The 44,905-nt window shown below is 61.2% G+C and carries 38 protein-coding genes, 1 pseudogene and 2 riboswitches; of the genes and pseudogenes, 23 read left to right on the forward strand and 16 right to left on the reverse strand.

The window, feature by feature from the left end:
* The first annotated feature begins 137 nt into the window (after nt 1–137).
* A complete protein-coding gene (locus tag CIK74_RS16595; protein WP_096257443.1) occupies nt 138–707 on the forward strand; it encodes a plasmid pRiA4b ORF-3 family protein in 570 nt (189 codons plus the stop codon).
* Between the two features lie 107 nt (nt 708–814).
* Here the strand turns inward: CIK74_RS16595 and CIK74_RS16600 are convergent, their stop codons facing one another.
* The 3 genes from CIK74_RS16600 to CIK74_RS16610 form a co-directional block, all read right to left on the reverse strand.
* Nucleotides 815–1,888 carry a Fic family protein gene (locus CIK74_RS16600; RefSeq protein WP_096257445.1) on the reverse strand — a complete coding sequence of 358 codons (1,074 nt, stop codon included), beginning with the start codon at nt 1,886–1,888 and terminating at the stop codon, nt 815–817.
* 471 nt (nt 1,889–2,359) lie between these two features.
* Nucleotides 2,360–2,530 (reverse strand): hypothetical protein, encoded by a 171-nt coding sequence (locus CIK74_RS18835; RefSeq protein WP_170947924.1) that lies wholly within the window; start codon nt 2,528–2,530, stop codon nt 2,360–2,362.
* A gap of 237 nt (nt 2,531–2,767) precedes the next feature.
* Nucleotides 2,768–3,247, reverse strand: a complete 480-nt coding sequence (locus CIK74_RS16610) for a DUF2975 domain-containing protein (protein ID WP_096257449.1) — start codon at nt 3,245–3,247, stop codon at nt 2,768–2,770.
* A gap of 198 nt (nt 3,248–3,445) precedes the next feature.
* On the opposite strand from CIK74_RS16610, the gene CIK74_RS16615 reads away from it, so the two are divergent.
* A complete protein-coding gene (locus tag CIK74_RS16615; protein WP_096257451.1) occupies nt 3,446–5,131 on the forward strand; it encodes a formate--tetrahydrofolate ligase in 1,686 nt (561 codons plus the stop codon).
* A 94-nt stretch (nt 5,132–5,225) separates the two neighbouring features.
* Nucleotides 5,226–6,977 (forward strand): plasmid pRiA4b ORF-3 family protein, encoded by a 1,752-nt coding sequence (locus CIK74_RS16620; protein WP_096257453.1) that lies wholly within the window; start codon nt 5,226–5,228, stop codon nt 6,975–6,977.
* An 11-nt stretch (nt 6,978–6,988) separates the two neighbouring features.
* Here the strand turns inward: CIK74_RS16620 and CIK74_RS16625 are convergent, their stop codons facing one another.
* The 3 genes from CIK74_RS16625 to CIK74_RS16635 form a co-directional block, all read right to left on the reverse strand.
* A complete protein-coding gene (locus CIK74_RS16625; RefSeq protein WP_096257454.1) occupies nt 6,989–8,368 on the reverse strand; it encodes an LCP family protein in 1,380 nt (459 codons plus the stop codon).
* Nucleotides 8,369–8,533: 165 nt separating this feature from the next.
* Nucleotides 8,534–9,427 carry a LysR family transcriptional regulator gene (locus CIK74_RS16630; RefSeq protein ID WP_096257456.1) on the reverse strand — a complete coding sequence of 298 codons (894 nt, stop codon included), beginning with the start codon at nt 9,425–9,427 and terminating at the stop codon, nt 8,534–8,536.
* 102 nt (nt 9,428–9,529) lie between these two features.
* Nucleotides 9,530–10,636 (reverse strand): LacI family DNA-binding transcriptional regulator, encoded by a 1,107-nt coding sequence (locus CIK74_RS16635; RefSeq protein ID WP_343251934.1) that lies wholly within the window; start codon nt 10,634–10,636, stop codon nt 9,530–9,532.
* Nucleotides 10,637–10,805: 169 nt separating this feature from the next.
* Here CIK74_RS16635 and CIK74_RS16640 point away from each other — a divergent pair, with 169 nt between their 5' ends.
* From CIK74_RS16640 to CIK74_RS16660, 5 genes are read left to right on the forward strand one after another with little or no spacing between them, the layout of a single operon-like run.
* The gene (locus CIK74_RS16640; RefSeq protein ID WP_096257458.1) at nt 10,806–11,141 is read left to right on the forward strand and encodes an L-rhamnose mutarotase; all 336 of its coding nucleotides are present in this window, start codon (nt 10,806–10,808) and stop codon (nt 11,139–11,141) included.
* 47 nt (nt 11,142–11,188) lie between these two features.
* A complete protein-coding gene (gene rhaI, locus CIK74_RS16645) occupies nt 11,189–12,361 on the forward strand; it encodes an L-rhamnose isomerase (RefSeq protein WP_096257460.1) in 1,173 nt (390 codons plus the stop codon).
* Nucleotides 12,361–13,656 (forward strand): MFS transporter, encoded by a 1,296-nt coding sequence (locus CIK74_RS16650; RefSeq protein WP_205738301.1) that lies wholly within the window; start codon nt 12,361–12,363, stop codon nt 13,654–13,656. The genes rhaI and CIK74_RS16650 overlap by 1 nt, the downstream gene beginning before the upstream one ends.
* Nucleotides 13,657–13,696: 40 nt before the next feature.
* Nucleotides 13,697–15,733: a bifunctional aldolase/short-chain dehydrogenase gene (locus CIK74_RS16655; protein ID WP_096257509.1), complete on the forward strand. Its 2,037-nt coding sequence runs from the start codon at nt 13,697–13,699 to the stop codon at nt 15,731–15,733.
* Nucleotides 15,734–15,741: 8 nt separating this feature from the next.
* Nucleotides 15,742–17,214 (forward strand): rhamnulokinase family protein, encoded by a 1,473-nt coding sequence (locus tag CIK74_RS16660; RefSeq protein WP_240520575.1) that lies wholly within the window; start codon nt 15,742–15,744, stop codon nt 17,212–17,214.
* 181 nt (nt 17,215–17,395) lie between these two features.
* Here CIK74_RS16660 and CIK74_RS16665 read toward each other — a convergent pair whose 3' ends face one another.
* Entirely contained in the window at nt 17,396–18,046 is a 651-nt protein-coding gene (locus CIK74_RS16665; RefSeq protein WP_096257463.1) for a class I SAM-dependent methyltransferase, read from the reverse strand.
* Between the two features lie 239 nt (nt 18,047–18,285).
* Between CIK74_RS16665 and CIK74_RS16670 the strand changes: the two genes are divergently transcribed.
* Nucleotides 18,286–19,395, forward strand: coding sequence for a hypothetical protein (locus CIK74_RS16670; protein WP_096257465.1), 1,110 nt, complete (start codon nt 18,286–18,288; stop codon nt 19,393–19,395).
* Nucleotides 19,396–19,560: 165 nt separating this feature from the next.
* Here the strand turns inward: CIK74_RS16670 and CIK74_RS16680 are convergent, their stop codons facing one another.
* Nucleotides 19,561–20,856, reverse strand: a complete 1,296-nt coding sequence (locus CIK74_RS16680) for an MFS transporter (RefSeq protein ID WP_240520577.1) — start codon at nt 20,854–20,856, stop codon at nt 19,561–19,563.
* Nucleotides 20,857–21,128: 272 nt separating this feature from the next.
* Here CIK74_RS16680 and CIK74_RS16685 point away from each other — a divergent pair, with 272 nt between their 5' ends.
* Complete coding sequence (locus CIK74_RS16685) at nt 21,129–21,593, forward strand: GNAT family N-acetyltransferase (protein ID WP_240520576.1); 465 nt, start codon at nt 21,129–21,131, stop codon at nt 21,591–21,593.
* 17 nt (nt 21,594–21,610) lie between these two features.
* On the opposite strand, the gene CIK74_RS16690 is transcribed toward CIK74_RS16685, so the two are convergent.
* The 3 genes from CIK74_RS16690 to CIK74_RS16700 form a co-directional block, all read right to left on the reverse strand.
* Nucleotides 21,611–23,116, reverse strand: coding sequence for a SulP family inorganic anion transporter (locus CIK74_RS16690; protein WP_096257473.1), 1,506 nt, complete (start codon nt 23,114–23,116; stop codon nt 21,611–21,613).
* Nucleotides 23,117–24,148: 1,032 nt separating this feature from the next.
* Nucleotides 24,149–25,891 carry a phosphomethylpyrimidine synthase ThiC gene (gene thiC / locus CIK74_RS16695; protein ID WP_096257475.1) on the reverse strand — a complete coding sequence of 581 codons (1,743 nt, stop codon included), beginning with the start codon at nt 25,889–25,891 and terminating at the stop codon, nt 24,149–24,151.
* Nucleotides 25,889–25,996, reverse strand: a riboswitch (TPP riboswitch). (Overlaps the previous gene by 3 nt.)
* 194 nt (nt 25,997–26,190) lie before the next feature.
* Nucleotides 26,191–27,639: an MFS transporter gene (locus CIK74_RS16700; RefSeq protein ID WP_096257476.1), complete on the reverse strand. Its 1,449-nt coding sequence runs from the start codon at nt 27,637–27,639 to the stop codon at nt 26,191–26,193.
* A 93-nt stretch (nt 27,640–27,732) separates the two neighbouring features.
* Here CIK74_RS16700 and CIK74_RS16705 point away from each other — a divergent pair, with 93 nt between their 5' ends.
* From CIK74_RS16705 to CIK74_RS19160, 4 genes are all read left to right on the forward strand, one after another.
* Nucleotides 27,733–28,173, forward strand: a complete 441-nt coding sequence (locus CIK74_RS16705) for a MarR family winged helix-turn-helix transcriptional regulator (protein ID WP_096257478.1) — start codon at nt 27,733–27,735, stop codon at nt 28,171–28,173.
* A gap of 109 nt (nt 28,174–28,282) precedes the next feature.
* Nucleotides 28,283–29,452, forward strand: a complete 1,170-nt coding sequence (locus CIK74_RS16710; protein WP_096257480.1) for a glycerate kinase — start codon at nt 28,283–28,285, stop codon at nt 29,450–29,452.
* 706 nt (nt 29,453–30,158) lie between these two features.
* Entirely contained in the window at nt 30,159–31,250 is a 1,092-nt protein-coding gene (locus CIK74_RS16715) for an SDR family oxidoreductase (RefSeq protein ID WP_096257482.1), read from the forward strand.
* A gap of 305 nt (nt 31,251–31,555) precedes the next feature.
* Entirely contained in the window at nt 31,556–31,681 is a 126-nt protein-coding gene (locus CIK74_RS19160; protein WP_255248283.1) for a hypothetical protein, read from the forward strand.
* Between the two features lie 495 nt (nt 31,682–32,176).
* On the opposite strand, the gene CIK74_RS18590 is transcribed toward CIK74_RS19160, so the two are convergent.
* Complete coding sequence (locus tag CIK74_RS18590) at nt 32,177–32,461, reverse strand: hypothetical protein (protein ID WP_141392982.1); 285 nt, start codon at nt 32,459–32,461, stop codon at nt 32,177–32,179.
* 259 nt (nt 32,462–32,720) lie between these two features.
* Between CIK74_RS18590 and CIK74_RS16720 the strand changes: the two genes are divergently transcribed.
* On the forward strand, nt 32,721–33,257 hold the full coding sequence (locus CIK74_RS16720) for a hypothetical protein (protein ID WP_096257484.1): 537 nt from the start codon (nt 32,721–32,723) through the stop codon (nt 33,255–33,257).
* A gap of 7 nt (nt 33,258–33,264) precedes the next feature.
* On the opposite strand, the gene map is transcribed toward CIK74_RS16720, so the two are convergent.
* Nucleotides 33,265–34,041: a type I methionyl aminopeptidase gene (gene map / locus CIK74_RS16725; protein ID WP_096257486.1), complete on the reverse strand. Its 777-nt coding sequence runs from the start codon at nt 34,039–34,041 to the stop codon at nt 33,265–33,267.
* A 64-nt stretch (nt 34,042–34,105) separates the two neighbouring features.
* Between map and CIK74_RS16730 the strand changes: the two genes are divergently transcribed.
* Nucleotides 34,106–34,408: a helix-turn-helix transcriptional regulator gene (locus tag CIK74_RS16730; RefSeq protein WP_096257488.1), complete on the forward strand. Its 303-nt coding sequence runs from the start codon at nt 34,106–34,108 to the stop codon at nt 34,406–34,408.
* A 190-nt stretch (nt 34,409–34,598) separates the two neighbouring features.
* Here CIK74_RS16730 and CIK74_RS18840 read toward each other — a convergent pair whose 3' ends face one another.
* Nucleotides 34,599–34,745, reverse strand: coding sequence for a hypothetical protein (locus tag CIK74_RS18840; RefSeq protein WP_170947925.1), 147 nt, complete (start codon nt 34,743–34,745; stop codon nt 34,599–34,601).
* 172 nt (nt 34,746–34,917) lie between these two features.
* Here CIK74_RS18840 and CIK74_RS16735 point away from each other — a divergent pair.
* The 7 genes and pseudogenes from CIK74_RS16735 to CIK74_RS16765 form a co-directional block, all read left to right on the forward strand.
* Nucleotides 34,918–35,220, forward strand: a pseudogene (locus CIK74_RS16735) (aldehyde dehydrogenase family protein); the annotation flags it as partial.
* A complete protein-coding gene (locus CIK74_RS16740; protein WP_096257491.1) occupies nt 35,217–36,278 on the forward strand; it encodes a sugar diacid recognition domain-containing protein in 1,062 nt (353 codons plus the stop codon). The pseudogene CIK74_RS16735 and the gene CIK74_RS16740, both read left to right, overlap by 4 nt.
* A 262-nt stretch (nt 36,279–36,540) precedes the next feature.
* Nucleotides 36,541–37,902 carry a GntP family permease gene (locus CIK74_RS16745; protein ID WP_096257493.1) on the forward strand — a complete coding sequence of 454 codons (1,362 nt, stop codon included), beginning with the start codon at nt 36,541–36,543 and terminating at the stop codon, nt 37,900–37,902.
* A 479-nt stretch (nt 37,903–38,381) separates the two neighbouring features.
* Nucleotides 38,382–38,472: riboswitch (SAM riboswitch) on the forward strand.
* 54 nt (nt 38,473–38,526) lie between these two features.
* On the forward strand, nt 38,527–39,753 hold the full coding sequence (locus CIK74_RS16750; protein ID WP_096257495.1) for an acyl-CoA dehydrogenase family protein: 1,227 nt from the start codon (nt 38,527–38,529) through the stop codon (nt 39,751–39,753).
* 33 nt (nt 39,754–39,786) lie between these two features.
* Nucleotides 39,787–41,016: an acyl-CoA dehydrogenase family protein gene (locus CIK74_RS16755; RefSeq protein WP_096257496.1), complete on the forward strand. Its 1,230-nt coding sequence runs from the start codon at nt 39,787–39,789 to the stop codon at nt 41,014–41,016.
* 32 nt (nt 41,017–41,048) lie between these two features.
* A complete protein-coding gene (locus tag CIK74_RS16760) occupies nt 41,049–41,288 on the forward strand; it encodes a hypothetical protein (RefSeq protein WP_141392983.1) in 240 nt (79 codons plus the stop codon).
* A gap of 218 nt (nt 41,289–41,506) precedes the next feature.
* The gene (locus tag CIK74_RS16765; protein WP_096257500.1) at nt 41,507–42,424 is read left to right on the forward strand and encodes a LysR substrate-binding domain-containing protein; all 918 of its coding nucleotides are present in this window, start codon (nt 41,507–41,509) and stop codon (nt 42,422–42,424) included.
* 42 nt (nt 42,425–42,466) lie between these two features.
* Here CIK74_RS16765 and CIK74_RS16770 read toward each other — a convergent pair whose 3' ends face one another.
* Both CIK74_RS16770 and CIK74_RS16775 read right to left on the reverse strand, forming a co-directional pair.
* Entirely contained in the window at nt 42,467–43,816 is a 1,350-nt protein-coding gene (locus CIK74_RS16770) for an MFS transporter (RefSeq protein WP_096257502.1), read from the reverse strand.
* The gene (locus CIK74_RS16775) at nt 43,813–44,859 is read right to left on the reverse strand and encodes an MBL fold metallo-hydrolase (protein ID WP_096257504.1); all 1,047 of its coding nucleotides are present in this window, start codon (nt 44,857–44,859) and stop codon (nt 43,813–43,815) included. Before CIK74_RS16775 ends, CIK74_RS16770 begins: the two co-directional genes overlap by 4 nt.
* Nucleotides 44,860–44,905: the final 46 nt, after the last annotated feature.

A 44,905-nucleotide genomic window follows, 5' to 3' on the forward strand; every position in this document is an offset into this window, starting at 1 on the left:
CTCTCAATTCTGAAGAGCCGGAAAACCGATCTATATCGAACGAGTATCGCCGCACCCGTCAGAAGTTTCAGTGCATGGAGCTTATCGCTGCAGCTGGAGTTGAGTATAAGAAGTCGAAGTTTCAGGAGTAGGGGCTGATGAGTTCACACGCTTCGGTATTGCAATTGAAGTTCTGGATCAGGCGAACCTGTCCGCCGATCTGGCGCCGGGTTTTGGTTCCAGGTTCGATGCGGCTGGACCAATTGCATCAGGTGATTCAGTACAGCTTCGGTTGGTACGACGCGCATCCGCACCAATTTGAGCTCAACGGTGTTAATGGGGTGAGCTACGGGGCCGCCGATGCAGAGGTCAAATCCGATGTTGATGAGCGCACGGTATGCCTCGACGAACTTTTAAGTCACGGGCGGGGAAGGCTCGACTACGTCTATGACTTCGGTGATTACTGGGAAGTCCGTATCGAACTAGAAGGACTGCCACCGGTCGACGCTGCTCTGTTGCCGCGGTGTATTGGCGGACGCAGGATGGCTCCGCGGGAGGACTCGGGAGGTCCGTTGGGGTGGGCCATGGTGATCGAAGCGCTGAAGGACCCGGAGCATCCGGATCGGGCGGAATACCGAGAATGGCTCTTCTTGCGCGACGGTGAGCAGTTCGACGCTTCGCTTTTCGACAAGCAGCGCGTCAACGAAATGTTTGAGTATGCCCGCTAGCTGCTGACCGGACACATTGAGTCCCTCAGGTAAACGTGTAAAAAATTGGGCGCATTTTTCACACGTTTACCCGACATGTAAAAAACCTTTACATGTCTTCTTGGGTTCTAGCCTGCCAGTAGCTCGATGAAGCGGTGATTGATAAATAGCCACTCACGGCCTATTTTGATCTGCGTTAGTCGCCGATTGGAGCTGAATTCATTCAGCCATTTTGTCGCAGTCGGGCGCGAGATTCCACAGCGGCTGACTACGTCATTGATTCGGCAATAAGGCTTTTCGAATAAAAGATCAAGCAGTTCCGCGTTCGGTCCTGCTGAGGATTCAGTTCGCAGCTCGTCGCGCATGACTAGTTGCAACTCTTGGATGCTGTCAATTAGCTGCAGAGTCTCGTCGGCTGTCACTTGAATACCCTTAAGCATGTATAGCAGCCAGCCCTCCCAGTCATTGTCCTTGGTGACGGCTAGGAGCCTAGTGTAGTACTCCTCTTTGTGGCGAATGATGTATCGCGATAAGTAGAGAACTGGCTCCCTTAGCAGCTCGACTTCAACGAGTAGGAGGATGTTCAAAATACGCCCGGTGCGGCCGTTTCCATCTGAGAAGGGATGGATCGCTTCGAATTGATAATGAGCGGCGCTCATAATGACCAATGGATCAATGTCTGGGTTTTCGTGAATGAAGCGTTCCCACTCGGCCAATTTTTCTTTGATCCGATCCGGGCCTTCGGGTGGTGTGTACCGGGCTTTGCCAGTCACAGGATTTCCAATGTAGGTGCCCGGAAGAGCGCGAACGTCCATGTCGCGGCCCTTGATATTTGTGCAAACTTCAAGCGCGGTCCGTGTTGTCAACGGACGGCTTTCGATGCTTTGGAGTCCTGTGAAGAGTGCCTCGCGGTAACGCAGAGTTTCTTTGGTATCGGAGGATGCATGAACTTCTGAATCCGCTGCTAAACGAAATAGGTCGTCGGTAGTCGTTACGATATTTTCAATCTCGGAACTCGCTTGTGCTTCGAGCAACGGCAGTGAGCTTATGAGCACCCCGGGATTAGGTATACGAAGGACGGCTTGATTCATGGCGGCCAGTGAAGCCCGGGCCTTAGTTGTCGCTTTGAGTACCGGCCGGGTTTCAAGCTCACTTGCGGGAGGAGCTGCTAGATCGTTGAACGGTAGTTCTGCTTTCCACATAGGGACAGTCTATCTAAGCCATCAGGAAACGTGTAAAAAAATGTACGTATTTTTTACACGTTTATCTGATATGCAAAAAACCTTTACACGTCTTCTCGGCAATTTTCCCGCTGTAGGCCGAATGCCTGGTTTGTCTTGAGGCATGGGCCTTGGGCACACGGCTCCGAGGAGACGTAATGGCTGAGCGACAAATTTGAGGTGCCGGATCCAATCGCCGCTGCGGCATCGGTCAGACGCTAGATGCGGGCGAACTCGAGCAGATGGCGCTGGCCGGGGTGATCGGGCTTCCTCGCGCGCCCAACGCGAAGTTTTGAGTGCTTGTTACGATGCAGTTGAGCCTGGGTTCCGTGGCGCCGGGGCGATCAAGGAATCGGTCGAGATTGGGTTCTAGGGCCAAGATCGACCGGTAAAAGTAAGACTCCCCAGCAATGGCTTGGCCACTGCTGGGGAGCAAATGCGCTTGTAGGTAGGTTATCGCTGGGTTTCTTCGGGACTGACTTCTGTTGCCGGACCATCGGGGGTCGCCCCGCCTTCGTCGGTCCAGTCATGTCCCGCTTCGTCGGAAAGCGCAGGATCCGAAATGTGATCCTCCAGCGTCTTATCCGAAATATCGGTGGAATTCGTTGGGACGTTTTCGTTCATATCTTCTCCCTTTACTCGAACTTCCGCCACCAGCCACTTGCCTGCCAATAATGGCCAAGGACTAAGGGCTGAGCGATCCTTACTCGGCCAATGTAGCACCAGAATCGCCGGTACGCGAGCGTTTTGGAGCAAGCTCCCAGCTAACTAATCCAGTGCGCTCGGATGGGGTTGAGAAACGAACGGGAGGGCCCGCGAATATTTATGGTTCCGCCGTTCGCCTTTCAGCGATGATGGGTACTAAACGAGCTCTGCCGCCCCGCCTTCAAGGTTGGTCGCCCGGCGCAGGAGTCCCTTCATAACCAGCATCAGGAGGGCGAACGCGCTTCCGCAGGTCGTGAGGGCAGCAATCGCCAGTGCAACACCAGGTCCGCCCACGCCAATAATTCCTAATAGGTGAACACCAAGAGATAGGGCCAGAAATGTGGCCACGGCGATTGACGCAATGATGGCGTTGACCCAGCCGAAGGCCCGCTGGGTGAAGATGGTCCGACGTTCCACCATGCTCAGCAACTTCCAGGTAGCAGCCAATGAGACCTGCAGGCAGGCAATTGCGACTATGACAACTACCGTATAGGGGGTGGCTAGGAATGCGACCTCGGGAAAGAGCGTCGCATTCTGCGCCGCAAGGGTCGGCACGACCCACGCTTGCCACAGTAGTCCGCCGAGAAAAATCAGCGTAAGGCATACTCGAAGCAGGACCATTAGCAATTTGTTCATAGAGTGATTATCAACAAAAACCTATCGAATATCAATAGGTTGTGTGGTTGAGGCGCTCCCGCGGCGAATGCGGGTTCGGCCAAGCCGTGCCAGCGCCCGCTATTGCCGCAGTGGTAGCTTGAAAGGAATCAAGGAATACCAAAAACCTCGGTCTTCCTCATCTCCCGGAATACGGGACGCCAGATTAGGGGGCATGCGATGACAGCAACGCCAGAAACCGACATGAGCAATCTTGGGATTGCCTCGCGGGCGGCGCTCAGGCCAATTTCCGAGATCGCCGAGTCGGCGGGGATCCCTGAAGCCGCAGTTGAGTCCTATGGCAGGTACAAGGCCAAGGTCGACCCGTCGCTTTTGACTGCTCGCGGCGTCCGCCCCGGAAAGATCGTTCTGGTCAGCGGAATTTCCCCGACGCCCGCAGGGGAGGGGAAATCCACCATGGTGGTGGGTTTGGGCGATGCGCTGGCGGCCACCGGGGCCAAAACCATGATCGCCTTGCGCGAACCGTCCATGGGCCCGAACTTCGGCATGAAGGGCGGGGCCACCGGTGGCGGATACTCGCAGGTGCTCCCCATGGATGAGATCAATATGCATTTCACCGGGGATTTCCACGCCATCACCAGCGCCAACAACCTGTTGATGGCGCTGCTCGACAATCACCTGCACCAGGGCAATGCCTTGGGCATCGATCCGCGGCGCATCACATTCAAGCGCGTTCTGGACATGAACGACCGCGCACTGCGCCACGTGGTCATCGGCCTTGGCGGACCAGCCGAGGGAGTCCCGCGGGAAACCGGTTTTGAGATCACCGTCGCCTCCGAGGTCATGGCGGTCTTCTGCCTGGCCACCGGGCTAGAGGACCTGCGCGCCCGGCTTGGCCGCATGACCATCGGATACACCTACGGCAAGGCGCCGGTCACCGTTGATGACCTGGGCGCCGCGGGAGCCATGGCGATGCTGCTCAAGGACGCGATCAAGCCCAACCTGGTCCAGTCCATGGGCGGCACACCCGCCTTCATCCACGGCGGGCCGTTCGCCAACATTGCGCACGGCTGCAACTCGGCCATCGCCACCAACACCGCACGCGCGCTGGCGGACGTCGTGGTGACCGAGGCAGGCTTCGGTACCGATCTCGGTGCCGAGAAGTTCATGGACATCAAGGCCCGCTATGCCGGATGCGACCCCGACACGGTGGTTATCGTCGCCACCATTCGCGCGCTGAAAATGCATGGGGGAGTACCCAAGGGAGAGTTGGGCAAGGAGGATGTCGCGGCCGTACGCAATGGTTTATCGAACCTCGCCCGGCATGCCTCGAACATCAGGAAGTTCGGCATCCAGCCGGTGATCGGGATCAACCGGTTCACCGCGGATACCGAGGCCGAACTGGCGGTGGTCACCGGCTGGGCCGAAGCGCAGGGCGTTGAATGCGCGATTGCCGACGTCTGGAGCCAAGGCGGCCAGGGGGCCGGCGACCTGGCCGCCGCGGTCTTGCGGGCCATCGAAGCGCCAAACAATTTTGCTCCGCTGTACGAACTGGAGCTGCCCATCGAGGAAAAGATCCTGACCGTGGTGCGCGAGATCTACGGGGGAGAGGGCGTCGAATACTCCGCCGGCGCGCGGCGGATGCTCGAGCAGATCCACGCCAACGGCTGGGACGACCTGCCGGTGTGCATGGCCAAGACCCAATATTCTTTCTCCGATGACCCCAAGCTCCTAGGCGCTCCGGAGGGATTCACCTTGCAGGTCCACGACCTGATCCCCAAGACGGGCGCGGGCTTCATCGTGGCCATCACCGGGACGATCATGACCATGCCGGGCCTTCCCAAGGTTCCGTCCGCCATGCAGATGGACGTCGATGGCAACGGGAACGCCGTGGGGCTGTCGTAGGACAGCTAGCCGAAGAATGCCCTATTTCCGAGCCGGAAGGGCCTATCCCACGTAGCCTTGAAACAAAGATATTCAAGCGTGTGAGGGAGACCCGGTGGCCAAGAAGAAGAAAAAGCAAGTAAAGCAGGGACACCCCGGACGCGTTCAGGCTCCGGTGGTGTCCATAGGTCGAGTGAAGGTCGACCGCGGGCTGGATGCGCTGTCGCCTGAATTCGTGCGCTGGTACGGCCAGCGGCGGCAGGATTCGGAAACCGCGTTGCTCGCCTTGGCGGCCGTGCGCGAAACGTTGGGGATGTACGCCGAAGTCGTAGGACTTGAATCCGTCACCGAGTTCAACGCACCCAAGCTGTTCGGGGTGTTGAACTCCATGATCGAATTCGAGGAAGCCGAAGAGCCGGAAGATCTCTCCGGGGAACTGCGCATGGTGCTCTACATGGCCTGGGCAGACTACCTTGATTTTATCGAGGATACCGGCCGCTGGACCCAAGACCCCGCCGAGCTGAGTTGGTTGCGCGGCAATCTGGAGACCGCGGATCCGTTTAGCGCAGAAGCTCTTTCCTCGCCCGGGAATCCTGGTGCGTTGGAGGAGCAGGCGCTCGCCGAACTGCGCCAGCTTCCCATCGTGGAATTGGGGCATGGCCTGGCCCGCTGGTGCATCGGGAAGGGCGCCGCCGAATGGGGCGCCGGCCCGGGAGAACAATATCTGGCTTCCGCTGCCAAGACCTTGGAGAGCGAACTTCCCAAGGGGCTGGACGAGGCGCAAACCGAGCTGGTGGTTTCCCAGGCCATCGCTTCGCTCGCGATGGCCGGCATCATCACCCTCGAAGCGCACGCGTCGCCGACAGCCGGACCCGCCGCCGAGGAATTCCACAAGTCCGAGGGACAGCAGGCGTTCTCCGCGAACTATGCCTTCCTGCAGGCATTCCTCGATCTCTTCCTCGAAGCGCCCGAGGACGCCGATGAAGAAACCCTGGAAGCCTGGGGGCTGTCCAACCTCTGGCTGCTTGAAGCCATCGAAGGATCCGCGCATCTGGTGGCCGCGCCGCGAGATGAGCAATGGTCGCCGGCGGCCTGGGCACAGGCCCACCAGCGGCTGGGCGAATTGCGGATCCTCGGCTTGGTCGAGGAAGGCGAGCGCTACACCCTCCCGCGCCTCGTCGCGGCGACCCTCACCGACCTGGACGATGATGAGCTCGATGAGGAAGATCTGCAAGACGATGAGCTGGACGCGCTCTTCGGCTTCGATTCGGAAGAGCCCAAGCGGGAAAAGCGTGCCGAACCCTATGCGGGCAAGGTGCTGCAGCTGAAGCTGGGCCTGAAAGAGGCCAAGCCGCCGATCTGGCGCCGGGTGCTGGTGCCCTTGGATCTGCACCTGGGCGACCTGCACGACATCATCCAGGCAAGCTTCGACTGGTACGACGGGCATCTGCACGAGTTCCGCTCGGGCGGATATGGCGGGACCAGCTACGGGCCCGATATCGAGCATATGGAGTATGACGAAGACGAGTCAGGTGTCCTGATTTCCGAACTGCTCAAAGCCGAAAAGGACCGGCTGGACTACGCCTATGATTTCGGTGATGGCTGGGAGATCCGCATCGAGGTGGAAAAGGTGCTCGATTCCGAGGCCGGGGCGCTGCCGCGCTGCACCGGAGGCCGCCGCATGGCACCGCTCGAAGACAGCGGCGGCACCTGGGGCTGGTCGGAAAAAGTCGCCGCCATCGGCGACCCCGCCCATCCAGAGCACGGGGAAGTCATGGAATGGCTCGGAGATATGGGCCTCGATGAGATCGATCCGGCCGCCTTCAGCATGCAGCAGATCAACGAAGCACTAGACCAGGAGTTCTAGCCAAAGGTCGCTCAGCCGCACAAGCTTTGGCTAGCCTTGCGGTTGGTCGTTTTGACCGGAGCCTTTTCGGCGCCCTCGATCTCAAGATAGTCCTGGCCGAGGAGCAGCTGGACGCCTTCTATTGGCGCCTTGACGGGACGAAGATCCAGGTCAAGTTCCTTGGCCAAGGCCTTGGCCGTCTGCCGCGCTTCCTGGGTGTCGGCGGCCAGCAGCCGCGTTGCCGCCTGGGGAGCTTCGGCGGTATCAATTTCGGAGACTGAGAAGCCCTGCGCGGTTGCTTTGGCGGCGAACTGCGATGCCAGCTGATTCACTCGCGCGCCGTTGGTGATTTGCACGGCAGTCTCGCGCGAGCTGGCCGCTGGTGCCGCTTCAGCTTTCGAGCTCTCTTCATCGCCTAGATTTACCGGGGTGTCTGCGCTCAACCGCTCGAAGATCGTGGACGCCTCGGGGGCGGGGACAACACGGTTGCGGTTCTGCGGGGCCGGCTGCCAAGGCATGGTCATAAAGGTGATTTCCCCGGTGGGCACCGCTTGGATTCGGGTGGCCAGCGAGGCAAGCTGAGCCAGGGAGCTGAGTCCCGGATCAACGGTCATCGATGAGGTGACCGCATCCAGGAAGGAATAAAGCCGGTCCGGCCGGGTGAGCGTTTCACGGCTCGTGGCCCGTTGGACGACGGCCGACATCACCATCTGCTGATGGCCCAGGCGGGCGATATCGCTGCCGTCCCCGACGGCATGCCGGGTGCGGGCCAAGGCCAGTGCGTCTTCTCCCTTGACTATTTGATTGCCCGCCGGGAGATCCAGGTTCGCCTTGGGGTCCTGCATCTGATCGGCCAGGCACACGTCGATGCCGTCGAGCGCGTCAACGATGGAAATGAAGCCCTCGAAATTGACTTCGATGAAGTGGTCGAGATCCACGCCGGTCAGGGATTCAACGGCGGCTACCGAGCAGGCGGGACCGTAGTTCAGTGCCGAATTGATCATCCCGTGGCCGCCTGCGTAATGCCCGTGGCCGGTATCCGCGCAGGCGGGAATCTCGAGCAATGTATCGCGCGGGATCTGCACCGCGTCGATGCGCTCATTGCCGGCGGCCAGATGAACGAGCACCATGGAATCGCTGCGCGCCGATCCGTTGTCCTTGCCGAATTCCGTAGAGCTAAAGGTCCGGCTGTCCGACCCCAGCAGGAGGATGTTCATGCCCCGGCTGGAATCGGGTACCCGCTGCTCCGTGGCGCGCATCGCGGCGGTGGAGATATTTCCCTGAAGCCGGAACCAGGCCGCTCCGACACCGACGACCAGTGCCAGGACCAGCGCCGCGGCGATGATGCGAAAATTGCGCTTGCGTCGCGAAGAATTTTTCCTGGTGGGCGTTGCGGGCCGCTGATGGGTCATAGCTCAGGTCTCCTGCGAAAGTCAGGCGGGAATATCTACACCAGCCGACCATGCAAGAGATGGATCGCACCAATAGCCAAAGTGTGCGGACCCATGCATTTTCCCTATGTATCTGCCCGCCACCCGGACTTTCCGCGGGAGCGCAGATTCCGCGAGATCTGCGTCTCACAGGTGATCCAGGAACTCCTCCAGGGCGGGGTTCTTGAACGAGTCCTTCCGGAAGATTGCTCCGATGGGCCGTCCGGCATCGGCGGCTAGCGGAACCTGCAGTCCGCCGAAGACTTCGGCGGTGCTGGCCAGCACCTGGGGAACCATGGTGATGCCGCCAACGGCGATGCTCAGCTGGACCAGGGCGTCGCGCTGCGTGGTGGTGATGATGCGTGGCGCGGTGACGCCGAGGTTTCGGTAGACCTCATCGGTGATCAGCCTGGTGGAGGTCCCCTGCGGCAAGGTGACCAGCGTGAGCCCGCCGAGCAGTTCGGCGTCCAACGCGGTGCGCACCGCGTGGGCCAAATCGGTGGAAAGAACCGCCGTGAACCTCTGCTTGCGCACGAAGCGCGCCTGAAGGTCGGCGGGGATGCGCTCGTCCACGCCGAATGCGAGATCTGCGCGTCCCAGGCGTACCGAGTCGATCAGCTGTTCGTGATCCTCGACGCTGACGATTTCGATTTGGATCCCGGGATGATTGCGGTGGAACGGGCCGAGATATTCCGGAAGGACTCCGGCAATGAGCGAGGGCAGTCCCGCGATGCGCAATGAGCCCGAATCCAGAGACCGGGTTGAAGAAGCCAGCGCATCGATCGAGGAGATCTCGCGCAGGGCTCGCCGCCCGGCCGGGATGATGCTCCGCCCGGCCTCGGTGAGCAGCATATTCCGTCCCGCGGCCCGGAAGACCGGCATGCCCAGGGTTTGCTCCAGCGCTCGAATCCTGCGTGACAGCGAAGGCTGGGAAATTCCGAGGATATCCGCCGCGGCGGTGAAGGATCCGTAGTCCACCACGGTGATCACGGCCGCGATCTGAGCTAGGGAAATATTGCTGGAGCTGAGGTGGTTGGCCATAAATCGGACGTCCCTTGTGAACTATGACTGCATCTGGCGTGATTGCAGGGAAACGGTAGCATGCTCCGGCGCTTCGCCGAGCTCCATCCTGTGCCTGCGGGATTATCTGGGGGAAGGCTCAGGAGCGTTGGCGGTGCCTATGGTGGAGGCTCGGATGACCAGCTTCGGGGTGAAGACAAACTGCTCGCGGACCGCATTTTCGCCGGCTTCGGCTTCGCGCAACAGGACATCGACCGCGGTGCGCCCGATTTCTTCGGCCGGCTGGCGCACGGTGGTGATCGGGACGACGGCCGACTCGGCGAACGCTATATTGTCGTATCCGACCAGCGCAATGTCCTCTGGAACCTTCAGCTTCCCGGACATCACGAACGCCTGCAGGATGCCTAAAGCCAGTAGATCGTTGGCGGCAAAAACACCGTCCGGGCGTTGCCCGGGCGTCATGGCCAAGATGCGTTCTCCGGCGGCGCGGCCTTCGATGACGCTCAGCTGCTTGGTAGGCAGATATTCGAGGGCTGCATCCGAAGTGCCGGCAATGACCGATTGCGCGCCTTCCAGACGATGCCGGACCTGTTCAATGCTTTGCGGACCGCCGACAAAGGCAATGCGCTTTCGTCCCAGCTCGACGAGGTGCTGGACGGCGATTCGGCCGCCCTCTACGTCGTTGACGGAGACCGAAGAGAAGCTGCGGTCTCCGCTTCCGCGGTCCACCAAGACCACCGGGGTCCCGGATTCGCGGATGCGCCAAAGCCGGCTCAGGTCGCTGTGCATGGGGGAGATGAGCACTCCGGCGACGCGCTGCTGATCAAAAAGGTCAAGCAGCTGCTGTTCGGTGGTCAGCGAGCTATCGCTGGCGCCCATCAGCACCGTGTAGCCGTTTTCCAGGGCCCGGTGCTGGGCTCCCTGGGTGACGTCCATGAAGAACGGATTTCGGGCATCGAGGATCACCAGCCCGAAGCTGCGGCTGTGCCCGGCCCGCAGCTGGCGGGCGGCGTCATTGCGCACGAATCCGAGCTTGTCGATGGCCTCGGTGACCTTGCGAACCGTCGCCGGTGCGACGACCTCTGGGCGGTTGAGTACATTGGAGACCGTTCCGACCGAAACACCTGCCGCGCGAGCGACTTCCTTCACGCTTACCGACACGTAGTTTCCCGCCTTTGCCCCGATGGTCTTCTCCCGAGTATATCGCGCGGCGCCCGCTCGGCTTGCCATGCGGTACAGGATTGAATGGATTCAATTAATTTTGGCAGATTTCTGGATTCTGCTTGAACTTGAGCCATGTTCTGGTCTAAAGTCGGTCAAGTTCGGTGATTGAAACGATTCATTAAGGGTCGATCATCACCGACTCAGCGTCACAAGCATTCAACGAAGAGGGCAACGCATGAACAGGGTTTGTTTTCAGCTGCAGGTCAAGCCGGACCGGCTCGCCGAATACGCCGAACGCCACGCCGCCGTCTGGCCAGAGATGCTGCGGGCAATCAACGACGCGGGACGCCGCAACTACTCGCTCTTTCTCCGTGCCGATGGCCTGCTGATCGGCTACTACGAAACCGCCGACGACGCAGCCGCCCAGGCCGCACTGGATGCGGATCCACGCACCTCGGCCTGGGAGGCGCAGATGTCCGAGTTCTTCATCTCCCTCCACGGACGCCCCGATCAGGGCGCGCCGCGCCTGAGCGAGGTATTCAACCTCGAAGACCAGCTGGCCCAGCTCTAAACGGCGACACCGGCAACCCAATTCCACCACCGCAGAAGGAGAGATCCATGGGCGCTAAGCTGACCCCCGAGATCCTGACCACCCTTGAACGATTGGCCATCGAAGTCCCTTCCTGGGCCTACGGCAACTCCGGCACCCGCTTTAAGGTGTTCGGCACCCCGGGCACCCCACGCGACGCCTATGAGAAGATCGCCGACGCCGCGCAGGTCAACCGCCTGACCGGACTGGCTCCGGCCGTGGCCCTGCACATTCCGTGGGATAAGGTGGCGGACTTCGGCTCGCTGCGCACTCACGCGAACGACCTCGGGGTGGAACTGGGAACCATCAACTCCAACACCTTCCAGGACGACGAATACAAGTTCGGTGCGCTGACCCACGAAGATCCAAAGGTCCGCCGGAAGGCCATCGACCACCACATCGAGTGCGTAGACGTCATGGACGCCACCGGCTCCCAGGACCTGAAAATCTGGCTGGCCGAGGGCTCGAACTACCCGGGTCAGGCAGATATGCGCGGACGTCAGGACCGGCTTTCGGACTCGCTGTCCGAAATCTACGCCCGGCTGAGCGGCGAGCAGCGCCTGGTGCTCGAGTACAAGTTCTTCGAGCCCTCCTTCTATCACACCGATGTTCCGGACTGGGGCACCTCCTACGCCCAGGTGGCCGCGCTCGGCGAGCGGGCGTTGGTCTGCCTGGATACCGGGCACCACGCCCCGGGCACCAACATCGAGTTCATCGTGATGCAGCTGCTGCGCCTGGGCAAGCTCGGCTCCTTCGACTTCAACTCGCGCTTCTACGCGGATGACGACCTGATCGTCGGCTCCGCCGACCCGTACCAGCTCTTCCGCATCATGGCCGAGGTGGCCCGCGGCGGCGGACTGGATATCGATACCCCGATCACCTTCATGCTCGATCAGTGCCACAACGTGGAAAACAAGATCCTCGGCCAGATCCGCAGCGTGCTGAACGTGCAGGAAATGACCGCCCGCGCGCTGCTCATCGACCGGGTCGCCTTAACCGAGGCGCAGCTCTCCGGCGATGTGCTGGCCGCCAACGACCTTTTCATGAACGCGTTCTACACCGATATCCGCAGCGAACTCGCAAACTGGCGTGAATCGCGTGGCCTGCCTGCGGACCCGATGGAAGCCTTCCGCGCCTCGGATTACCAGAGCCGCATCGAAGCCGAACGCGCCGGCGGCGTGCAGGCAGGGTGGGGTGCCTGATGGCAACGGCACTGGCGAAAAAGCGCGGCATCAGCGGCTGGAAAGCCACCATTGCGGTGGCCATGAGCAACTACATCGAAGCCGGGGCAATTATTGCCCTGGCCACCAGCCTGACCCTCTGGCAGGGTGCCTTCGGATTTGATGACGGCATGGTCGGGGTCATCGCGGCGATCTCCGCCAACGCCTTCGGCGCCGCGGTGGGTGCGCTGATCGGCGGCCCATTGTGCGACCGGCTAGGACGCAAATTCATCTACACCTACGACCTGATCGTGTTCATGGTCGGTGCGCTGATGATTACCTTCGCCGCCAGCACCGTGCTGCTGATTATCGGCGTGATCCTCATGGGCATCGCCGTGGGCGCCGGAGTTCCGGCTTCCTGGACCTACATTGCCGAGGAGGCTCCGCAGGAGTCGCGCGCAGCGCACGTGGGAACCGCGCAGCTGGCCTGGTCTTTCGGCCCGGCGGTCGGCTTTGCCCTGGCCATCATGGTGGCACCGCTAGGGGTGAATGGGTCCCGGCTGATCTTCTTCCACCTGTTCATCGTCGCCGCGATCACCTGGTGGGTGCGCCGCGGGCTTCCCGAATCCACCCGGTGGAAGCAGCAGCGCGCGGAGGAAATCGCCTCCGGAGCCAAGATCTCCTTCTTCTCCGGCATCAAGGGGCTGCTGGCCGAACGCAAGAACTGGTCGGCGCTGTTCTTCCTGCTCGGGGTGTACGGACTATGGAATACCGTGGCCGGCCAGGCCGGTATCTTCCAGCCACGCGTGTACGCGGCGGCCGGCGTCGAGTCGGCCACGCAGCAGAACCTGCTGCAGGTTCTGGTCTGGGTGCTCACCGCGGCCGCCACCTACTTCGGCTTCATGAAGTACGGGGACCGGGTCTCACGCCGCTGGCTGTACTTTGGCGGAGCCGCCCTGGGCGTTGTCGCCTGGGTGGTGCTGATCTTCGCCCCTCCGGGAGCCTTCTCCCTGCTGTTCTTCGCCTGCGCCTGGGGCATCTCCGCCGGTTTGGGAGCCCAAGCCTTCTACGGCCTATGGACCGCGGAACTCTTCGCCACCAAATACCGCGCCAGCGCACAGGGCGTGCTGTTCATGCTCGCCCGGGTCCTGGTCGGCTTGCTGTCCCTGGTCTTCCCGGTCCTGCTCTCCGGCATCGGGCTGGAAAAGCTCGGCCTGCTGATCATCGGCCTGCTGGTAGTTGCCCTGCTGATCGGCACCATCTGGGCGCCGGAAACCCGCGGCAAGTCCCTCGAAGAAATCGAAGCCCAGCGCTACGGCACCAAGATCAACGCCTAATACGACTCAAGGATTGAACACAGACATGTCGAGAGAAACCATGACCATCAGCACCGCAGAACAGCTCATCAGCCGTTCAAACCGCCTCGGTGCGGAAAAGAAGAACACCAACTATGCCGGCGGCAACACCTCGGCCAAGGGCTTCGAGCCCGACCCGGTCACCGGAGAACAGATTGAGCTGCTCTGGGTCAAGGGATCGGGCGGAGACCTGGGCACCCTGACCGAGAAGGGCCTGTCGACCCTGCGGCTGGACCGGATGCGCTCGTTGGCCAACGTCTACCCGGGTGTGGACCGCGAAGATGAGATGGTGGCGGCTTTTGACTACTGCCTACACGGCAAGGGCGGAGCCGCACCCTCTATCGATACCGCCATGCACGGCCTGGTGGACGCGCCCCATGTAGACCACCTGCACCCGGATTCCGGCATCGCCATCGCCACCGCCAAGGATGGAAAGGAGCTGACCGCGCAGATCTTCGGCGGCAAGGTGCTCTGGGTGGACTGGCGCCGCCCGGGCTTCCAGCTGGGACTGGATATCGCCGCAATCAAGGATGAAAACCCGAACGCCGTCGGCTGCATCCTCGGCGGACACGGCATCACCGCGTGGGGCGAGACCTCCGAGGAATGCGAAGCCAACTCGTTGTGGATCATCGACACCGCCGCGGACTACATCAGCGAACACGGCAAGGCCCAGCCATTCGGGGCCCAGCTGCCCGGCTTCGAAGCACTGCCGGAAACCGAACGCCTAGCGCGCGCCGCCGCCCTGGCACCGACCCTTCGCGGTCTGGCCTCGAGAGACAAGCCGATGATTGGCCACTTCACCGACGACGAGCGAGTCCTTGATTTCCTGGCGAGCGAAAAACTAGCCGAACTTGCCGCACTGGGCACCTCCTGCCCGGATCACTTCCTGCGCACCAAGATCAAGCCAATGGTGCTGGATCTTCCGGCCACCGCTACCCTTCAGGAGCAGCTGGCCCGATTGGCCGAATTACACGTGGAATACCGTGCCGACTACCAGGCCTACTACGACGCCCACAAGGATGAAAGCTCCCCGGCCATCCGCGGCGCCGACCCGCTGATCGTGCTGATCCCCGGTGTTGGCATGTTCTCCTACGGTGCAAATAAGCAGACCGCCCGCGTGGCCGGTGAGTTCTACCTGAACGCCATCAATGTGATGCGTGGCGCCGAAGCACTGTCAACCTACACGCCGATCTCCGACGCGGAGAAGTGCCGCATCGAGTACTGGGCGCTGGAAGAAGCCAAGCTGGCTCGCATGCCTAAGCCGAAGAGCCATGCCGGGCGCATCGCCCTGGTTACCGGCGCCGCGTCGGGCATCGGCAAGGCGATCGCTACCCGGCTGGCCGCCGAAGGTGCTTGCGTGGTCATTGCCGATCTGGATTTGGCCAAGGCGCAGGCCGCGGCCGCGGAATTGGGCAATGCCGATGTGGCCGTCGGAGTCGCCGCAAATGTGGCCGATGGCGCGGCCGTCCAGGCGGCCATGGACGCCGCGGTGCTCGCCTTCGGCGGTATCGACCTGGTGGTGAACAACGCCGGACTGTCGCTGTCCAAGAAGCTGCTGGAAACCACCGAAGCGGACTGGGACCTGCAGCACGACGTGATGGCCAAGGGCTCCTTCCTGGTGTCCAAGGCGGCGGCCCAGGTGCTGATCGACCAGCGCATGGGCGGAGACATCATTTACATCTCCTCCAAGAACTCCGTCTTCGCCGGCCCGAACAACATCGCCTACTCGGCCACCAAGGCCGACCAGGCCCATCAGGTGCGCCTGCTGGCCGTGGAACTCGGCGAACACGGGGTCCGCGTGAACGGGATCAACCCCGACGGAGTGGTGCGCGGCTCGGGCATCTTCGCCTCGGGCTGGGGCGCCAACCGCGCCGCCACCTACGGGGTAGACGAGGAAGACCTCGGCCAGTTCTACGCGAACCGCACCATCCTCAAACGCGAAGTGGTCCCGGAGAACGTGGCGGATGCCGTGTACGTGCTCACCGGTCCGGAGCTGACCCGCACCACCGGCCTGCACATCCCGGTCGACTCGGGCGTTGCGGCGGCCTTCCTGCGATGAGTTCGAGTTTGGGCACCGCACCTGTTGCGGCCATCGATTTGGGCGCCACCAGCGGCCGAGTAATGCTCGGCCAGCTGGTGGACGGCAAGGTTGAACTGAGCCTGGTGCATCGCTTCGCCAACGGCGCGGTTGCGTTGTCCACCCTGGAAGACGGGGCGGACAGCTCGGCATTGGCCTGGGACATCGACCAGCTGTGGGAAGAAATTCGCCACGGGTTGGCAATGGCCTTCGCCCAGAGGCCCGACATAGCCTCCATTGGCGTGGACTCGTGGGCTGTGGATTACGCCTTGCTGCAGCAGGGGGAGCGATTAGGGCAGGTGCGCCATTACCGGGATCCGCGCAATGAGCTCGCCGTCCCGGCGCTGGAGGCCAGCTTTGACCGCAAGGAATTGTTTGCCCGCAACGGTTTGCAGTTCCTGCCTTTTAATACGGTGTATCAACTGGAAGCCGAACGGCACGAATCCCGGCTGGCCCAGGCCGATACGCTGCTTTTGATCCCGGACTACATCAACTATTTGTTGACGGGAATGGCGCGCAGCGAGTGGACCAATGTGTCCACCACCGGGCTATTGAACCTGGAATCCGGGACGTGGGACGCGGAACTGAGCGAGCATTTGCAGATCTCCAACTTGCTCGCTCCTTTGATTCGCCCGGGTGAAGTTGTCGGAACCTTGCGCGGATCGCTGGCTCAGGAGCTCGGTGCCCAGGGGGAGGTCCGGGTGCTCGCCGTGGCCTCGCACGACACGGCAAGCGCCGTGGCGGCCACCCCGTTGACGAGCGCGCAGTCGGCCTATATCTCGTGCGGCACCTGGGGATTGGTGGGGGTTGAACTTCAATCACCGGTGCTGGAGCCACGGGCCCAAGAATCGGGTTTCACCAACGAGCTGGGCCTCGACGGAACCGTCAGATTCCTGAAGAATGTGAGCGGAACTTTTCTGCTCAGCGAGGCAATACGAGCATGGAATGAGCAGGCCGAAAGCGACGGCAGCGGCAGCGTGACGCTGGAGCAGCTCTTGGCGCAGGCCGAGCAGTTGGAGGTCCCCGCAACGCTCATCGACCCGCAGGCCGATAGCTTCCTTGCCCCGGGGGCAATGCCCGAAAGGATCAGCCACGCGGTCATCGAGGCCGGAGGCGAGAGGCCGGAATCGCGGGCAGAGCTCATTCGAATCGTGGTGGAGTCCCTCGCCGAGAGCTTCGCGAGCCAGTCGTTCAAGGCCGCCGAGCTTGGCGGGTTTGTGCCTGACGCAATTCATCTTGTCGGCGGTGGTTCGCAGGGAAGTTTGCTCTGCCAGCGCACCGCCGATCGCGCGGGAGTTCCGGTCATCGCCGGACCGGTGGAATGCACGGCTCTGGGCAATGTGCTGGTGCAATTGCGTGCCTTGGAATCCCGGCCTTGGCCTCCGGGGGAGATTCGTGAGCTGGTACGAAAATCTGTTGATTGGGTGAGCTACCAGCCGAGGCTGGCAAAAAACTTGGTGTGAGATCCGTGTGGGCATCCCACACCAGCGCTGTTCATAGCCAATGAAAAGCGCCAAGACCTAGTGAACGAAGATCTTCTTCATTCGCTAGGTCTTGCTATTTAATGCTCTGCGAGCCGAAATTGGCGCAGACGAAGGCAGCTACGAATTCGGCGGCTGCCAATGGCGAGTGTCTTGACCGTGTCTAGTGGCCGCGCTGCACGAATACGACGGTATCTTCCAAGGTGGCCGGATTGCCGTCGGGGTCGGTGACCTCGCGTTCGACAATTTCGGCTCGCAGGATTGTCCACGCGCCCGAATCCAGGCTCAGCGATTCCAGCTCAGAATCCGGGGTGGGGAATTTATGCTGAGCCATTTGTTCGTTGGAGGCCCAGGAGGGTGCCGCGGCGTGCGAAACCGCCAGCAAATGCCCGCCCGGGGCTACGAGCGAAGCGGCCTTCTGCATGATTTCCGCCCGCGGAATTTCGAAGGGGGCTTGGAAAAAGCTCAGTGTCACCAGGTCAAAACGGTCTTCGCTGTCCCAGGTGGTGAGATCCTCCGCGATGAAGCTGGCGTCTTTCTCGCTGAGCCCCTGCTCCTTCGCCGCGGAGCGTGCGCGTTCCACCGCGGTCGCAGAAATATCGACACCGGTGGCTTGCCATCCCTTGTTCGCCAGCCAAATGGCGTCGGCGCCCTCGCCGCAACCGAAGTCCAGAGACCTGCCCGCGGGAAGATCTGCCGCGATCTCGGCAAGCATTTTGTTGACGTTCCCGGACCAGATCCGTTCGGACTGTCCGTAGTGGCTCTCCCAAAAGGCCACCGCGTCCGGTGCTGTGGTGTGGTGGTGTTCGTGCATTGAGTCCCCGCTTAGCGATCATTGAAAGTAATGCCTTCAGCCTAAGGTGATTCCGCGGTGCTGGCATCTAGATTTGCCTCACGCGCAAATTTTGGGATTGCGATCGATGAAATTCACCCGCGGTGAGCCAAAGATCGAGATAATTGGCACCCCGGGGGGACACGGGACGAATGAGTGCGCGCCGGGCTCAACCCGTAGGCTTTAACAAAACGAATCCGCACAAGAACCAAGGACATTTCATGGCCAGCAAAAAGAAGCAGGGCAAGAAGAACTCGGGCGCAGGAAACCCCGCAAAAGCAGCACAGCGCGGCCGCAGCGTCTTCAAAGTTCAGGCAGAAATTTCGGTAGATGCAATGCGCGAGGACTACGCCGCGTGGATCACCGAAACCGTGCCGGCCTTCGGCACCGCGGAAGCCGCGCAGATCGCAGAGATCCAGCTGGGCGTGGTGCGCTCGGTCGGCGCCCAATATGCCGAACTGGCCCGCAGCTCGAACCTGCGCGATATCGATCCGGAGCTCTTCGGACAGGTATTCGCCGAATTCCTGGTGAACCTGCCGGAGGGCCTCGAAGCCGAGCCGATATTCACCGCCTGGCTGGACTACTTCTCCTTCCTCACTAGCCGTGGGACATGGGAAGGCGGGGAAGAAAACCTCACCGAACTGCGTGAACTGCTCGACGACGCGCTGAAGGGTTTCGCCGAGGAAGACGCGGAACTGTGCGCACTGCTGCGCGGCACCGAACTGTACGCCAAGGTCAAGGCCTTCTCCGAAGCTCTGGGAGACGGCGTGGACATCAGCGCATTCAGCGAAGCCGGCAATGAGGCGCGGGTGCGCGTGATGAACTCGGTCGGTGTGGACGCGGCGACGGTGAAGGTCGACGAGCCAGCCCCGGATGTGTTCGCCCACGTCTGGAACGCCGCCATCCTCTCAGTCGTTGATCCTTCCGGCGGCAAGATCGTCCGCGACGAAGAAGCCTTCGCGCACTTTGTCGAAGGCGAAGAATCCGAGAGCGCGCAGCTGCTCTTCGAAATGGGCGTCGGCTGCGTGCAGAGCCACCTGATCCCCAACGATGCCTTCACCGAACGCGACGAAGCATTCTTCCTGGTGCTGCGGAATCTGCTGGTCACCGCCGTCACCGGCCGCGAGGCGGACTTCGAAGGGCTACGCCGCAATTGCGGACCGAAGGACTTCGACGCGGTCCTTCCCGAAGCTCGGGAGGCATTGGCTTCGCTAGCTGCTTTCGGGCTGCTTCAGGTCAAGGGCGAAGAGTACGGCGTTGACGAGCGACTGCTTCCGGTCATTTCTGCCGGGCTGAGCGAAGCGGAAAGCCTGATCGAAGAATCGGAATAGGCTTGCCGGCTAGTCCGGGGGGAACCCTCCGCTCTGGCGAAAGCAATCTTGATGAGCTGACGCAGGATCTCCAAGTCGATATCCTCCAGCTTTTTCACGTAAACACAGCCTGCTCCCTCGGTGTATTTTCCTAGCCGGGGGAGCAGCTGGCCGTCTTCGCGGTGCTCACGTGGTCGCCGGTTCGGGCGCTTGGAATATGGAAGAGATCTTGCGGTATTGCTTGCTGCCCATGGCCAGCAAGGCCGCAACCACCATGATTAGCCCCGCGCCGAGGAAGATGAGCGCGATACCTCGTGCATCACCCTGGCCTACAAGCCAGCCGAGGCTCGCATCGCCCTCTTCGGTTTTCATGAATGGAATGATCAGGTACTGGGCCACCGGGGCAATCATGAATGCGGTGATGGGTGCTGCCGCGGCCTCCATCATCTGCGCAAACCCGAAGACCCGCCCCTGGCGCCGGAAGGGTACGACTTTCTGGATCACGGTCTGCTCGGAGGCTTCAACCGCCGGGATCAGGATCATGTACAGCCAGATTCCCAGAATATAGAGCCAGGTCCATTCTCGAATGGTGAAGAGCGCACCGAGCATGCCCATCACCACCACGGCCAGCAAAAGGGTTCGAATCGGGTTCTTGCCCAGACCGAACTTGGCGATGAGCAGACCGCCAATGATGAACCCCGTCGAAGCTAGGCCAAAGACGATGCCCCAGGCTTCTACGCTCATGATCGTCAGCCCGTAGGGATCCATCAGCGCCATGTAGACCCCGCCGATGAAGTTGTTGAACATGGAGAATATGATCAGGGCGAACAGGCCAGGGATGGCCAGAACGGTGGTGAATCCGAGTTTGAGGTCGGTCCGCTTGGTATGCCCCGGTTCCACCTCGGGTGCTTCTTCGGGCAGCGAAACCGTCAGCAAATGTATGAGCGTCACCACGACCAGGACCAACGCCAGGGTGAGCGTCCACCCCATGCCCAGCAGGCCAATGGACAACCCGCTGAACACGCTGGTGACGATGAAAGCGATGCCCTGAACCGTACCGACCAGCCCATTGGCGTTGGCGTGGCGTTCCACGGGAATCAGCAGGGTTACGGTGGTCGACAAGGCGATGCCACGCATCTGCTCCACCACGGCGCCGATGAGAATGACTCCGCAGAACAACCAGAATTGCCAGCCGCCGATATTCAGAATGGATTCGGTGGGCAGCCACAGGTAGATCAACGCTGCCAAAGTGAACATGAGCGCGGTGAACACTGCAGAGAATACGAACACCGACTTCTTCTTGTGGTTGTCCACGATGGTTCCGAACACCATGGAGAACAGCGCAATCAGCAGCATAAAGGTACCGCCGATGATTCCGGTGGCCATCACGTTTTCGGTTTCGAGGTAGACCCAGAACGTCAGCGCAAACCACAAGTAGCTCGTGGTGAGGTTTGCTACCGCCGTGTTGACGAGGATATGCATGAAGGATCGTTGCCCGTCGCGTGGAACCCCTGGGTTCGGTGCGATCGAGTCTAGTTCACGATCCGGAGGTACATCGGTCATCGGAAGGGTCCCATGTTCATATGGTGCGCCAGTGTGTAGTAGTGAAAAGAATACTGACAACTACCGACAATGTCAGCGGGCCCGATAGGTAGCAACAGAACTTGTTGGCTCACTTGTCTTCGCGCAGATTATTATTCGGCAGGTCACATCCGGGAAATCAGGCTGTCATCGGATGTTGCAAGGCTATGAATATGGAAATCATCTTCAGGCACGTTAGCGCCTCCGATCCGGCCGTGGAATTATCGATCTCTGAGCATTTGCGTGAGATGAGCCCGACCGCGCCGCCGGAAAGCCGCCACGCGCTGAACAGCACACAGCTCGGGGAAAACCACATGACGATATTTGCCGGCTATCTCGGAGGCCAGATCGCAGCCTTGGGGGCGTTGCGGAACCTGGACAAGTCGAGAGCCGAGTTGAAAAGCATGCGCACCGCAGCGGCGCACCGCGGCAGGGGTTTAGGCCGAGCGATGCTGGAACGTTTGATCGGGCACGCCCGTGCGACCGGCATCAGCGATCTCTATTTGGAGACGGGAACACACGATCATTTCATTCCGGCACGCCAACTATATGCCTCGGCCGGGTTCACCGTTTGCGAACCGTTCGGTTCCTATGCCGAGGACCCGCACAGCGTCTTCATGCATCGTCGGCTCGACTGAATCGGGCGCTGCGCGCCTTAGGCGCCGAGTTTCCCGCCCAAGCGTTCGCGCATTCTCAGGCTTGCCTCGTTGAGGCCCAGTACCTGAACCTGCTTACCGTACTTCTCGTATTTATCCGTCACCGAATCCAGCGCTGCGATCGTGGAGGCGTCCCACAGATGGGAGGCGGACATGTCGATGATGATTCGTTGCGGATCACCGGCGTAGTCGAACTGGGTGTATAGGTCGTTGGAGGAAGCGAAGAACAATTCGCCGTCGACGGTGTAGATGGCCGCTTGGCCGTCTTCCACCCCGGTGACGCTGCGTTTGACCGTCACGAAATGCGCCACCCGGTTGGCGAAGAGCACCACCGCGGTGAGAACGCCCAGGCCCACACCGATGGCCAGGTTGTTGGTGGCCACGGTGAAAACCACGGTGACAACCATGACCGCGGTTTCGCTCTTGGGCATCATCTTCAGTGTGCTCGGGCGGATGCTGTGCCAATTGAATGTCGTGAACGACACGAAAATCATGATCGCGACGAGCGCCGCCATCGGTATCTGCGCCACGATGTCGCCGAAGAGCACTGCAAGCAAGAGCATGAATACGCCGGCGAACATGGTGGAGATGCGGGTACGCCCGCCGGAGGCCTTCACCCCGATCATGGTTTGGCCGATCATGGCGCAGCCGCAGATTCCGCCAAAGAATCCGGTCACGATATTGGCGGTCCCCTGGCCCCACGATTCTCGGGTCTTGCTTGACGGGGTGTCGGTGATGTCATCTACGAGTTTGGCCGTCAGCAGCGATTCCAGCAGGCCAACGAATGCGACTGCCAACGCATAGGGCGCGATTACCTTCAAGGTCTCCATGGTGTAGGGAACCTGCGGGATGATGAAGAAAGGCAGCGAATCGGGCAGCTCTCCCTTGTCTCCCACCGTAGGCACGGTGACCTTGGCGAACACGGTGATCAGGGTCAGCACCACGATCGCGACCAGCGGGGCGGGAACCGCCTTGGTGATCTTAGGGAAGAAATAGACTATGCCGAGACCGAGCAGCACCAGCGGGCAGACGACCCACGGCACTGCCGTCAGCTCGGGCATCTGTGAGAGAAAAATCAGAATGGCCAAGGCGTTGACGAAGCCGAGCATCACCTGTCTGGGGATGAAGCGCATCAGCTTCGCCACACCTAGCAGGGCGAGGACGACCTGAAAGATTCCGGCCAGAATGACCGCGGCAAACAGATGGTCCACCCCATGGCTTCGCACCAGGGGAGCAACCACGAGGGCCACCGCGCCGGCGGCCGCGGAAATCATTGCAGGACGGCCACCGGTAAAAGCGATCACGATCGACATCGTGAACGAGGCGAAAATACCGATTCGGGGGTCCACACCGGCAATGATCGAGAAGGCGATTACCTCCGGGATCAAAGCTAGGGAGACCACAAGCCCGGCGAGCAGCTCGGTCTTCAGAAGCCTCGGAGACTTCAGCGTGCGCCATACGGATTGGCGCTCTAGCGGGGTCAGGTCGGTGGCCACGGTCGCCATAGGGGCTCCATTCAGTTAGACATCCCCGAATCGAAAATGCGGAGGGGATCTGACAAAATTATCTCATTTGCCGAAGCCTCAGCCAGCGCCGCGTGCATGATGCGTACTACATGTCCGAGGCGAGCAGCACCAAACACAATCTTCGCTTAGGGTCTCGGTGAATACCCCCGAACTACGCTGCCTCTGTGGACAACGTTTTATTTCTGTTGGCGATCGGTGTGGGATTTTCAACCCGGGAAGCTCGTGTGCACCGTGGTGTGGGCGTGAGGGACATGGTCGGAGCCCAATTGCCACCACCGTTTTCTTACGAAATGCCTCGCCGCTCGAGGGCGCCCGGCTTAACCAAGAATTCCCGCCGGCTAAGCCGGCGGGAATTCTAACGATCATCACTCGCACCTTCAATGAGGTAACTCCAGACTAAGAGTCGACTCTGTGCTTGAGCTGAGTAATTCCGCGAGATAACCCGACAATCAACTATCGGCCCGCTGACGAGGATTATCTTGCCGATTAACAAGAGCATCCCGCCGGTTGCCCGGCGGGATGCTCCCGATCATCACTCGCACCTTCAATGAGGTAATTCCACTCTAAGATACGACTCTATGCTGGAGCTTTGGTTTGGCTCGGTATTCAAGCAACGGGTAGCTTGCAGTCGAACTACCTGGCGCCGGGACCTAGGATCCATCTGGAGGCGAAAGAAAAAGAACTACCGAGTAAATGATCTGGGTGTTGGCTATTGGAGCTTCTCGGGCAAGCGCGGAATTTTGAGTCTAAGGTCTTGTCGGCCCGCTCGGCAATCGACACCGGAGCGACCGGAAAAGTTTGCCGATCATTTCGTCGACAGAGTCCTGGCCTTGGGTGGGAACCGCCGGGCTCGTGCCGCACAGTGGGTTGAACGGCCAAAATTGAAAAGCTCCCGTTGGATACAATCCAACGGGAGCCTTACGATCATCACTCGCACCTTCAATGAGGTACTTGTAACTCTAAGCGCGCTTTCTGTGCAGGCACTTTGGCTGCGCTTCGGGTTTCCCGGTTCTAGAGCGTGCCGGGTCCAACAGGTATCTCTTCCCCGACATATACCTTGCCACCGCTTTCAAGGAACTGCCGGCTTTTCTCAGCCATCCCGGCCAATGCAGCCTGTGCCTCGGCGGATCCATATTCATCCCGAATGTCTTGGGAGATCCGCATGGAGCAGAATTTCGGGCCACACATTGAGCAGAAGTGCGCGGTCTTCGCTGGTTCCGCCGGCAACGTCTCGTCGTGGAACTCCTGCGCCGTAACGGGGTCCAGTGAAAGGGAGAACTGGTCATTCCAGCGGAATTCGAAGCGCGCCTTGCTCAGCGCATCATCCCGCGCCGTGGCGCCCGGGTGGCCCTTGGCGAGATCCGCCGCGTGCGCCGCAATCTTATAGGTGATCACCCCGGTCTTCACATCATCCCGGTTGGGCAGGCCCAGGTGCTCTTTGGGCGTGACGTAGCAGAGCATCGCGGTGCCATAGCGGGCGATTTCGGTCGCGCCGATTGCGCTGGTGATGTGGTCATATCCCGGAGCGATATCGGTGACCAGCGGGCCGAGCGTGTAAAACGGCGCCCCGTCGCAAAGCTCCTGCTGGCGTTCCACATTCTCGCGCACCAGATGGAAAGGGATATGCCCGGGGCCTTCGACCATCACCTGAACATCATATTTCCAGGCACGCTTGGTCAACTCCGCCAAGGTATCCAGCTCGGCGAACTGGGCCGCATCATTCGCGTCCGCAATGGAGCCTGGACGCAGCCCGTCGCCCAGGGAGAATGCGACATCGTAACGAGAGAAAATCTCGCAGAGTTCGTCAAAGTGGGTGTAAAGGAAATTCTCCTGATGATGCGCAAGGCACCAACCGGCCATAATCGACCCGCCGCGGGAGACCATTCCGGTGACCCGGTTGGCGGTCAGCGGGATGTAGCGCAGCAGCACACCTGCATGAATGGTCATGTAGTCCACGCCCTGCTCGCACTGTTCGATGACCGTGTCGCGGAAGATCTCCCAGGTCAGTTCGTTCGCTTCGCCGTTGACCTTTTCTAGTGCTTGGTAGATCGGGACGGTGCCGATGGGAACCGGCGAGTTGCGGATGATCCATTCACGGGTGGTGTGGATATCGTCGCCGGTGGAAAGGTCCATCACCGTGTCGGCACCCCATTTGGTAGCCCACTGGAGTTTGGAGACTTCCTCGGCGATCGAGCTGGTCACCGCCGAGTTGCCGATGTTCGCGTTGATTTTTACCAAGAAGGCCTTGCCGATGATCATCGGTTCGGATTCCGGATGGTTGATGTTCACCGGAAGGATTGCCCGGCCGGCCGCTAGCTCGCTGCGCACCAGCTCGACATCGCATTCTTCGCGCAGGGCCACATAGCGCATTTCCGGGGTGATGACCCCTTGCCGTGCGTAGTGCATCTGGGTGACCCGAGTCCCGGGTGCCGAACGCAACGGTGGTGCCGAGCGCCCGGCCCATTCGGCGCTCGCCGTGCCGCGGCGGACCGCGGATCTGCCATCATCGTGCAAGTTGCGCTCACGCCCGGCATAGGTCTCGACATCTCCACGCTCACGAATCCACGACTCTCGAAATGGTTTCAGCCCCGTGGTCGGGTCGCTCCCCGGGCCGCTGGTGCGGTACACCTGCAGCGGTTCGTTCGGCTCGCCGTTGGGGGCATCTGCCAGCTGGATCTGCGTGACAGGAACCGAAATTCCCACAGACTCACGGTAGGCAAGGGTGTGGGCAGAGTGCTGTTCAAATTGTTCCACTGTGGGAAACTCACTTCCTTCGCCGGCATTACCCGGACAGGTTCAACGGTCGCGGACGGCGTTAGCCCGATCTCAGCCCCTGCGAGGGCACCCGTGTGGTCTCAAACAAGGTATCACGACTGGCAACGTGGACTTGCAAGGAAGACGAGAAACTTTAAAGTGAAAGGCTCCCGTTGGGCAATATCCAACGGGAGCCTTACGATCATCACTCGCACCTTCAAGGAGGTGTCTACGACATTACCCGGGGTTTCTATGTCAAAGCTGAGCATAAACTCGGCAATTCCGAAGAGCCGGGGTGACTACTTGTTCAGGCTGAGTTCCTGCGACGCGTCGACTTCGATCGCCCTCTTCTTCGCGGCGCTGGGAATGCAGGCCGCCAAGATGGCCGCGACCACGGAAATGCCAGCTCCAAGTATCAGCGCCGCGCGGAATCCGGATTCTGACGGTAGTGAAGCTCCGCCGAAATCGGTGGTCATCTGGGCCAGCACCAGGCCGATGACCGCGGCGCCGGTGGTCGTGCCCAGCGAACGCATCAGCGTGTTAAAGCCATTGGCCGCAGCCGTTTCGCTGCGGGGGACTGCGCCCATGATGATCGCCGGCATGGCGCCGTAGGCCAGAGCCACACCACCGTTGATGACGAGGCTGGTGAGCATCAGGCTCCACGCGCTACCCATGCCGAGCAGGGTCAGGCAGTAGCCGACGGCGATGACCGAAACGCCAAGTACCAGCGTGAACTTCGGGCCTCGTGCGTCGGAAAGCCGCCCGCCGACAGGGGAGAGCACCAGCATCATCAGGCCGCCTGGAGCCATCCAGAGGCCGGCTGCGAGAATCGACTGGCCCAAGCCATAGCCGGTCTGCGACGGCAGCTGCAGGATCTGTGGCATGACCAGCATGCTGGCGTACATTCCGAAGCCGACGAAAATCGAGGCGATATTTGTCAGCAGCACGCGCGGAATAACAGCGGTGCGCAGGTCAACCAGCGGATCCTTGGTCCGTGTTTCCCAAATGCCCCAGAGCAACAGCGTGAGGGCGGCCATTCCGAACAGGCCCAGCGTCAGCGGTGCCGCCCAGCCCCAAGAGGAGCCCTTGGAGACGGCAAGCATGAGCGAGATCAGGCCAATGCCCAGCCCAATGGCGCCCAGCCAGTCGAAGCGCTGTCCGGCGGCGCCGGCCGGCAGGGCAGGAATGAGTTTCCAGATGGCGACAACTACCAGCAGCGTGACTACCGCGCTGCCGTAGAACAGGGCGCGCCAGTTGGCGAAATCAATGACGGCGGCGGAAATCGGCATGCCGATGGCGCCACCGACGCCCAGCGTGGCGCTGGCCGTGGCAATGGCCGAAGACAGGCGTTCCTTCGGGACAAGGTCACGCAGCATGGCGATGCCCAGTGGCACAATGCCCGAGCCTAGGCCTTGCAGTGCGCGGCCGACGATCATGACCTCCACCGTGGGGGCCATGGCGCACACGATGGAACCGAGGATCAGTGGCAGCGCCAGGATGAGCAGCATGCGCCGTTTGCCAAAGAGGTCGCCCAAGCGCCCGGAAATTGGTACTGCCACCGCGGCTGCAAGTAGCGTGGCGGTGATGATCCACGCGGTGTTTGAGGCTGAGGTATCAAAAATGCCGGGCAGCTGTGGGATCAGCGGCGTGACCATGGTCTGGGTGATCGACGAAGCGATGCCCGCGGAGGCGAGAACGGCGACGGCTAGACCTGAGCCGGGAATCCCGGCAGAGGTGGGTTTGGACACGAGAGCCTCTCAGAATGAATGTGTAAGATACATAAAATGTTCATAATACATGTTCGGGTATGATCGAATGAGTAGAAGTGGAGAATTAGGTACATGAAACGCCGCACAGCAGATATCGAGTATGAGCAAACGCTGCTCAGCCGCTACACCATCGCGCAGCGCCGAAGCGGTGATGGCTTGGATCGCAGCGTCTATCTGCTGATGAGCCGCATCGAAGTCCAGGGGCCGATGTCGATCGGTGAAATGAGCACGGTTTTTCTCCTCGACGCCTCGACCCTGCAACGTCAAACCACCACCGCTGTGCGGGACGGCTATCTCGAACGAATCCTCGATCCGGCGGGCAGTGTTGCGCGAAAGTTTGCCTTGACCGAACTGGGGCAGCAGCGGCTCACGGAGGTTCGCGAGCATTCGGTCAGCGCAATCGACCGCATTACCTCGGATTGGCCGGCCGAAGAAGTCAACAAATTCGCAGAACTTCTGCATAAGTTCAACGCGTCAATCGAGGACTACCGCGAACAGCAGGGCGGTAAGTAGTCGGCTACGCGTCAAGGGTGCGTAATGCATATAAATCAGCTCGCTGGTGCTCAAAAGTATGTATGCCTGCCTATATTCCCGGGATTCAAGAGCACCTAATGTTGAGTCCATGACACAGCGCACGCCAGCCGCGGCCCAACCACTAAATGTGGCAATCGTTCCGGACTCCTTCAAAGGCAGCGCCCGGGCCAGCGAAGTCGCGGACGCGATCGCCGCAGGGGTGAATGCGGCTGCTACCTCTGTGGCCCGTACGGTATCGATCACCGCCGTTCCCTTTGCCGATGGCGGCGAGGGAACCCTCGATGCGTTGATCGACGCTTGGGGAACCGAAGCGAAGGTCGTTGAAACAACCGATGCGCTGGGCAGGACCGTCAACTCGCGTTTCGGGTTGTCTGCAGATGGAACGACCGCCGTGATCGAGGCGGCGGAAGCCGCGGGATTGCCCCAGGTCAGTGACGTACCGCGGCAACCACTTCAAGCCACCACTTTTGGGCTGGGCCCACTTGTCATTCAAGCCTTGGAGCTTGGAGTGCAGCGAATCATTCTTTGTCTTGGTGGCTCGGCCACCACCGATGGCGGAGCTGGATTGCTCGCAGCTCTGGGTGCGAAGTTCCTCGATGCTCAGGGCAAAGAATTGGCTGCGGGCGGTGGTGCGCTGAACGACCTGGCGAGCATCGATATCTCCGGTCTGGATTCGCGAGCTTCTCGAGTCAAATGGCAGATCGCCTGCGATGTCACCAATCCGTTGCTGGGAGAAAACGGGGCCGCCGCGGTTTTCGGACCGCAAAAGGGCGCCTCGCCCCAGGAAGTGGAAGCACTGAATGCGGGACTGGCTCGGCTCGCTGACACCTTGGAAACCGCGTCCGGTCGAAAGCTGCGCGAGCAGCCCGGCATGGGAGCCGCCGGCGGCTTGGCGCTCTGCCTTGGATCTTACTGCGAGGTTGAGCTCGTGCCCGGGTGGGAACTGGTAGCGCAGGCTTTGAACGCGCACCAGATTCTTGCCGACGCGCAGCTGGTCTTTACCGGTGAGGGGCGCCTGGATTCGCAATCCCTGCAGGGCAAGGTGGTCAGCGGGGTGCTGCAAGCTGCGCGCAGAGATGCAGACATTATCGTGATCGCCGGATCGGTAGACCTTGCCGAGGAGCTGCTCGCCGAGTCGGGAATTCTCGCAGCCTATTCGATAGCACAGGGCCCGGCCGATCTCGGTGAGCTTTCATCGCAGGCTTTGGAGCTCATCCGGCGCACCGCATATCAGGTGGCGCGCACTTACCTGCATTAAAGTAGGCGCCTATTCGGGCGCTTGCCGGATCGGCGCTGAGCAATCCGGCATTCATGATCACGCGCACCGGCTCCTCGTAATATTTGCCACTGTCCGCATGGCTCCCCGCGTAGTTCGGCAGAAGACCCGAATGATTACACACCTGAGTTGAATCCTTCACACCAAGATTTTCACACCAAATTGGGCGAGTGGCCGTGGTGTGCCGCTGCAGACGGACCCGACACAAACGCCTCGGTCCGGATCCAGCCCTATGGGCGTTGCGCAGGACCAGACGCCCGTGACGTGAAACGCGATGTTGAACAGGAGCATGCAGAGATTCTTGCTTCGGCCCTGGATCGCGATGCGCGATGGGCTGGTGAACTGTTGTGTAACGGCGCGGCGAGGCTCCCCTGTTCTCCGCACGAACCGTCCGCTTCCTGAACGCGTAGTTCAGGACGTAGCTGGTTGCGTAGGAGGGGAAGTCTAGGGCGAACAATCTGGGTCGGCCCGGAAATCGTGGTGTGTATGGAGCCAGGAACCGTGAAATTCAGCTGTTTTTGAGGCCAATCTTTCGAGTCTGAGATGCCGAGTTGGGGGAGTGGCGTAGCTTCAGAAGCGAGTCGCTCAGGGTGGGCGCGCGCGGATGAATAATCTTTTGAATTGCTCCGAGCAGGCGACCGGGCGGACAGCCGGGAATATCTAGCCTGCATCGTAGCTTGGCACCAGTATGGCAATCAATGACAAATCGGTACAGAGTGAACAACGCACAGCGCTCGTGGTTGGAGCGACGGGCATCGCAGGATCTGCACTTGTGGAGACCCTCGCCACCGCAGGATGGTCAGTTATTGCCTTGTCCCGCAGGCCGGGGGCTGATCGCGACGGAGTGCGCTGGCTTTCCGCGGACCTGACTTCGGCTGAATCAGTGGCGGCCGTTCTCGCTCCTGAACATCCGACGCACGTCTTCTTCACCGCTTGGTCGCGGCAGGACTCTGAGGAAGAGAACATCACTGTCAACGCAGGCATGTTGCGAGTTCTCTTGGCCGCGCTGCGGGACAAGCCGGTTGCCCATGTGGCTCTGATGACGGGGCTAAAGCACTACCTTGGCCCTTTCGAAGCCTACGCCGCCGGCGAGATGCCGGATACTCCGTTCCATGAAGAAGAACCGCGGCTGCCCGTTCGGAACTTCTACTACGCGCAAGAAGACGAGTTGTTCGCCGCGGCCGCCGAGCAGGGGTTCACCTGGTCCGTGCACCGCGCGCACACCGTCATTGGGCATGCTGTGGGAAACGCAATGAATATGGGGCTCACGCTCGCCACGCAAGCAACGCTGTGCAAGGAAACGGGAGAACCGTTCGTCTTCCCGGGCTCAGAAATGCAATGGAACGGGCTGACTGACATGACAGACGCCGGTCTGCTTGCAGAGCATATGCTCTGGGCTTCGACGACCCCTGCTGCTGCCAATGAGGCCTTTAATATCGTCAATGGCGATGTCTTTCGGTGGCGCTGGATGTGGCCGAAGCTCGCCGCGCACTTTGGAGTTGAATGGGAAGGCTACCTACAGGCGCCTCGGCCTCTCGAGCAGGCCATGAGCGGCCGGGAAAGGCAGTGGAGCGAGTTGGCGCTGAAGCACGGGTTGGCGGAACAAAAGCTGGGTCGCATGGCTTCGTGGTGGCACACCGACGGTGACCTAGGGCGAAACATAGAAGTGGTGGCCGACATGGGGAAGAGCAGGGTGGCTGGCTTTACCGGGTATCGTCGAACATTTGATGCTTTCGTGGCGCTGTTCGACCGCTATCGCGTGGATCAACTCATCCCCTAAGTGGTGCCTATCTCTGGGCCAGAGAGACGAGCGTCGCCGCAACGGCTTAGCCGTCCACGTCGAGAATAAACAGGCGCAGCAGCTGGGAATGCGCTGTTATCGAAGCATTTAACCGGCCTGGGCGGGGGATCAAAGGCTGGTGAAAGCGGAATCTCCGTAGGTGGGAATTTTCGCGGGATTGCGGGCCGGCGTCGGGGCGTAGTTCTCCAGCGGAGAAATATGGCGGTTGAGCTGAGGGCGGAGTCATTCCCAGTTTTGTGCACAGAACTGGGAATGATGTACTTAAAACTCGGCACGATGCGCTCTTGACGTACGAAGAGGTTCTCGTAGCGATGGTCAATGACGAGCGAGATGCACAGCATCAGAACGAGTTTATGGAGTCGAGCGATGATCATTTCACCGAAGGCCACCCGTTCATGACGAAACTGTAGCCGGAGCAGGTTTGGGTACTTAACTTCACTGGAATTCCAGGTTCCATCGGCTGAGCAAGAACATGAAAGTTATTGTTAACCCAATGGATCAACTGGCTTAACTAGAACGTTCGCAAGAGTCACTTCCATGAATCGGTTAGGGAGAAGCTGAGTCTTTTGGGCTCCTACTTAAGTATTATTGACACGGTGAAATTTATTTGATTTATGATGTTTACCTGAGGTTAGTTAGATATTCAAAGAATAAAACTCGTAATAATTGAGAATATTCACCGCAGGAAACTCGTCCACTGTTAGTTTTATTTACATCAACACCCGTTGATAACGTGGACTTTTATTCACATCGCACTTTCTGGAGGAATCATGGATCTGGTCGATACTCTTTTGGAGATCATTCTCGGCCTTCTCGGTGGGCTCGGCGGCTAAAGCCCCGCAATGTAGTACTTTTTGATTTTGTCCCGCCGAAGGCAAAGCCTTCGGCGGGACATTATTTTTTATTTATGCATTGAAGAGACGGGTTAGTGGCTCGGGCTGAGGAGTCTTGGCCTCGACTCGACGCAATTCTTTATGCGGCGCCATCGGCACAATAGCGCGTTCCTGACGGGAATGTTCGGGCCAGATTCCTAGCTTGCCCGAGGGAGAATGGCTGTAGGATCCAGGGCATCCTTGATCTTTGGCCGTAGTCGGTGCGCAGTGTTGCGTTGAAAACAAATCCACCGAAACTGCGATCCACGTGCCTGCAGCATCCAGCAGCTCTGCATGCAGGGGATGGGTGTGGCGCACGCCGCCGATCGTCAATGCGCTGGGAACTCAGGATGCGGCTCTACTTGCGGGGGCCGTGCAGTGAGCGAACCGACGACTACTCGGTTCCTCGGCCTGGGGCAGGCCTCCATGGTCCTCCGCTACTGGGGGCGTGGTTCGGTCCGAGGCTTATCCACCGCCGAGTCCAGAGATCTCATGCCAGGGGTGGACTTGGAGTACGCACAGTTACACCCGTCCGCTGAGGACGTGGCGCCACAGGCTTTCATAGGCTTGTGTTGTGATGAAGAAAAACCTTGTTCCCTTGATAGCACTAGCCATTCCGACCACTTTGCTGCTGACCGGATGTGACGTCAGTCAGCTAACCGAAGACAAATATGAGCAGTCGGCCTCCAAAACCGCAAAGACTTCCGCAGAAGGCGTAGCTTCCGGGTTGCTTCCCAGCTGGGCTCCCAATGGTGGAACCGACGTCCGCCTGGAGCAACGCAGCACCGGGCACGAGCGAATTTTCACCATGGACTACTCAGGTGAACTTCCAAGCGGCAAATGCGAGCCGCTGGCTAACACCGGCGTTCCCAGCGCCAAGGAACTGGAAAAAGGCTACGCCGCCGATTCGCGGACCAAGGACATGGCACCAGAGGATTTCGTGACCTACCGAACCCTCGAAGCCGACTGGTGGCCGGCAGGCGCTGAATTGCAGAGCACCGCGCTCTGTGGACGTTGGTGGGTGCACCAAGATGCAGGCAAGCTGTACGCTTTCGCGCCAGATGTTGCCAGCGTGGCCGAGGCAATCGTCAAGGAGCGCGCCGAGGCCGAGTAAGCCCGGCCTAGGAGGAGGGCGGCAGGGTCAATACTTGAGGCGCCCCCTCGGTGATCAGTACCGTGTGTTCGGTATGCGCGGTACGGCAACCCGTTGCGCTTCGCAAGGTCCAGCCATCGGGATCGGTGATGAGCTTCGCGGTGTTTGTCATAACCCATGGTTCCAGCGCGAGCATTAATCCGGGAACCAGCTTATAGCCTCGGTTGGGCCGTCCGTTGTTCGAAATGTGAGGTTCCTGATGCATTGTCGAGCCGATCCCGTGGCCGCCGTATTCGGTATTGATCGAGTACCCGGCCTCGCGCAAGACTGTGCCGATGGCATAGGAAATATCGCCAATTTTGGCCCCTGGCCGGGCCGCATCAATTCCGGCAGCTAACGCGTGTTCCGTGGCTTGGATCAGCTGGGTGCTTGCGGTGTCCTGGGTCGGCCCCACGATAAAGCTGATGGCAGCATCAGCGGCGATGCCTTCCTTGGAAATCGCAAGATCCAGGGTCAGTAAATCACCGTCGGCCAGTGCGTAGTCGTGGGGTAATCCGTGCAGCACCGCATCGTTGACCGCGGTGCAGATGTAATGGCCGAATGGTCCGCGTCCAAAAGCTGGTGCGTAATCGACATAGCAGGATTCTGCGCCTGCTCCGAGGATCATCTCGCGGGCCCAAGCGTTGATGTCCAAAAGGTTGGTGCCCACCACGCTGCGGTCCCGCAGGGTTTGCAGGATCTGCCCCACGAGAGCTCCGGTGACCTTAGCCCGGGCAGCTTCGTGGGAATTCAGGATCTCGATCATGCGAAGCCTTTCATAAAACCAATAACAATACCGTCCATACTATACCGGTACTATGATTGGTTTTATGGTTAGATTGCCCCTCACTTTTGAAGAACTCGAACGCGGCGAGCGCCTCGGCGCCCTCTTGCGCCGGGCAAGAGCCGAGCGGACCATGGTTGACATTGCCTTTGACGCGGGAATTTCCCCGGAGACGCTACGCAAGATCGAGTCCGGGCGAGTGGCCACCCCCGCATTCTCAACTATTGCCGCCATCGCGGGGGTCCTTGGACTCTCGCTGGATGAACTATGGAATTCCGTGCTTGCCCAAGAGCCGGACGCCAGCGGTGCCCGATCCAGCAGAATGGCGCGCGAGCGGCTTGCGAGCTAGTTCGCTGAAATGCTGCGCTTTCGAAGCGGATCACGCCCCTGGCGATCGCTCCGCTCTCCTGTGCCCAGTAGTCCTCATTGATCTTTTCCAGCGGAATCTCCTGCGCGGTCAAATCATCTAAGTTCAGCCGACCTTGTTGATGAAGTTCCGCTTAGTACGGAGCGCCCTGGCGGGCGTTCGAGGGGCCCTTTCAAATCCCGTGCAGGCTGCGTTGGTGCATGGGCATGCCTAGCATGGCATTGAGTCCTAGTGGCTTGCCCTGTGGCAACCCGATGAGGTGCACGTGCCCGCCGGTTCGATCTAAGCGAGGGCTTCCTTGCCCAGCGGCGGTCTTCATCGACTACCTGGATGCTGAAGCTGCCACCGGTGATAATGAGACGTGCTGAATGTATGCGTGCTCGGGTACATAGCCGCGGGCCTCGCAGAAGGTGCCGAACTGGTTACCTGCGGAGAACCGGTGAGCGCGGAGGGCTCTTCGTTCCGCCAACCGTCCTGAACAATGTGAAGCCGAAATGTCGGTGTCAAAAGAAGAGATCATTGGGCCGGAGCTCTCGGACACAAAATTCAGTGATGAAGATTCCCGCGCGGTCGTACTGCGCCAAGCCATCGGCAATGGCTACGGACTGAATTCGATCATTTTCACCCGAGACATCTCCGAGGCGTTGCTGATTGCGAAGAAAATCCAGGCTGGCAATCTCCGCGTGAATACCGGAGCCGGCATGGACGCGAACATGCCATCTGGCGGTTTCAAGCAGTCCGGCTGGGGTATGGAAAGGGTCCCAAGGCCTCGGACGGCTAGGATAAAACCATGAGCGAACAGGAGCAGCCCCGGTTAGGCAGCGCACTGGCGCAAAAGGTCGTCGACACCATCGCGCCGACGATTAACCGCCATGTCAATATCATGAATTCCCACGGGGTGATCATTGCTTCCACCGATGCGGCCCGCATCGGAACGCATCACGAGGGCAGCGCCGAGGCGATCCGCCGCAACCAGATCATCCGCGTCAGCCAGGCCGATGGCAGCGCCGGAACCCAGCCCGGGGTCAACGTTCCGCTCACATTGGATAATCAGCTGTGCGGGGTCGTCGGCGTCACCGGAGCCCCGCATGAGGTCGAGCCGCTAGCCGATCTGATTGCACTGACCGTGCAGTTGCTCTTCACCCAGGAACGCGAGCACTCGCGCAGTACCCGCCGTGAAACAGAAGCCCGGGACATTATCTCCGCGTTGCTGGCCGGATGGGCCGAGCCAGAAGCCATTGACCGGAGCCTGGCAGCGCACGGCTTGCGCGGACCAACGCAACTGGAGGCATGGATCCCGCGCAGCGCGCAGGATCCATTGCTGGATGTGCCGGCCGTTGAGGGCCGGCGCACTTCCTGGATCAACCTCTCCGGTGCGTTCTGGCGGATCCGGCTGGCGAACGAACCGGCCTTCGAGGAAGACCAAGGCGCAACGGAGCGCTATCTTGCCTCCGCCCCGGCAGAAGGCGCCGGACACCTGCTGGCCGAAGCCGAAGCCCTCCGTGCCCTCGTGGCGCTCCCGGCGCTGATACCCCAGCGACGAAACCGGGAGATCTGGAGCCCGGAAATCGCCACCGCTATCGCGCGCACACCGGCGCAGAGCCTGAGCCATATTGCCCGGCCCGCCCGGGACTTGAGCGAAGAGCAAGCGAAGACGCTGCTGGTCGTCACTGCCGCAGCATCGATGACCCAGGCCGCAACCGAACTGCACATACACCGCAATACCCTAGTGCAGCGTCTGGAGCGCGTAGCCCTGATCGCCGGGGTGGACATCCGCCACACCGGCCAGGCGGTGCGGCTGCAGCATGCCATCTACGCAGCGGTCGCCCTAGACCAGAAACACATATTCTAGGAATTTCCGGCATAAGAATATGGGCGTGCGCCCATAGGTGATTGAGTCCGCAGTCCCTAGTATTGGCAAGATGCTCGAAGTTGAGCGCCCGCTGAACCGGTCCTCCCGGCCGAAACAACCTTCGCAGGAAAAGCCTGAGCAGCTTGACCTGGCGGAATAGCGGGCGGCAGCAACGGGCCGGAACTCGCACCCAGAACGACCGCCTGCGCCATTGCAGGTTCGGGCTGGGGGCCACAGATATTGGCAAAGGAGCCAACTCGCCGTGTATGAACTCCTCGTTCTGCTGATCCCCGTGGTGGCCATTGTGCTGGTCACCGCACGCTGGAAAATCAGCCCCTTCCTCGCCCTCATCGGCGCGGCCATCCTCGCGGCCTTCGCCTACAAGATCCCCATCGCCGAGGTCGCCTCCACGGTGACCACCGCCTTTGGCAGCACCATGGGCAATATTGGCCTCGTAATCCTCTTCGGCACGATGATCGGCATCATCCTGGAGCGTTCCGGGGCCGCGATCTCCATGGCCGATGCGCTGATCAAGGTGCTGGGCACCAGATTCCCCAACCTGACGCTGTCGCTCATCGGCTACATCGTTTCCATACCGGTCTTCTGCGACTCGGGCTACGTGGTGCTCAACTCCCTGCGCAAGGCCATCACCCTGCGCACCGGTGTTTCCACGCTGGCCACCTCCATTGCCTTGATGACCGGCCTGTATGCCACCCACACCATGGTCCCGCCGACCCCAGGACCGCTGGCAGCCGCCGAGTCCATCGGCATCGCCGACAACCTCGGATTGATCATCGCCATCGGCCTGCCGGTGGCAGTGGTCTCGGCCATGGCCGGGCTGTTCTATGCCAGCCGCTTCAACAAGTCCACGTGGACTCCGCTGCCATCCGAGGATGAGAACGACATCTCCGAGCTCGATTACGAGCAGCTGCGTGCAAGCTTCGGCAAGCTGCCAAGCCCTGGCTTGGCCTTCCTGCCGATCCTCGTTCCGCTGGTCTTGATCTGCGCGGCATCGATTGCCAAGCTTCCATCGCATCCCTTCGGCGAAGGCGCCGCACTGGAAGCACTGTCCTTCATCGGCACCCCGGTGATCGCGCTGATCTTCGGTTTGCTCGCCGCGACCTTGCTGCTGAACGGCAATAAGAAGCTTGCCGACTTCAACGAGCAGATGCACGAAGCCGTGCGCACCGCGGCGCCCATCCTGCTGATTACCGGTGCCGGCGCAGCCTTTGGTGCTGTGCTGGCAGCCTCGGAGCTGACCACGATCCTCTCCGATTCGCTCAGCGGCTTGGGTCTCGGACTGGCTGTGCCATTCCTGATCGCCGCGGCATTGAAGTCGGCGCAGGGCTCATCCACCGTGTCGATGGTGACCACCTCGGCGCTGGTCGCCCCGATGCTCGGATCCCTCGGTCTGGACTCCGAACTGGGCATGGTGCTCAGTGTCCTGGCAGTTGGCGCCGGCGCGATGGTCGTCTCGCATGCCAACGATTCCTACTTCTGGGTGGTCTCCCAGCTCAGCCGCATCCCGGTGATCACGGCCTACAAGACCTTGAGCGTGGCCACCGCCATCCAGGGCACCGCCGCATTTGCTACCGTCTGGATCCTCGGGGCATTCCTGCTCTAGTAAATCCAAGAAGCCTGCATAAACCAATAACCGCGCCATCAGTGGATGGCGCGGTTATTGGTTTAACTGGCGGGATGGCCGCAATAGGCAAGGCTGCAACTTCGAGCACAGCCCAGCTTTCCCCATTGACTTGCTGGCAAGGATTACGGGCATGGGAACAATGACCGGCAATCCGGCCATCTGGGATGCCTGATCGCTGGATCCATGATCCACCCCCGCATTCGCTGACGCTTATCGCTGTCGGCTAATTGAGAAACCGAGATCCCCCTGACAGGTGCCCGGTCGATTGATGCTGGATCCGGATATCAAGCTCTCCGATCGCCGATGACGTAACCTCCAGAAGTATGACGGCGTCCCAGCGCCTTCGGGGCGGTCCAAGTCCGCCGGAAATCTCGCTTTGTGACGACTTCTGACCGACTATTCCGTCGGATGACGTGCTCCTTCCATCCGCTCATGCCGCGGTGTTTCACTCGAAGTACCAACCATCCAGAGCGGCTGAGAGACCTGGCTCGACGACGCCGCAGCAAGCCTGCATTCGGCAGCTAGTGCTAACGCCAGGTTCGATGGATCAGCAGAAAGCAACTTTCTGCTTCCTTCGGAGCAAGACTCTAAGGGAGAACGAAAATGACCGTACTGAGCACGCAACTGCCCCGCGTTCCCTACACCGGGAGCGCAGACGAGGCCGAGCTCGCCCACTGGCGCGAGATCGCCGAGCAGGTCGCGGCCACCCTGGCCGCGGACGCGCTGGAGCGCGACCGCAAAAACGAGCAGCCCTTCGCCGAGGTGCAGCTGCTGCGCGAGGCCGGGCTGCTGAACCTGCTGGTTCCGGCCGAATTCGGGGGAGCCGGAGCGCACTGGGCCACCGCTTTTGAAACCATCCGCATCCTGGCCGCGGCCGACGGGTCCATCTCCCAGCTGCTGGCCTACCACTACATCAACCAGTCCGGCATCGCCTTCTACGCTCCGGCCGAAGCCCAGGCCGAGTGGTGGCAGCGGACCGTGGCCGGAGGCTGGCTCTGGGGCGATTCGGTGAATCCGGTGGACCCACAGCTGACGCTCACCGCGGAGGACGATGGCTTCCGGCTGAACGGTTTCAAGCGTTTCTCCACCGGCTCCGGAGTCGGCGAGGTGATCGTCGTCAACGCCGAGGTCTCCGGAGGCCCGCGACACGGCGAAGTGTTGGCCTTCGTCCTCCCGCGCAACCGGGAAGGGCTGGAAATCGTCGATGACTGGGACTACCTGGGCCAGCGCTTGAGCGCCTCGAACTCGCTGAAGTACCACAACGTGCGCATCGAGGCCGCCGATCTGCTCGGGGCGGTGACCGACGAGCCGGTCTCCACCCTGCTCACCCCCGGGATCCAGCTGGCCTTCGCGAACTTCTACCTGGGCATCGCCGAGGGCGCGTTGGCCCGCGGCAAGCAAATCCTGCTGGGCCGCAAGAACGCCTGGTTCCTCTCGGCGGCGGAGACCTACTCCCAGGACGTCGTCTTCCAGCGCACCGTGGGCGAGCTGAAGGCGCGCACCGCCGCGGTGGCCGCCCTGGCCGAGAAGCTCGGCCGCAAATTCGATGCGCTGCTGGCCAAGGCGGGGAATGTCACCCAGCCTGAACGCGCGGCGCTGGCGGTGGAAATCGCCGAGGCCAAGGTGGTCTCCACCGAGATCGGCGTGGAGGTCGCCAACCGCATCTTCGAGGTCACCGGTTCCTCCTCTACGCAGAATGATGTGGGCCTGGATCTGTTCTGGCGCAATGTGCGCACCCACTCGCTGCACGACCCGGTGGACTACAAGAAAATCGAGGTCGGCGCGTACTTCCTGCGCGGGGAAACCCAGCCGCTCTCGCTCTACACCTAAACCTCAACCGCACCCACGGATTGGACCGAACTGATGACCGTACTTGCCACCGCCAACCGCCTGGCTGAATTGAAAACCCGCTTCGCCCCGCACTTTGAAAAGATCGCCGCCGGCGCCGCCGAACGCGACCGCAGCGGAGAACTGCCGCACCAGCAGGTGGCCGAGCTGGCCGCCGCCGGCTTCGGCGCATTGCGCGTCCCGGTCTCCCACGGCGGGGCAGGGGCCACCTTGGCCGAGCTCTTCGAATTGCTCGTGGACTTGGCCGCCGCGGACTCCAGCATCGCCCAGGCCTTGCGCGCCCACTTCGCTTTCGTCGAAGACCGCCTGGTAGCCGCCCCGGGGCCGGGGCGCGACAAGTGGCTGGCCCGCTTTGCCGCCGGGGAGTTGGTGGGGAATTCCTGGACCGAGATCGGCACCGTGAAGGTGGGCGAGGTGATCACCAAGGTCACCCCGGATGGCGAGGGAGGGTTCCTGGTCAACGGCACCAAGTACTATTCCACCGGCTCGATCTTCGCCGACTGGCTGGATACCTACGCCGAGCGCACCGATACCGGCAAGCGCGTGATCGCCGCGGTCAACCGGCACCAGCCCGGCGTGGTGCTGGCCGATGACTGGGACGGCTTCGGACAGCGCACCACCGGCACCGGAACCTCCACCTTCACCGACGCGGTCGTCGCCGAAGAGGACCTGATCGACTTCGACACCCGCTTCAAATACCAGACCGCGTTCTACCAGCAGGTGCTGCTGGTTGTGCTGGCCGGGTCCGCCAAGGCCGCCGAACGTGACTTCGCCGCCGAGCTGAAGGCCCGCAAGCGCACCTTCAGCCATGGCGCCGCCAACGTGGCCGCCGAGGATCCGCAGCTGCTTCAGGTCATCGGCGAGGTATCCGCCACTGCGTTCGCGGCGGCCGGAACCGTGGAACGCGTGTCGCAGTCCCTGCAGGGAGCCTATGAAACCGCGTTGGCGCGGCACGAGGGCGAAGTGACGTTGGAGGAAGACGAGGCGGCCAATGACGCGGCCGAGCTGGCCAGCGCGCAGGCCCAGGTGGTGCTGACCCCGCTGGTGCTCAACGCGATCACCCACGCCTTCGACGCGTTGGCCGCTTCGGCTACCAGCGTTTCGAAGAACCTGGACCGGCATTGGCGCAATGCCCGCACCGCCGGAAACCACAATCCGTGGGTGTTCAAGGCCCGGCTGATCGGCGATCTGGCGGTCAACGGCACCGAACTGCCGCGTGTTTGGGCCATCGGCGCCTCGAAGTAGCATCCAAAGACCAGGCAGGCCCAGCATTCATCTTGAGTGCTGGGACTGCAGCGTGCAGCGCATCAATGACCGAGCAGCTCTCCGGCACCCCCTGGGTTCACCTCGCCGGCAACAACTCTCAGCAGATAAAGCTCTGGGGATTCGCGGTCCGCGGCGGCCTTCCGATAACAGGCAGCGCCCGGACTCGGCGATTGCCTGATTCCGTAGCGGACGTCACCGTCTACAACTCGATGCTTGCCGAAGACCAGATGGATCTCGAGGCGCGGTGCTGATCCCTTCCGGAAGAGGGCTCTCAGCGTATTTCTGAAGGTACTGCGTTGCGGCAACCCATGCCCTCGTCAATAGGCCGGCATGCCTGAAGATCACGGGCATTTCCATCGTAGGCGTCCGTTCCAAGGGGGCTCCGAGCAGGTTGTTTCGAACGGCTGCGCGCAGCGTGCTTTATGGAATCTGCTTCGGCGGGTCTTATGCCGCTGGCTAGACTGTGTGGGTGATCAACTACACCCTGCGTCAAATACAGTATTTTGTCGCCGTCGCCGAAACCGGGTCCATCTCCGCGGCTGCTGGCGCCTGCCACATTTCGCAGGCCGCCATGTCGCAGGCGATGGATGAACTTGAACGGGTGGTTGGATCGCAGCTGCTGGTGCGGCGCCGGGCGCGCGGCGTGGTCCTCACCGCGGTGGGTACGGACTTCCTCCATGATGCCAAGCAGCTGGTGCGCCATGCCGAAGAGGTGCAGGACCAGATCGTGGAGCGCCAGACCAAGCTTTCCGGGCCGCTGGTCATCGGCTGCTACTCCTCGCTGGCAGCCTTCTGGATTCCGGTGATCTGCGAACGCTTCACCAACGTGCACCCGGACCTGCAGGTGACCCTCATCGAGGGAGACGGCGCCGAGCTGCAGGAACGGATGCTGCAAGGGCATCTGGATGCGGTGCTCACGCACACTCGGCATCTCCTGCCCCATGTGGGGTGGCGCCGCGTCATGTCGGGGCGGCCATATGTCCTGGTCGGAGGCAATCACCGCCTGGCCAAGCGAGGCAGTGTGGCCCTGTCGGAATTGGCGGGAGACGATTTTGTGTCCCTGGACATTCCGACGGTACGCGACAACCAGCTGGTGAATCTGCGGATGTCCGGGCTGGATCCCAAGGTGCGTTGGAGTTCGCAGAGCTTCGAGGCCGTGCGCGGTTTGGTGGCCCGGGGGTTGGGCTACACGGTGCTGGTGCAGCGGCCTCCGGTCAATCTCAGCTATGACGGACTGCCGCTGGCAATCCTGGAAATTGAGGGTCCGGTCGGCGAGAGCGATATTTGTGTCGCCTATACTGCCTCGGACCGTCCGAGCCTGCGGCTGCGCGCATTCCTCGACTTCTGTGAAGAAGTTGGAGCCGACAAAGAAAACAGGGCTGGGTAGAGTCCTTGCGACTCCGGCCAGCCCTGGATCCTGTTCAGCGGACTACAGGTTTTCTGCTTCGAGATCCGCCTCGCGGCCCTCTTTCACTCCGCGTATGGCGAGCCCGGCGACAATGAATGCGCCCGCCCAGACGGCACCGGCGATCCACAGCGTTCCGCCACCGAGCAGCACCAAGCCGGTGACGATCATCGGGGTGAAGCCTGCCCCCACGGTGGAGGAGAGCTGGTACACCAGCGAGGCGCCGGTGTAGCGGATCCGGGTGGGGAACAGCTCGGCGGTGAACGCGCCGAAGGGTCCGAAGATGGTGGCCTGGATGATGCCGTTGGCGATGAACAGGGCGATGGCAAAGAGCCACAGCTCGCCCATTTCCAGCATCCACATGATCGGCAGGGCCATGACCGCGCCGGCGGCTATGCCAACCATCATGACCGGGCGGCGCCCGAGCCTGTCGGAGTAGCGGGCGGCGAACCAGATGCCGACGACGGTCAACGCAGCGCCGATGGCTTTCACATTCAGCACGGCCGTGCGGTCCATGCCAACCTCTTCAACCACATAGGCGACGGCCCAAACGGTCATCAGGCCCTGCACCGTGTAGGAGCTCATGCCGACCAGCGTTCCGCGGATCACCGAACCGGGGTACTTGGTGATGACCTCCAGGAATGGGGTCTTGCGTTCTTCGGCTTTGTCTTCCAAGGCGAGGAAGAGCGGGGACTCGGCCACCTTGAGCCGGATGATCAGGCCGATGCCTACCAGCGCGATGCTGATCAGGAACGGGATGCGCCAGCCCCAAGCCAGGAACTGGTCATCGGGCAGGATGGAGACCGCGGAAACGGCGAGGGTCACCAGCACGGCGCCGGCCGGCCCGCCCATATTCGCGAAGCTCGCGGCGAAGCCGCGGCGTTCCTTCGGAGCATGCTCCAGCGCCATCAGCATGGCGCCTCCCCATTCGCCGCCCACGGCCAGGCCCTGGACGATGCGCAGCGTGATCAACGCGATCGGCGCGATCATGCCGATTTGCGCGGCCGGAGGCAGCAGGCCGATCAGCGTTGAGGCGCCGCCCATCATCACCATCGAGGTAATCAGCACGCCCTTGCGGCCCACCTTGTCGCCGAAGTGGCCGAAGACGATTCCGCCCAGCGGGCGGGCCAGGTAGCCGACGGCGAGAGTGGAGAAGGAGGCGAAGAGCGCCACGCCTGGGGTGAGCCCAATGAAGAACACCTTGTTGAAGACCAGCGAGGCGGCCGTGGCGTAGAGGATGAAGTCGTAGAACTCGATCGCGCTTCCAATGAAGCTCGAGGCGAGGATGCGCCGCATCTGCGGGGAATTGAGCGAGGGAACTTTGAGCTCGCCATCGCCTGTCGGCTGGTTTTGTGGCTTCACTGCATTGCTCATCGGGATGCCGCCATTTCACTGTGGATGCGGGAGAAGGATATTTTATCGAGGTCGTCGGGGACCAGGTAGGTCCCGGAGAACTTGCCGGCGTGCGAATGCCAGACGGAGAGCGGAGTGGTGCCCGGCACCAGGTGGTGCAGGGCCAGGGTGCGTGCCCCGGCTTGGGCCGCGATCTCGATGGCTTGTTCGGCCGAGGTATGGGCCCGTCGGTGATGGTCCATGGAGGCTTGGGATTCCAGCGTTCCAATCGGGCCGTAGGTGCGCTGTACCCACTCGAAATCGATGGCTTCATGCAGCAGCAGATCCGTGTCCCGGGCCAGGGTGACAAGGTTCTGGCAAGGCGAGGTGTCTCCGGAGATGGTGACCGAGCCTTCGGCGGTGTCAAAGCGGAAAGCGAAGGCCGGCGCGATCGGCGGATGCTTCACCAGCGTGGCGCTCACCGTCACCAATTCATCTTGGTAGATCACGAATGGCTTGAACGCCTCCGGCGTCGGGTTCTCATTCGGGTGATAACCGGTGCCCGCAGGAATCTGGATGTCCTGGGCCGAGAAGTGATCCAGCGGGGAGGGGCGCAAGGCGTTGATCACCCGGTCGTTGAGGTCCGTTGCGTAGGCCTGCATCAGATGGTCGAACATCGAGGCGGTGCCCGGCGTCGGATTCTGCGGGTAGAGCGCCTGCGGTGGAACGCTCGCCCTCGGGGAGACCGGTGGTAAGGCGCCGCGCTCGCCGGGGCCGAGGATGGTGATGGGTTCCTTATCGGAGGGCAGCGTGAACAGTCCGAAGATGGCTAGCGAGGCCAGATCGATGCTGTGGTCGGAGTGCAGGTGGGTGAGGAAGATGCCGCGCAGGTTCGCCGGGCTGTACCCCGCCTTCATCAGCTGGTTTCCCACGCCGGTGCCGGCATCTACGAGATAGACGCTGTCACCGACGACTACCGCGGTGGAGATTCCTGCCCGCTCGCCGGCGTGCTCGCCGGTCCACCAGCGTGGACCGCCTGCGGTGCCGAGGGTGACGACGTGTGGATTCAAATTAGTGGAGGCCATGTCTCTGCGACCTTTCGTTGTTCTAGTATGGCGGTCACAGTTCAAA

Source organism: Glutamicibacter sp. BW77, assembly GCF_002332285.1.
In the GTDB taxonomy this organism is placed as follows: domain Bacteria; phylum Actinomycetota; class Actinomycetes; order Actinomycetales; family Micrococcaceae; genus Glutamicibacter; species Glutamicibacter bergerei.

Coding starts and splice junctions, on each gene's coding strand:
- CIK74_RS16690 (WP_096257473.1), bottom strand. CDS start 23,116: ATGGCGACCGTGGCCACCGACCTGACCCCGCTAGAGCGCCAATCCGTA.
- CIK74_RS16600 (WP_096257445.1), bottom strand. CDS start 1,888: ATGTGGAAAGCAGAACTACCGTTCAACGATCTAGCAGCTCCTCCCGCA.
- CIK74_RS16775 (WP_096257504.1), bottom strand. CDS start 44,859: ATGGCCTCCACTAATTTGAATCCACACGTCGTCACCCTCGGCACCGCA.
- CIK74_RS16635 (WP_343251934.1), bottom strand. CDS start 10,636: ATGGCAAGCCGAGCGGGCGCCGCGCGATATACTCGGGAGAAGACCATC.
- CIK74_RS16685 (WP_240520576.1), top strand. CDS start 21,129: ATGGAAATCATCTTCAGGCACGTTAGCGCCTCCGATCCGGCCGTGGAA.
- CIK74_RS16655 (WP_096257509.1), top strand. CDS start 13,697: ATGACCATCAGCACCGCAGAACAGCTCATCAGCCGTTCAAACCGCCTC.
- CIK74_RS16640 (WP_096257458.1), top strand. CDS start 10,806: ATGAACAGGGTTTGTTTTCAGCTGCAGGTCAAGCCGGACCGGCTCGCC.
- CIK74_RS16740 (WP_096257491.1), top strand. CDS start 35,217: ATGAGCGAACAGGAGCAGCCCCGGTTAGGCAGCGCACTGGCGCAAAAG.
- CIK74_RS16630 (WP_096257456.1), bottom strand. CDS start 9,427: ATGGCCAACCACCTCAGCTCCAGCAATATTTCCCTAGCTCAGATCGCG.
- CIK74_RS16615 (WP_096257451.1), top strand. CDS start 3,446: ATGACAGCAACGCCAGAAACCGACATGAGCAATCTTGGGATTGCCTCG.
- CIK74_RS16610 (WP_096257449.1), bottom strand. CDS start 3,247: ATGAACAAATTGCTAATGGTCCTGCTTCGAGTATGCCTTACGCTGATT.
- map (WP_096257486.1), bottom strand. CDS start 34,041: ATGATCGAGATCCTGAATTCCCACGAAGCTGCCCGGGCTAAGGTCACC.
- CIK74_RS18840 (WP_170947925.1), bottom strand. CDS start 34,745: ATGAAGACCGCCGCTGGGCAAGGAAGCCCTCGCTTAGATCGAACCGGC.
- CIK74_RS16770 (WP_096257502.1), bottom strand. CDS start 43,816: ATGAGCAATGCAGTGAAGCCACAAAACCAGCCGACAGGCGATGGCGAG.
- rhaI (WP_096257460.1), top strand. CDS start 11,189: ATGGGCGCTAAGCTGACCCCCGAGATCCTGACCACCCTTGAACGATTG.
- CIK74_RS16625 (WP_096257454.1), bottom strand. CDS start 8,368: ATGACCCATCAGCGGCCCGCAACGCCCACCAGGAAAAATTCTTCGCGA.
- CIK74_RS16755 (WP_096257496.1), top strand. CDS start 39,787: ATGACCGTACTTGCCACCGCCAACCGCCTGGCTGAATTGAAAACCCGC.
- CIK74_RS18835 (WP_170947924.1), bottom strand. CDS start 2,530: ATGAACGAAAACGTCCCAACGAATTCCACCGATATTTCGGATAAGACG.
- CIK74_RS16720 (WP_096257484.1), top strand. CDS start 32,721: ATGAAGAAAAACCTTGTTCCCTTGATAGCACTAGCCATTCCGACCACT.
- CIK74_RS16710 (WP_096257480.1), top strand. CDS start 28,283: ATGACACAGCGCACGCCAGCCGCGGCCCAACCACTAAATGTGGCAATC.
- CIK74_RS16750 (WP_096257495.1), top strand. CDS start 38,527: ATGACCGTACTGAGCACGCAACTGCCCCGCGTTCCCTACACCGGGAGC.
- CIK74_RS16680 (WP_240520577.1), bottom strand. CDS start 20,856: ATGCATATCCTCGTCAACACGGCGGTAGCAAACCTCACCACGAGCTAC.
- CIK74_RS16665 (WP_096257463.1), bottom strand. CDS start 18,046: ATGCACGAACACCACCACACCACAGCACCGGACGCGGTGGCCTTTTGG.
- CIK74_RS16705 (WP_096257478.1), top strand. CDS start 27,733: ATGAAACGCCGCACAGCAGATATCGAGTATGAGCAAACGCTGCTCAGC.
- CIK74_RS16650 (WP_205738301.1), top strand. CDS start 12,361: ATGGCAACGGCACTGGCGAAAAAGCGCGGCATCAGCGGCTGGAAAGCC.
- CIK74_RS16715 (WP_096257482.1), top strand. CDS start 30,159: ATGGCAATCAATGACAAATCGGTACAGAGTGAACAACGCACAGCGCTC.
- CIK74_RS16670 (WP_096257465.1), top strand. CDS start 18,286: ATGGCCAGCAAAAAGAAGCAGGGCAAGAAGAACTCGGGCGCAGGAAAC.
- CIK74_RS16595 (WP_096257443.1), top strand. CDS start 138: ATGAGTTCACACGCTTCGGTATTGCAATTGAAGTTCTGGATCAGGCGA.
- CIK74_RS16730 (WP_096257488.1), top strand. CDS start 34,106: ATGGTTAGATTGCCCCTCACTTTTGAAGAACTCGAACGCGGCGAGCGC.